50 protein-coding genes and 1 pseudogene (1 of these 51 cut by a window edge) are annotated in these 55,522 nt (G+C 66.6%); 16 read left to right on the top strand and 35 right to left on the bottom strand.

Going from position 1 to position 55,522, the window contains the following annotated elements:
* The 3 genes from eno to WAQ08_RS07685 form a co-directional block, all read right to left on the bottom strand.
* Positions 1-448, bottom strand: partial view of a phosphopyruvate hydratase gene (gene eno, locus WAQ08_RS07695; protein ID WP_422190605.1) — the beginning only. Its footprint begins 836 nt before the window's first position; only the first 448 of its 1,284 coding nucleotides appear in the window; it begins with the start codon at positions 446-448; its stop codon lies off the left edge, out of view.
* A gap of 71 nt (positions 449-519) precedes the next feature.
* Positions 520-1,377: a 3-deoxy-8-phosphooctulonate synthase gene (gene kdsA, locus WAQ08_RS07690; RefSeq protein ID WP_422190603.1), complete on the bottom strand. Its 858-nt coding sequence runs from the start codon at positions 1,375-1,377 to the stop codon at positions 520-522.
* Between the two features lie 41 nt (positions 1,378-1,418).
* The gene (locus WAQ08_RS07685) at positions 1,419-3,077 is read right to left on the bottom strand and encodes a CTP synthase (protein WP_422190601.1); all 1,659 of its coding nucleotides are present in this window, start codon (positions 3,075-3,077) and stop codon (positions 1,419-1,421) included.
* Between the two features lie 188 nt (positions 3,078-3,265).
* Between WAQ08_RS07685 and WAQ08_RS07680 the strand changes: the two genes are divergently transcribed.
* Entirely contained in the window at positions 3,266-3,904 is a 639-nt protein-coding gene (locus tag WAQ08_RS07680) for a hypothetical protein (protein WP_422190599.1), read from the top strand.
* A 5-nt stretch (positions 3,905-3,909) separates the two neighbouring features.
* Here the strand turns inward: WAQ08_RS07680 and arsC are convergent, their stop codons facing one another.
* The 4 genes from arsC to WAQ08_RS07660 form a co-directional block, all read right to left on the bottom strand.
* Positions 3,910-4,329, bottom strand: a complete 420-nt coding sequence (arsC, locus tag WAQ08_RS07675) for an arsenate reductase (glutaredoxin) (protein ID WP_422190597.1) — start codon at positions 4,327-4,329, stop codon at positions 3,910-3,912.
* A gap of 97 nt (positions 4,330-4,426) precedes the next feature.
* Positions 4,427-5,074, bottom strand: a complete 648-nt coding sequence (locus tag WAQ08_RS07670; protein WP_422190595.1) for a PEP-CTERM sorting domain-containing protein — start codon at positions 5,072-5,074, stop codon at positions 4,427-4,429.
* Positions 5,075-5,106: 32 nt separating this feature from the next.
* Positions 5,107-7,227, bottom strand: coding sequence for an alkaline phosphatase (locus WAQ08_RS07665; protein WP_422190593.1), 2,121 nt, complete (start codon positions 7,225-7,227; stop codon positions 5,107-5,109).
* An 84-nt stretch (positions 7,228-7,311) separates the two neighbouring features.
* The gene (locus WAQ08_RS07660) at positions 7,312-7,929 is read right to left on the bottom strand and encodes a hypothetical protein (RefSeq protein WP_422190591.1); all 618 of its coding nucleotides are present in this window, start codon (positions 7,927-7,929) and stop codon (positions 7,312-7,314) included.
* 295 nt (positions 7,930-8,224) lie between these two features.
* Here WAQ08_RS07660 and WAQ08_RS07655 point away from each other — a divergent pair, with 295 nt between their 5' ends.
* Positions 8,225-10,042, top strand: coding sequence for a GGDEF domain-containing protein (locus tag WAQ08_RS07655; protein ID WP_422190589.1), 1,818 nt, complete (start codon positions 8,225-8,227; stop codon positions 10,040-10,042).
* Positions 10,043-10,055: 13 nt separating this feature from the next.
* Here WAQ08_RS07655 and WAQ08_RS07650 read toward each other — a convergent pair whose 3' ends face one another.
* Positions 10,056-11,408 carry an alkaline phosphatase family protein gene (locus tag WAQ08_RS07650; RefSeq protein ID WP_422190587.1) on the bottom strand — a complete coding sequence of 451 codons (1,353 nt, stop codon included), beginning with the start codon at positions 11,406-11,408 and terminating at the stop codon, positions 10,056-10,058.
* A gap of 139 nt (positions 11,409-11,547) precedes the next feature.
* Here WAQ08_RS07650 and WAQ08_RS07645 point away from each other — a divergent pair, with 139 nt between their 5' ends.
* On the top strand, positions 11,548-12,177 hold the full coding sequence (locus tag WAQ08_RS07645) for a hypothetical protein (RefSeq protein WP_422190585.1): 630 nt from the start codon (positions 11,548-11,550) through the stop codon (positions 12,175-12,177).
* 33 nt (positions 12,178-12,210) lie between these two features.
* On the opposite strand, the gene WAQ08_RS07640 is transcribed toward WAQ08_RS07645, so the two are convergent.
* Positions 12,211-13,440, bottom strand: a complete 1,230-nt coding sequence (locus WAQ08_RS07640; protein WP_422190583.1) for an acetate/propionate family kinase — start codon at positions 13,438-13,440, stop codon at positions 12,211-12,213.
* Positions 13,437-14,411 carry a phosphate acetyltransferase gene (locus WAQ08_RS07635; RefSeq protein WP_422190581.1) on the bottom strand — a complete coding sequence of 325 codons (975 nt, stop codon included), beginning with the start codon at positions 14,409-14,411 and terminating at the stop codon, positions 13,437-13,439. Before WAQ08_RS07635 ends, WAQ08_RS07640 begins: the two co-directional genes overlap by 4 nt.
* A gap of 98 nt (positions 14,412-14,509) precedes the next feature.
* On the opposite strand from WAQ08_RS07635, the gene WAQ08_RS07630 reads away from it, so the two are divergent.
* Positions 14,510-15,754, top strand: coding sequence for a DUF3141 domain-containing protein (locus tag WAQ08_RS07630; RefSeq protein ID WP_422190579.1), 1,245 nt, complete (start codon positions 14,510-14,512; stop codon positions 15,752-15,754).
* A pseudogene (locus WAQ08_RS07625) lies at positions 15,675-15,866 on the top strand (IS630 family transposase); the annotation flags it as partial. The gene WAQ08_RS07630 and the pseudogene WAQ08_RS07625, both read left to right, overlap by 80 nt.
* On the opposite strand, the gene WAQ08_RS07620 reads toward WAQ08_RS07625, so the two are convergent.
* The 8 genes from WAQ08_RS07620 to WAQ08_RS07585 all read right to left on the bottom strand — a co-directional run bounded on the left by WAQ08_RS07620 (position 15,846) and on the right by WAQ08_RS07585 (position 25,581).
* Positions 15,846-16,097 carry a BLUF domain-containing protein gene (locus WAQ08_RS07620; protein WP_422190635.1) on the bottom strand — a complete coding sequence of 84 codons (252 nt, stop codon included), beginning with the start codon at positions 16,095-16,097 and terminating at the stop codon, positions 15,846-15,848. The pseudogene WAQ08_RS07625 and the gene WAQ08_RS07620 overlap by 21 nt on opposite strands.
* Before the next feature lie 18 nt (positions 16,098-16,115).
* On the bottom strand, positions 16,116-18,533 hold the full coding sequence (locus tag WAQ08_RS07615; RefSeq protein WP_422190577.1) for a putative bifunctional diguanylate cyclase/phosphodiesterase: 2,418 nt from the start codon (positions 18,531-18,533) through the stop codon (positions 16,116-16,118).
* Between the two features lie 35 nt (positions 18,534-18,568).
* On the bottom strand, positions 18,569-18,757 hold the full coding sequence (locus tag WAQ08_RS07610) for a hypothetical protein (protein WP_422190575.1): 189 nt from the start codon (positions 18,755-18,757) through the stop codon (positions 18,569-18,571).
* Positions 18,758-18,873: 116 nt separating this feature from the next.
* Entirely contained in the window at positions 18,874-20,262 is a 1,389-nt protein-coding gene (locus tag WAQ08_RS07605) for a hypothetical protein (protein ID WP_422190573.1), read from the bottom strand.
* Positions 20,263-20,318: 56 nt separating this feature from the next.
* On the bottom strand, positions 20,319-21,413 hold the full coding sequence (gene holA / locus WAQ08_RS07600) for a DNA polymerase III subunit delta (protein ID WP_422190571.1): 1,095 nt from the start codon (positions 21,411-21,413) through the stop codon (positions 20,319-20,321).
* A 66-nt stretch (positions 21,414-21,479) separates the two neighbouring features.
* A complete protein-coding gene (gene lptE, locus WAQ08_RS07595; RefSeq protein WP_422190569.1) occupies positions 21,480-22,085 on the bottom strand; it encodes an LPS assembly lipoprotein LptE in 606 nt (201 codons plus the stop codon).
* 10 nt (positions 22,086-22,095) lie between these two features.
* On the bottom strand, positions 22,096-24,846 hold the full coding sequence (leuS, locus tag WAQ08_RS07590; protein ID WP_422190567.1) for a leucine--tRNA ligase: 2,751 nt from the start codon (positions 24,844-24,846) through the stop codon (positions 22,096-22,098).
* Positions 24,847-24,987: 141 nt separating this feature from the next.
* Positions 24,988-25,581, bottom strand: coding sequence for a hypothetical protein (locus WAQ08_RS07585; RefSeq protein WP_422190565.1), 594 nt, complete (start codon positions 25,579-25,581; stop codon positions 24,988-24,990).
* Positions 25,582-25,650: 69 nt separating this feature from the next.
* Between WAQ08_RS07585 and WAQ08_RS07580 the strand changes: the two genes are divergently transcribed.
* Positions 25,651-26,313 (top strand): DUF502 domain-containing protein, encoded by a 663-nt coding sequence (locus tag WAQ08_RS07580; protein ID WP_422190563.1) that lies wholly within the window; start codon positions 25,651-25,653, stop codon positions 26,311-26,313.
* A gap of 18 nt (positions 26,314-26,331) precedes the next feature.
* Here WAQ08_RS07580 and WAQ08_RS07575 read toward each other — a convergent pair whose 3' ends face one another.
* The 6 genes from WAQ08_RS07575 to WAQ08_RS07550 all read right to left on the bottom strand — a co-directional run bounded on the left by WAQ08_RS07575 (position 26,332) and on the right by WAQ08_RS07550 (position 33,850).
* Positions 26,332-27,513, bottom strand: coding sequence for a GGDEF domain-containing protein (locus tag WAQ08_RS07575; RefSeq protein ID WP_422190561.1), 1,182 nt, complete (start codon positions 27,511-27,513; stop codon positions 26,332-26,334).
* Between the two features lie 94 nt (positions 27,514-27,607).
* Positions 27,608-29,821, bottom strand: a complete 2,214-nt coding sequence (locus WAQ08_RS07570; RefSeq protein WP_422190559.1) for a peptidase domain-containing ABC transporter — start codon at positions 29,819-29,821, stop codon at positions 27,608-27,610.
* Between the two features lie 2 nt (positions 29,822-29,823).
* Positions 29,824-31,098, bottom strand: coding sequence for an HlyD family secretion protein (locus tag WAQ08_RS07565; RefSeq protein WP_422190557.1), 1,275 nt, complete (start codon positions 31,096-31,098; stop codon positions 29,824-29,826).
* Positions 31,099-31,129: 31 nt separating this feature from the next.
* Positions 31,130-32,578 (bottom strand): TolC family protein, encoded by a 1,449-nt coding sequence (locus WAQ08_RS07560; RefSeq protein WP_422190555.1) that lies wholly within the window; start codon positions 32,576-32,578, stop codon positions 31,130-31,132.
* Positions 32,579-32,703: 125 nt separating this feature from the next.
* On the bottom strand, positions 32,704-32,898 hold the full coding sequence (locus tag WAQ08_RS07555) for a hypothetical protein (RefSeq protein WP_422190553.1): 195 nt from the start codon (positions 32,896-32,898) through the stop codon (positions 32,704-32,706).
* Between the two features lie 151 nt (positions 32,899-33,049).
* Positions 33,050-33,850: a DeoR/GlpR family DNA-binding transcription regulator gene (locus WAQ08_RS07550; protein WP_422190551.1), complete on the bottom strand. Its 801-nt coding sequence runs from the start codon at positions 33,848-33,850 to the stop codon at positions 33,050-33,052.
* Positions 33,851-33,956: 106 nt separating this feature from the next.
* Here WAQ08_RS07550 and glpD point away from each other — a divergent pair, with 106 nt between their 5' ends.
* Positions 33,957-35,570 (top strand): glycerol-3-phosphate dehydrogenase, encoded by a 1,614-nt coding sequence (glpD, locus tag WAQ08_RS07545; protein WP_422190549.1) that lies wholly within the window; start codon positions 33,957-33,959, stop codon positions 35,568-35,570.
* Between the two features lie 18 nt (positions 35,571-35,588).
* Here the strand turns inward: glpD and WAQ08_RS07540 are convergent, their stop codons facing one another.
* The 5 genes from WAQ08_RS07540 to WAQ08_RS07520 all read right to left on the bottom strand — a co-directional run bounded on the left by WAQ08_RS07540 (position 35,589) and on the right by WAQ08_RS07520 (position 39,584).
* On the bottom strand, positions 35,589-36,650 hold the full coding sequence (locus tag WAQ08_RS07540; RefSeq protein WP_422190547.1) for a PaaI family thioesterase: 1,062 nt from the start codon (positions 36,648-36,650) through the stop codon (positions 35,589-35,591).
* Between the two features lie 18 nt (positions 36,651-36,668).
* Complete coding sequence (locus WAQ08_RS07535) at positions 36,669-37,247, bottom strand: hypothetical protein (protein ID WP_422190545.1); 579 nt, start codon at positions 37,245-37,247, stop codon at positions 36,669-36,671.
* A gap of 61 nt (positions 37,248-37,308) precedes the next feature.
* Positions 37,309-37,815, bottom strand: coding sequence for a PIN domain-containing protein (locus tag WAQ08_RS07530; RefSeq protein WP_422190543.1), 507 nt, complete (start codon positions 37,813-37,815; stop codon positions 37,309-37,311).
* Entirely contained in the window at positions 37,812-38,951 is a 1,140-nt protein-coding gene (mnmA, locus tag WAQ08_RS07525; RefSeq protein WP_422190541.1) for a tRNA 2-thiouridine(34) synthase MnmA, read from the bottom strand. The genes WAQ08_RS07530 and mnmA overlap by 4 nt, the downstream gene beginning before the upstream one ends.
* Positions 38,952-38,999: 48 nt before the next feature.
* Complete coding sequence (locus tag WAQ08_RS07520; RefSeq protein ID WP_422190539.1) at positions 39,000-39,584, bottom strand: NUDIX hydrolase; 585 nt, start codon at positions 39,582-39,584, stop codon at positions 39,000-39,002.
* Between the two features lie 418 nt (positions 39,585-40,002).
* Between WAQ08_RS07520 and WAQ08_RS07515 the strand changes: the two genes are divergently transcribed.
* From WAQ08_RS07515 to WAQ08_RS07500, 4 genes are read left to right on the top strand one after another with little or no spacing between them, the layout of a single operon-like run.
* On the top strand, positions 40,003-41,118 hold the full coding sequence (locus WAQ08_RS07515; protein WP_422190537.1) for a Re/Si-specific NAD(P)(+) transhydrogenase subunit alpha: 1,116 nt from the start codon (positions 40,003-40,005) through the stop codon (positions 41,116-41,118).
* Positions 41,119-41,138: 20 nt separating this feature from the next.
* Positions 41,139-41,501 carry an aspartate 1-decarboxylase gene (panD, locus tag WAQ08_RS07510; protein ID WP_422190535.1) on the top strand — a complete coding sequence of 121 codons (363 nt, stop codon included), beginning with the start codon at positions 41,139-41,141 and terminating at the stop codon, positions 41,499-41,501.
* A 33-nt stretch (positions 41,502-41,534) separates the two neighbouring features.
* A complete protein-coding gene (locus tag WAQ08_RS07505; RefSeq protein ID WP_422190533.1) occupies positions 41,535-41,843 on the top strand; it encodes an NAD(P) transhydrogenase subunit alpha in 309 nt (102 codons plus the stop codon).
* Entirely contained in the window at positions 41,844-43,424 is a 1,581-nt protein-coding gene (locus WAQ08_RS07500; protein WP_422190531.1) for an NAD(P)(+) transhydrogenase (Re/Si-specific) subunit beta, read from the top strand.
* A gap of 123 nt (positions 43,425-43,547) precedes the next feature.
* Here the strand turns inward: WAQ08_RS07500 and WAQ08_RS07495 are convergent, their stop codons facing one another.
* Genes WAQ08_RS07495 through WAQ08_RS07485 form a run of 3 tightly spaced genes read right to left on the bottom strand, consistent with a single transcriptional unit; the run spans position 43,548 to position 46,094 of the window.
* Positions 43,548-44,768, bottom strand: a complete 1,221-nt coding sequence (locus tag WAQ08_RS07495; RefSeq protein ID WP_422190529.1) for a hypothetical protein — start codon at positions 44,766-44,768, stop codon at positions 43,548-43,550.
* A gap of 22 nt (positions 44,769-44,790) precedes the next feature.
* The gene (locus WAQ08_RS07490) at positions 44,791-45,567 is read right to left on the bottom strand and encodes a hypothetical protein (RefSeq protein WP_422190527.1); all 777 of its coding nucleotides are present in this window, start codon (positions 45,565-45,567) and stop codon (positions 44,791-44,793) included.
* Positions 45,546-46,094 carry a hypothetical protein gene (locus WAQ08_RS07485; protein WP_422190525.1) on the bottom strand — a complete coding sequence of 183 codons (549 nt, stop codon included), beginning with the start codon at positions 46,092-46,094 and terminating at the stop codon, positions 45,546-45,548. Before WAQ08_RS07485 ends, WAQ08_RS07490 begins: the two co-directional genes overlap by 22 nt.
* Before the next feature lie 188 nt (positions 46,095-46,282).
* On the opposite strand from WAQ08_RS07485, the gene WAQ08_RS07480 reads away from it, so the two are divergent.
* From WAQ08_RS07480 to WAQ08_RS07460, 5 genes are all read left to right on the top strand, one after another.
* Positions 46,283-46,876 carry a glutathione peroxidase gene (locus WAQ08_RS07480; RefSeq protein WP_422190523.1) on the top strand — a complete coding sequence of 198 codons (594 nt, stop codon included), beginning with the start codon at positions 46,283-46,285 and terminating at the stop codon, positions 46,874-46,876.
* A gap of 185 nt (positions 46,877-47,061) precedes the next feature.
* Positions 47,062-47,337 (top strand): DUF3567 domain-containing protein, encoded by a 276-nt coding sequence (locus WAQ08_RS07475; protein WP_422190521.1) that lies wholly within the window; start codon positions 47,062-47,064, stop codon positions 47,335-47,337.
* A gap of 397 nt (positions 47,338-47,734) precedes the next feature.
* Positions 47,735-49,807, top strand: coding sequence for a putative bifunctional diguanylate cyclase/phosphodiesterase (locus tag WAQ08_RS07470; protein WP_422190519.1), 2,073 nt, complete (start codon positions 47,735-47,737; stop codon positions 49,805-49,807).
* Between the two features lie 64 nt (positions 49,808-49,871).
* Entirely contained in the window at positions 49,872-50,981 is a 1,110-nt protein-coding gene (locus WAQ08_RS07465) for a homocysteine S-methyltransferase family protein (RefSeq protein ID WP_422190518.1), read from the top strand.
* 391 nt (positions 50,982-51,372) lie between these two features.
* Entirely contained in the window at positions 51,373-52,797 is a 1,425-nt protein-coding gene (locus tag WAQ08_RS07460) for an EAL domain-containing protein (protein ID WP_422190516.1), read from the top strand.
* Between the two features lie 543 nt (positions 52,798-53,340).
* Here WAQ08_RS07460 and WAQ08_RS07455 read toward each other — a convergent pair.
* The 3 genes from WAQ08_RS07455 to WAQ08_RS07445 all read right to left on the bottom strand — a co-directional run.
* Positions 53,341-54,177, bottom strand: a complete 837-nt coding sequence (locus WAQ08_RS07455) for a hypothetical protein (RefSeq protein ID WP_422190514.1) — start codon at positions 54,175-54,177, stop codon at positions 53,341-53,343.
* Between the two features lie 225 nt (positions 54,178-54,402).
* On the bottom strand, positions 54,403-54,846 hold the full coding sequence (gene ybeY / locus WAQ08_RS07450; RefSeq protein ID WP_422190512.1) for an rRNA maturation RNase YbeY: 444 nt from the start codon (positions 54,844-54,846) through the stop codon (positions 54,403-54,405).
* Between the two features lie 9 nt (positions 54,847-54,855).
* A partial coding sequence (locus tag WAQ08_RS07445; RefSeq protein WP_422190510.1) for a PhoH family protein occupies positions 54,856-55,522 on the bottom strand: 667 nt, incomplete at its 5' end.

Below are 55,522 nucleotides of genomic sequence, written 5' to 3'. Positions count from 1 at the left end.
TGACGTTCATCATCGGCACGGGCATCTGCACGGCACCCATGCCGCCGAAGTAGCGGTACAAGGGCAGGCCGGCTTCTTCGGAAGCGGCACGGGCCACGGCCATGGACACGGCCAGCATGGCGTTGGCGCCCAGGCGGCTCTTGTTCTCGGTGCCGTCCAGGTCGATCATCGTCTTGTCCAGGAAGGACTGCTCGGAAGCGTCCAGGCCCAGCACGGCTTCGGAGATCTCGGTGTTGATGTGCTCAACGGCCTTCAACACACCCTTGCCCAGGTAGCGGGACTTGTCGCCATCACGCAGTTCGATCGCTTCGCGCGAGCCAGTGGATGCACCCGACGGCACGGCTGCACGGCCCATGTGGCCGCTTTCCAGCAGCACGTCGCACTCGACGGTCGGGTTTCCGCGGCTGTCAATGACCTCGCGGCCGATGATGTCAACGATGGCGCTCATCTGTCTGAATCCTCAAGAGATGTTGAAAGTTTTGGAGATGTGTGGAACTGCTGGAATCGTCAGTCTAGGCATCAGGCAGAGAAGTTGGTCTCCAGAAAACCGTTCTTCTTGGTGATGCGGTCGAGTTCGACCAGGGTTTCGAGCAAGGCCTTCATGTGCTTGAGCGGCACGGCATTGGGGCCGTCGCTCATCGCGCAGGCGGGATCGGGGTGCGTTTCCATGAACAGGCCCGAGATGCCCACGGCCACGGCCGCGCGCGACAGCACGGGCACGAACTCGCGCTGGCCGCCCGAGCTGGTGCCCTGCCCGCCCGGCAGTTGCACCGAGTGGGTGGCGTCGAACACCACAGGGGCCCCCGTCTCGCGCATGATCGCCAGCGAGCGCATGTCCGAGACGAGGTTGTTGTAGCCGAAGCTGGCACCACGCTCACAGGCCATGAACACGTCGTCGGTCAGGCCCTTTTCGCGCGCGGCGGCACGGGCCTTGTCGATCACGTTCTTCATGTCGCCTGGAGCCAGGAACTGGCCCTTCTTGATGTTGGCCGGCTTGCCGCTCTGGGCCACGGCGCGGATGAAATCCGTCTGGCGGCACAGGAAGGCCGGCGTCTGCAGCACGTCGACCACCGAGGCCACTGTGGGGATCTCGGCTTCGGTGTGCACGTCCGTCAGGATGGGCACGTTCAGCTCGCGCTTGAGCTTGGCCAGGATCTCCAGACCCTTGTCCATGCCCGGGCCGCGGAACGAGGTGCCGCTGGAGCGGTTGGCCTTGTCGTAGCTCGACTTGAAGATGAAGGGGATACCCAGGGCGGAGGTAATCTCCTTGAGCGTGCCGGCCGTGTCCATCTGCAGCTGCTCGGACTCGACCACGCAGGGGCCGGCGATCAGGAAGAAGGGGCGGTCCAGGCCGATGTCGAATCCGCAGAGTTTCATGGTGTGCTCCGGTCGCGTCGTGTCCGTTGTTCTTGATGGGCTCAGGCCGCGGCCTTGCCCGCGTCCTGATGCTGGAGCGCGGCCTTGATGTAGCCGATGAACAGCGGGTGGCCGTCCCAGGGGGTGGACTTGAATTCGGGGTGGAACTGTACGCCGACGTACCACGGGTGCACCGTGCGTGGCAGCTCGACCATTTCGGTGAGCTTTTCGCGCTGGGTGATGGCCGAGATCACCAGGCCGGCCTGCTGCAGGCGGTCCAGGTAGTGCTCGTTGGCCTCGTAGCGGTGGCGGTGGCGCTCGGTCACGACCGGGCCGTAGATCTCGTGGGCCAGGGTGCCGGGCTTGACGTCGGAGCTCTGCGCGCCCAGGCGCATCGTGCCGCCCAGGTCGGAGCCGGCATCGCGCTTCTGCACGGTGCCGTCGGCGTCCAGCCACTCGTCGATCAGGGCGATTACGGGATGCGGCGTGGTGGCGTCGAACTCGGTGCTGTTGGCACCAGCCAGGCCAGCCTTATGGCGGGCGTATTCGATGGTGGCCACCTGCATGCCCAGGCAGATACCCAGGTAGGGGATGCCGTGCTCGCGGGCGTACTGCGCGGCCACGATCTTGCCTTCCACGCCGCGCTTGCCAAAGCCGCCGGGCACCAGGATGGCGTCGTACTGGCCGAGCTGGCTGGCGGTTTCGGGCGTGAGCGTCTCGGAATCGACGTACTCGATGTTGACGCGGGCATGGTTGTGGATGCCGGCGTGGCGCAGCGCCTCGTTGAGCGACTTGTACGAATCGGACAGGTCCGTGTACTTGCCGCACATGGCGATGGTGACGTCGCGCTTGGGGTTGGCCACTTCGTGGACCAACGTGTCCCAGCGGCTCAGGTCAGCCGGTTTGGTCTGCAGTTGCAGCTTGGTGCAGATCAGGTCATCCAGGTGCTGCTCGTGCAGCATGCGGGGCACCTTGTAGATGGTGTCTGCATCCCACACCGAGATCACACCGGATTCGGGAACGTTGGTGAACAGGGAGATCTTCTCGCGTTCATCCGCCGGGATGGCACGGTCGGCACGACACAGCAGCGCATCGGGCTGGATGCCGATTTCGCGCATCTTCTGCACGGTGTGCTGCGTGGGCTTGGTCTTGAGCTCGCCCGCGGCCGCGATGAAGGGCACGTAGGTCAGGTGCACGAAGGCGGTGCTGGCCGGGCCCGACTTCAGGCTCATCTGGCGAGCCGCTTCCATGAAGGGCAGCGATTCGATGTCGCCCACGGTGCCGCCGATCTCGACGATGGCCACGTCCACCGCATCGGCCGTGCCGACACCAGCGCCACGGCGCACGAAATCCTGGATCTCGTTGGTGATGTGCGGGATGACCTGGACGGTCTTGCCCAGATAATCGCCACGGCGCTCTTTCTCGAGCACGCTCTTGTAGATCTGGCCGGTGGTGAAGTTGTTGGCCTTCTTCATCCGCGTGGTGATGAAGCGCTCGTAGTGGCCCAGATCGAGGTCGGTTTCGGCGCCGTCATCAGTGACGAACACCTCACCGTGCTGGAACGGCGACATCGTGCCCGGATCCACGTTGATGTACGGATCGAGCTTGATGAGGGTGACTTTGAGGCCACGCGATTCGAGAATGGCGGCCAGTGACGCGGCGGCGATGCCCTTGCCAAGCGAGGACACCACACCGCCCGTGACGAAGACAAACTTGGTCATTGCGCAAAAGCGCCCGCCGGGGTTGCGGGCGCTGCGGTGGTAAAGCGGCATTATAGGCCTTCGGTGCCGTCCCATCCGCCCCCTTGCGGACACGAAACGCGCGGGAAAACACGCTCCGCGAAACTATGGATGGCAGACGATACGACCCTAATTAGACTTGTTTCATTGTCCCGCAGGCGGTGAAAATCATGAAAAAGTCGTGCTCATCGGGGGAAAGGCTGGGGTTGGCGCTCAAAGGCGTGACCCTGACGGCCAGTCTACTGGCCGCCCTGGGCAGCCATGCCACCGGCAACAAGTCTCAGGGCAGTACGCAGCACCTACCGGTGTCATTCAATGGCGAGCCCACCCACCCGGGAGATGCCACGTCAGCCGCGCCCCTCGCCCGCGCCGACCTGCAGCGCGTGTTCAAGGCCCGCTGCCCTGGGCGTGTGGAGCGCCTGCTGGGGGGGGCTTTGCCCACGGAGCGTCCGGATTTCAGGGTGATCGAGGACATCTGCGCCTGCGCTGCCACCTTGATCGACGGGCTGCCGCAGGACAAGCCCATCGATCAGTTCCAGTTGCAGGCCGCCCAGGCGGCACTGGCTTGCAGCAAAAACACCATCACGGTACACAACCGGGAGCGGGCCACGACGGCTCTGGGGCCGTATCTGTATGCCCAGGGCCTGAACGCCCAGCAGGTCAGCACCTTCGGTCAGTGCGTGGCGGACACGCACTGGAAGAACACCGTCAACGCCGCCGGCCATGCGTCTCAGGCTGACGGGAGCGACTGGTGGGCCACCTGCACGGAGCAGGTCGGGCGCAAGGGGCTGCCCCAGCCTCGGGACTGAAGCGTCTAGCGACTTTTCGGATCGACCACCACCTCGCCATCCTCCTTCGTGAAGGGGCCTTGCAAAGGGGCGGGCAGGATGTCCAGCACCAGCTCGGACGGCCGGCACAGGCGCGTGCCCAACGGGGTCACAACCAGTGGGCGGTTGATCAGGATGGGGTGGGCAGCCATGGCGTCGATCAGGGCCTCGTCACCCAAGGCTGGATCGTCCAGGCCCAATTCCGCGCACAGCGCTTCCTTGGCACGCAACAGCTCACGCGCTGGCAGGCCGGTTGCTGCCACCAACTGGCGCAGCGTATCCCGGCTGGGCGGCGTCTGCAGGTACTCGATGACTTCTGGCTCGATGCCGGCGTTGCGGATCATGGCCAGCGTGTTGCGCGAAGTGCCGCAGCGGGGATTGTGGAAGATGGTGACGGTGCAAGCCATGGAATCAGCAAAAAGGCGGTGAGCGCAAAGCCGCATTCTTGCAGCTTCACACCCACCGCCTGGCCGCAGGCCACACAAGGTGGCCCGCCCTGCCCGCTCAGCCGCGCTTGCGACGTGCCAGCACGATGCCCGCGCCCAGCAGGGCCAGCAGGCCGGCTGCCGGCTCCGGCACCGCCGGGGTTGCCACGATGCGCAGGTTGTCGTAGCTCACACCACCGGCCAGCAGAACGGCGCTGACCTTGCCCACGGCACCCGACTGGATGCTCAGGCCCGGCTGGCCGCCCTGGGTGTAGAACACGTTGGCGGCGCTGATCTCGTGCCCCGAGGCATTCAGGAAGGACAGGTAGGTGCCGCCATCCTGCAGGTTGCCGAAGCCGGACGTGTCCTGCTGGACCGAGAACGAGGTGATGTCGACCGGCGTGTTGAACACCAGCAGGATGGGCTGCCCACTGTTGCTCAGCACATTGCCGCCCGACACAGCGTAGGCCGAAGCGCCGACCAGCACCTCACCGTAGGTGGCGGTGGCGTCGATCCAGTGGAAGCCACCGGTGTAGCTGCCGAACTCGTCGACATCCCACTCGACATCCGGGTTGGCGAATTGCGCCAGCGAAGCCAGGCTGCCCAGCGCGCTGTTGGCCGAGCTGCCGGCGGCCACGTCGTCGAAGTTCAAGGTGGCATCGACGGTGGATGCCTGGGCGGCCACGCCGGCCAGCGCCAGGGCGCTCAAAGCGATGAGTTGTTTCATCTCGGATCTCCTAGGTTACTGCTGCGATGCGATCACTTGGCGCCGCCGATGGCGATCTGGCCGAGCTTGAAGAACACATCGGTGTTGTCGAACACGCCGGTGAACAGCGAAGCGCCGCGACCGAAGGCGGACAGGGGGATGTCCGTGGCGGTGTGCGTGGCCTGGTCGGCCGGCACCTGGCCGACGACCAGGTAGCCGACATAGGGGGATGCGCCCTCGGCGTTGGCGCCGCTGGGAACACCGTTATTGCTGTTGCGCACGCTGGGGTTGCCCGGGTAGGTGTTCTGAGGCGAGGTACCGTAGAAGGGCTGCTGGCTGTCCTGCGTGGGCTGAGCGTTCGACAGCCAGGTTTCATAGCGGTCGGCGTTGGCGCCATAACCGATCAGCACCTTGCCGTCGATGTCCGTGGTCAGCGGGAAGCCGTCAGCCTGAATGCTGTACTTGGGGAACTTGGCGCTGTCGTAGGTACCCACGACAGCATCACGGCGAGCGGCCGTGCTCTGGTCACCACCGGAGGCCAGGCTCTGCAGCGTGGCGGCCGTCACGGTGGAGGCCCCGATGATGGCGGCGCCCGAGCACTCGTGGTCGGCCGTGACGATCACGACGGTGTCAGGGTTGGCCGTGGCGAAGGCCTTGGCCTTCTGGACGGCGCGGTCAAACTCGATGGTTTCGAGGATCCAGCGATCCGAATCCATCAGGTGAGCCTGCTTGTCGATCGACGAGCCTTCCACCATCAGCACGAAGCCGTTGGTGTTGTTCTTGTTGAGCACGTTCAGAGCGGACACGGTCATTTCGTCCAGCATGGGCTGGTCGGGGAAGCCGTAGTCGTTGACGATGGTGCTGACACCACGGCGGCCGTTGATTTTGTCGAAGGACACGTTCATGTTCGACAGCGAGAACAGGCCCAGCAACTTGTCGGGCGTACCGGCCGATTGCAGCGCGGTGTTGTCCGAGGCATAGGCAAAACCGGCGGCCTTGAAGTCGGCGATCAGGTCGCGGTTGTTGTCGATGGCACCGGCCGCGGCGTTCCAGCCGGCGACGATGTCGGCAGGCAGCACGTAGTCGGACGCGGTAGCGCGGGCCGAGCCGTTGGCGCTGGAGCCCAGGCCGGCGGGCGTGGCGTTAAAGGTGTGCTGATTGCTGTCGGTGCCGGCGGTCTGCGCAGCGTTCTTGGGCAGGAACCACTTGCGGCCACCGCCCATCAGGACCTTCAGTCCGGTCAGGCTGCTGTCGTCCAGGAACTGATCGACGATGCCGGTGCCATTGCCGCGGGACGAGGTGTGCACGGCGTTGGCGGCGGGCGTGGCGTCGAACACGTCGGACGTGGTCACGATGCCCAGGCTGGTGCCCTTGAGGCGGTGGAGGTACTCGGACAGGTACTCGATGCGCGGGTTGTCGAAGGCGGCCGAGGTGTCGTCGGGGAACACACCTTCCTGGTTGTTCTGGCCCTTGTTGCCGTTGACGTAGTTGGCCATGCCGGGGGCAGAGTCGGTCACGATGGAGTTCAGCGAGGCCGTCATCACCATGCCGGTGTACGGGAAGGTGTCCATGGCCAGCAGGTTCTGGGCCTTGCCTTGCAGGTAGCCCTTGGCCACGATGCGGGCGGCCGTGCGGTGGGCCGAGCCCATGCCGTCGCCCAGCATGATGATGATGTTCTTGGCGGGACGGCCGTTGTTGGCGGTGATGGCCACGACCTCGAAGTTGCCCGTCTTGGTGGTGGTGCCGCCGGCGCTGTCGGTGGCGGTCACGGTCAGGGTGTGCACGCCGGGCGTGCTGTTGGCGTAGCCGCGCAGCGAGGCCACCACGGTGTTGGAAGCCAGGCCGCTGACCAGGCCGGTCTTGACCAGACTGGTCTTGCCGCTGAACTGGTCGGCGGCGGTGCCGTTGTTCGCGATGGTGGCCACGGTGCTGCCGTCCACGGCGAAGCTGATGGACGCGATGGTCGTGCCGGCCTCAGGCTGCACGGTGGTCTGCAGATCGAACTTCTGGCCGGGCAGGAAGCGAGCCAGGGTGGCAGCCGTGGCCAGCAGCGGGTTGCTCGGTGGCGTCAGGCGCGAGATGTTGGGCGCGGCCTGGGCCTGACCAGACAGGGACACCAGGGCGGACATGGCGGCCAGGCACAGGGCGTGGCGTGTGAAGCGGACGTGGGACATGGAACTCTCCGTACAAAGGGTCTTGGAATCGAGGGGCTTGAAGAAGGCAGCCGGGCAACTCTCCTGCCTCGGATGCCGGGAAATTCAGCGTGAGGACGCCACGGCGGCCGGCTCGCCAGTCAAGAGGCGTGAGGTCTGTTCATCGACACGCAGACGGATGGACGATACGCGGCCATCGGCTTCGTCGGTCGCGCCCACCTGCAAGGTGCCGGTGAGCTGGATCAGGCCACGCAGGCTGCGCACGCTGTGCTGCGCGGCCGGGCCGGACAGGTGCACAAACACGGCGCTGGGGGGCAGGTCATCAGCCAAACTTTCGTCCTCGTGGCCGTTGGACACGGGCAGCGGCGTCAGGATCAGGGTGCCGGGGCTGCGCGATTCAGCATCGACCATGTAACCGATCAAACGAACTCGCTGGCCGTTCAGCGACAGCAGGCGGGCGCTAGGCTCCAGCCCTTGCGGCCCGACGGGCATCTTGAACATCTCACTGAACTTTAGGTCGGCCACACCTTTGACGGGCGGCTCTGCAGGCAGACGAACAGCCACGCCAGGAGGCGGCAGCATGGGCACGTCACCAGCGTGGGCGTGGCCCGATTCACGGGGCAGCAGTTCCACAGCCTGCGCCGATACAACGGCCATCGCAGCAGACAGGGCCAGCGCGGGATTGACCAGCAGGCACATGTGGAAAGAACGGAACGACTTCATGGAGGCAGCCTTGGCGATCAGTGCGTGATCCCCTGCGGGCCGGGATGGCCAGCGTGATCACACCCCGTCACGATCATTCAAAGCTGTGAAACCACCATGACATGCGGCATAGGCCGGGCCATTTGTTCATGTTGTTCATGTTGACCCCGGCGCCCATCCATCATACCAAGATCGAATGACAAATTCATGTCAGACACATAACTTCCACGATATTTTTGCAAGTCACTGTTGCTGCCCTCAAGCCGTCATGCACCGTGTCGATGATGTTGGCGTCTCAGCACCCGCAGTACCGCTCATGACCTTGCAAGCGCGCCCCGTCCGCGATTCGCCTTCATCCGTCACGCCCCCATCCCATGGCAGCGTGGCCAGCATCCTGGCCGACCGGTCCCTCCACATGCACTTCCAGCCCATCGTCCGCCTGGGCGACGGCACCCTGTTCGGGCATGAGGCGCTGGTGCGCGGCCCTGAGAACACCGTCCTGCAATGGCCGGACACGCTGTTCGCCCAGGCTCAGGAGCAAGGCCTGTCGCTGGCATTGGAAGAAGCCTGCCTGCGCACCGCCGTGACCTCCTGGACCCCGCTGCGTGCGCCGGGCAAGCTCTTCATCAACCTCAGCGCCGAAGCCCTGATGCACATCCTGCGCTGTGAATCCCTGCAGCGCCGCATCACCGCCCTGCGCCGCTTCGGGCTGTCGCCCTCGGCCGTGGTGATCGAGCTGACGGAACACGAACGCGTGCGCGACCTGCCGGCGCTGATCGACGCGGTCAGGCCCTTGCGCGCCCACGGCGTGCAGCTCGCGCTGGACGACTTCGGTGACGGCCGCTCCAGCCTGCGCCTGTGGTCCGAGCTGCAGCCCGACTACGTCAAGATCGACAAGTACTTCGCCCGCGACGTGGCCCACCAGGCCGACAAGGTGCAGACCATGCGAGCACTGGTGCGTATCGCCGAGACCATGGGCACCACCATGGTGGCCGAAGGCATCGAGACCGCCGATGACCTCAAGGCCGTGCGTGACCTGGGCATCCAGCTCGGCCAGGGCTACTTCCTGGGCCGGCCGCAGCCCGAGCCCGCGCAGAAGATCCTGGCGCAGGCGGGCGACGTGTTCCGCCAGGGCGATGTGGCGGTGCTGCCCCACCCTTCCCGCTCCACGCGCAGCACCTTCACGGTTGAGCGCATCACCTTGCAGCAGCTCAGCCTGAGCATGCACACCACCCACGACGAGGCCGAGCGCTGCTTCCGCGCCGACGACTCCCTGCACAGCGTGGCGCTGCTGCAGGATGGGCACCCCATGGGCCTGCTCAACCGCGACAAGTTCATGGACCGCTACGCCAAGCCCTACTTCAAGGAGGTGTACGGCCGCCAGCCCTGCCTGCTGTTCGCCAACACCACGCCCCTGGTGCTGGACAAGCACACCGGCATCGACGAGCTCACCGGCGTGCTCACCTCCGAAGACCAGCGCTACCTGACCGACGGCTTCATCGTGACCGAAGGCGGCCTGTACCTGGGCATCGGCACGGGCGAAAGCCTGGTGCGTTCTGTGACCGAAGTGCGCATCGAAGCGGCCCGTCATGCCAACCCGCTGACCTTTCTGCCCGGCAACATCCCCATCAGCGAACACATCGGCCGCCTGCTGGCCAGCGGCCGCGATTTCGTGGCCTGCTATGGCGATCTGAACCACTTCAAGCCCTTCAACGACCACTACGGCTACTGGCGCGGCGACGAGGTCATCCGCCTGGCCGCCAGCACCTTCATCGCCTGCTGCGACGCACGGCGGGATTTCGTCGGCCATGTGGGCGGCGATGATTTCGTGGTGCTCTTTCAGAGCGAAGACTGGCACCAGCGCTGCGAGCGCATCGTCAAGGAGTTCAACGAACGGGTGAAGACCTTCTACGACCCGGTGGCCCTGGCCCGAGGCGGCATCGACAGCGAAGACCGCGAAGGCATGCCCCGCTTCTTTCCCTTAACCACGCTGTCGATCGGCGCACTGTGCGTGGTGCCCGGCCAGTTCAGCGAGCCCGACCGCGTGGCCTCCGCCGCCGCACAGGCCAAGCTGCGGGCCAAGCAGACGGGCTGGGATGTCTACGTGCAGGGCGCCGCGCTGGCACCCGCCTGAGAAGGCGGACTCGTCAGCGCACAGGCACCTGAAACGCCTCGGTGATCGGCACCAGGTTCAGCCAGGCCTGCTCGGCCTCCGAGCCGGAGCCCTCCACCACGCCATGAAAGCGCCGGAAATCATCCCTGAAGCGCGACAGGGCCCCGTTGAGCCACAGCACCGTGGCCAGCACATTGAGGTGATCCACGCGCCGAGCCACATCCCCCTGCTTCACGCCGGCGCCATAGAACAGAGTCGGGATGCGGTGAACCCCCTGGCGGTAGGGGTCGCCATGGCGGGCGTCGGTGCTGCCATCCTCATCGAAGGTGATGATGAGCAGGCTGTTGTTGGCCCGGGCCCAGGCTGCATAGGGCCCGATGTTCGCCCGCAGCCAGTCATCGGCCATCTGCGCCGTGTTGCTGTGCGCATCGTGCTGTTCATTGGGCACGGCGATGGACACATGGGGCAGTTGATCGAAAGCCAATGGGCGGCCCTTGGAATCCTTGGCAAAGCCACGGAAGGCACGCTTGAGCACCGGGTCCTGCGTGGGCTCGAAGCCCAGGTTCACAGCCACCGGCAGCACGTGCCGGGCCAGGTCACCCTGGCGCCCGCGATCGCTGGTGGGCGCGCGCTGGTCTGTCCAGTTCACGGCGGGGTTGTGCTTGCGGCGGTAGAAATCCGTGGCGGCATGCGCATCGCCACAGGCCGCCACCCGGTCGTCAGTGCCGCAGTTCCAACTGGGGTATGGCAGCGATTCGCTGAAGCTGGCAAAGCTGCGCCCGGACTGCAGCAGCGCGCTGCCGATGTTGGGCGATGTCAGCGGCAGCCAGTCGTCAGGCACATTGGCATTGGCCACGCCAACACGTGTCTGCCGTGGCGTGGCCAGACGTTGCCCTTCCCTGTCGAACAAGGCCACGCCGCTGAAGGGCGAACGTACATCTTCGAACCACGCCGGCAGCACACCCTGGTGGTGGCCCGAGAACAGCATCAGGTAGTTGGGCTGGCTGGGCCGCGTCGGCAGGTTCGAGCCGTAAGGCGTGCGCCCGAAATGCGCATCGGTGAAGCGTGCGCCGCCTTTCATCAGTTCACGCAGAAAGCGCCAATGGGCGATGTCGGAATACACCGGTGCATCACCGCGCTGGAGTTGCGCCTGTGTGGCCTCGAAGGCCGACAGGTTCTCCAGGATCACGATAACCGTGTGGTCCGGGCGCCAGATGGGCACCCCGGGCGTTGCCGCGGGTGCATGCCGTTTCAGACGCCCCGCCATCGACGACAAGGGGCCTGCGCCCAGCAGCAAGGCTATCCACCGGCGGAGCATGCTGCGACGAGAAGCCTTCTTCACAAGCGTGGCGTCATCAGGTGGGCTGGGGCGTCGAGGCGTGTTCATGGCGAGGCAGCGTAGCAGGCCCCTGCGACATTTCACACTGCAGTTTGGTTCAGCAACATTTACAAACCTTCCTTACCGAGAAAGAACGCAAGATGGGAGGATCGAGGCGGCCGTACCAGCGCCCGTGGGAGACGAACCAATGAGCATTCAACGCCAGCCGGCAACGCCCTCCAGGCCAGGCCCCATCACTTTCGCACCACATCCTGCGACGATGGCCTGCCTGGTGCTGGCCACCGGCTTGCTGACAGCCTGCGGCACACCAGCCGGCACGCGCGGTGCTCAAGCCGAGTCGTGCTACCGCCACGGCCCCATCCGCACCTGTACCAGTGCCCCCACGAGCACCCCAGCGCAAATCCAGGCCGTGTACCGCATGGCCCCACCGCCGGCGGGACGCGGCCGGGCGCTCATCGTGCGCAACCACTGGGCGGATGCCCATGGCCACGCCATGCTGCAACTCGATGGGCAGACGCTGGTCGACACCATTCCCTGCACGGTCGTGGCGGTTGATGTGCTGCCCGGCGTGCACCAGTTGCAGATCGAGCCCGCCGCCTCGGCGTCGGTGTCTGCACAACTGGGGTCTGGGCAGTTGCGGGCCTGGCGGGCGGTTCGCGGCAGTGGCCCCAAGCAGCGGGGCTTCACGCTGGAGCCCATCGATCTGGCCGATGCGCGTGCCCTGGTGCAGGAGTGCCGTGTGCTGGGCCTGATCGACCGGACATCATCCTCGCCGCCGAAAGCGCCGGCCCGCTTGAAGCTTGATGACGCTTCATGAGGCCCTGTGGGCCTTGCAGGGCCCCTGCGCGCGTCAGTTCGATGCGCCCCTGGCCGCCAGCACCTCCAGCACATGGCGCGCCAGCATGCCCTCCTCATCGGTGGGCACCACCCAGGCCGAAGGCACCAGGGCCGGATCGCCCTCGGTGATGCAGGGCCCGTTCTGAGCATTGCGCGCCGCATCGGGCTTGAAGCCCAGCCAGCGGCATCCTTCCAGCACCTCGGCGCGCGTGGCCGCGCCGTTCTCGCCGATGCCCGCCGTGAAGACAAGCGCATCCAGCCCGCCCAGGGCCGCGGCCATGGAGCCGATCTCGCGCACGATGCGGTGCACGTAGATATCCAGCGCCAGGCGCACCTGCGGCTCATCAGCCCGGGCGCGCAACGCCCGCATGTCATTGGACACCCCGGACATGCCCAGCAGGCCGCTGTCGTGATAGAGCATGTGCTCGGCCTGCTCAGGCGTGAGCTTCAACTCGCGCAACAGGTGGAAGACCACCCCGGCATCCAGCGTGCCGCAACGCGTGCCCATGGCCAGGCCATCCAGCGCGGAAAACCCCATCGTGGAGGCCACGCTGCGCCCGCCCTGCATGGCGCACAGGCTGGCCCCGTTGCCCAGGTGGGCCACCACCACGCGGCCCGTGGCAAGACGCGGGTGCAGCCTGGGCAACACCGAGGCGATGTACTCGTACGACAGGCCATGAAAGCCGTAGCGCCGCACACCCGCCTGCGTGACTGACTGAGGCAGCGCGAACTGCGCCACCACCTCGGCCTGGTCATGGTGGAAGGCCGTGTCGAAGCAGGCCACCTGCGGCAGATCCGGCAGGTGCTCGCGGATCGCCCGAATCGGCGACAGATTGTGCGGCTGATGCAGCGGCGCCAGCGGGCACAGGGCCTCCAGATCAGCCAGCACCTTGTCATCGATCAGCACCGGGGCCGCATAGTCACGGCCGCCATGCACGACACGGTGCCCGCAGGCCAGCAAGGGGCGCCCCTCCAGTCTGGGTGACAGCCATTCACTCAACTGGACCAATGCCTGCTGGTGATCCACCGAGTTTCCCTCGGCCCAGCGGTGCTCGCCCACCACGGCGCCATCAGCCGCCTTGGCGATGAAGTACGCCGCGCCGCCCAGGCCTTCGATCTTGCCGTGGAAGCATTCGGCAGGTGGCTTCCCGGCCTGCACGTTGAACACCGAGAACTTGATGCTCGACGAGCCCGCGTTCAACACCAGGAGCAGCCCCTTCTGCAAAGAAGCGGCGCTGCTCATCCGACCGCCTTGATCAGCTTGTCGCGGCCCGCCTGGGCCAGCATCGACGCCACCGCACACGAGGCCAGGCGCGCAGCCTTGGAATCGGCGCGGCTGGTCAGGATCACCGGCACCTTGGCACCCAGCACGATGCCCGCGGCATAGGCCCCGGCCAGAAAGCTCAGACTCTTGGCCAGCATGTTGCCCGCATCCAGATCAGGCACGATCAGCACATTGGCCTGCCCCGCCACGGGCGACACGATGCCCTTGATGCGCGCCGCCTCGGGGTCGATGGCGTTGTCCATGGCCAGCGGGCCGTCGAGCTGCCCGCCGGTGATCTGCCCGCGGTCCGCCATCTTGCACAGCGCGGCCGCATCCAGCGTGGAAGGCACTTTGGCATTGACCGTCTCCATCGACGACAGGATGGCCACGCGCACGGCCGGCAGATGCAGCGCATGCGCCAGGTCGATGGCGTTCTGCACGATGTCGACCTTCTCTTCCAGCGTGGGCGCGATGTTGATCGCCGCGTCCGAGATGACCAGCGGCTGCTCATGGCCCGGCACGTCCATCACGAAGCAATGGCTGATGCGGCGGGACGTGCGCAGACCGTTCTCACGGCGCACCACCGCGCCCATCAGCTCATCCGTGTGCAGGCTGCCCTTCATCAGGGCATCGACCTCGCCCTTGAGCACCATGCCCACGGCGGCATCGGCCGCGGCGTGGCTATGCGGCGCATCGATGATCAAGGTGCTCGACAGGCTCACACCCAGTTGCGCGGCAGCCGCTTCGATCTTGGCGCGCGGGCCGATCAGCACCGGCGTGATCAGCCCCAGCTCAGCGGACTCCAGCGCCGCGCCCAGCGACACATCATTGCAGGGATGCACCACGGCCACCCGCAAGGGTGGCAGGGTCTGTGCCTTCGCGATGAGGGCATCGTAGTGCGGGTGTTGGACTGAGGTCGCTGCAGGCTGCTGGGGCAATGTGTTCTCCATGGTTTTCGGACAATCCCCAAGTAAAGCCTAGGGATACAGCAAGTCGGTTCACTCAGATCATGCATGCTGCATAGCAGCAAATCAAGCATGGAGCCTTCATGCCACAGCAGATCGACGCCATCGCCGGCACCCGGGCCGCCAGCCATCTCGCCGAAGAGACGAGCGCCTACCTGATCGATGCCTACCAGCGCTGCATCCTGACGCTGGACGTGCTGCGCCAGCGCGGCAACATCTTCATGCAGCATCTGCTCGACGGCAAACCACCGCTGCTGCATTTCGAGCACGAGCTGTTGATCGATGGCAGCACCTTGCCATCGCCCTGCAACTACGCGCTGCTGCGCATCGTGCCGCCACCCGGTGTGCAGATCGATGACAGGAAGCGCCCCATCGTCATCGTCGATCCCCGAGCGGGACATGGCCCCGGCATCGGCGGCTTCAAGCCGGATTCGGAAGTGGGCGTCGCGCTGCGTGCGGGCCACCCCGTGTACTTCATCACCTTCGCACCAGAGCCCATCGATGGGCAGACGCTGATCAGCGTGGCCCAGGCCGAAGCCGCCTTCATCGAAGAGGTGCAGCGCCGCCACCCGCACTGCGGCTGCAAGCCCGCCGTGATCGGCAACTGCCAGGCCGGCTGGGCCGTGGCCGCACTGGCCTCGGTGCGCAGCGACATCATGAGCCCCATCGTGCTCAACGGTGCCCCGCTGTCGTACTGGGCCGGCAGCGCCAAGCAGAACCCCATGCGCTACAGCGGCGGCGTGCTGGGCGGTGCATGGATGGTGGCCTTCGCCTCCGACCTGGCCGGCGACCGCTTCGATGGCGCCTACCTAGTGCAGAACTTCGAGAACCTGAACCTGGGCAACACCTTCTGGGGCAAGTACTACAACCTCTACGCCAACGTCGATACCGAAAGCGATCGCTTCCTGGAGTTCGAGCGCTGGTGGGGCGGCTACTTCCGCATGACGGGCGAGGAGATCCAGTCCATCGTCGAGAACCTGTTCATCGGCAACAAGCTGGCCCGCGGTGAGGTGGTGGTGGAAGGTAAGGCCCTGAACCTGCGCGACATCACCTCGCCCATCGTGATCTTCGCGTCCTGGGGCGACAACATCACCCCGCCGCAGCAGGCGCTGGACTGGATCATCGACGTGTGGGGCAGCCAAGAGGCACTGGTGGCCGCCGGCCGCACCATCGTCTACATGCTGCACCACACCATCGGCCACCTGGGCATCTTTGTGGGCAGCGCCACCGCCCGCAAGGAGCATGACCAGATTTTTTGCCCTGATAACCGACAAGACCATCCGGCGCGGATCCTTCACCAGCGTCAAACAACTTGTGCAGCGCATTGATCACTTTGTCGCCGCATACAACACCGAGTGCCAACCGTTCAGGTGGACTGCTGCCGCTCACTCAATCTTGGCAAAGCTGCACCGACTTTGCTCACGTATCAGCGGGACAGGACGCCTGGTGATCGCCCAGCATGCATCGTTTTTGGTTCGCCCCTTGGGGGGCGTTCGCGGGGGGCTGTCCGGGCTGAAGGGCCTGCGTCATGCGATCAATCAGCCATTGCGCGCGTTCGGGATCGCTCCGGCCCTCGATGCACTGGATGAAGTAGCGGCCTGTGAAGCCCAGGGCGCCGGTGATGTCGAGCTGGCGGTTGCTGCGCTCGCTCAGGGCATGCAGCCGCTGCAGGTCGTGCGGCGTCGCGGATCAGATCATCGCCGCGAACTCGGTGCTCAGCCACTCGTGCGTGGTGTCGGGCGGCACCCAACTGCGCGCCCAGTGCGGGAATTGCGCCGCCGGCATCGGGCGGGCAATGAAGTAGCCCTGGGCTTCGTCGCAGGTCAGGCCCGCCAGCAGCTTCCAGGATTTGGCGTTTTCCACGCCTTCGGCTACCACGCTCAGGCCCAGGTTGTGGGCCAGGTCCACGGTGGAGCGCACGATCTTGGCGTCCTGCAGATCGCTCTCCATGTTCATCACGAAGGACTTGTCGATCTTGAGCTCGTCCACCGGCAGGCGCTTGAGGTACGCCAGCGACGAATAACCCGTGCCGAAGTCGTCGATGGAAAGCTTCAGGCCCATGGCGTGCAGGCGGCCCAGCGTCTGCAGGGCGCGCTGCGGGTCGTCCATGATGGCGCTTTCGGTGATCTCCAGGATCAGGTTGTTGGGGTTGACCGTGTACTGGCCCAGCAGGCGTTCGAGCTTGACGGGCAGGTCCTGGTCCATCAGGTCGCGCGTGGACAGGTTGACCGACAGCTTCATGGCCTGGCCTTCGGCCGACAGCTGGGCGCTCATGATGGCCGATTGCTCGATCATCCAGGTGGTCAGCACACGGATGAAGCCGGTCTGCTCGGCAAAGGGGATGAAGCGCATTGGCGGCACCAGGCCGCGTTCGGGATGCTCCCAGCGCACCAGGGCCTCGGCGCCGATGACGGTGCCGGTGCGCAGGTTGATCTTGGGCTGCAGGAAAAGGCGCAACTGGTCGTGGTCCACCGCGTAGCGCAGTTCGCTCATCAGGGTGAGCGATTCCTGGCTGCTGGAGTCCAGGCCGGGGTGGTAGGCCACGGTGCCGGCCTGGTGCTGCTTGGCGGCGTACATGGCCACTTCGGCGCGGCTGAGCAGCGGGTCGGCTTCTTCGCCGTGGTCCGGGCAACTGGCGATGCCGATGCCGGCGCCCAGGTCCACGGTGTGGTCGTCCAGGGTGATGGGGCGTTCGAAGGCCTGCTGCACGCGCTCGGCCACGGCCTTGGCGGATTGCGCATCGGTGCGGGGCAGCAGGATGGCGAATTCGTCGCCGCCCAGGCGCGCCAGCACGTCGTTCGGGCTCAGGGCCTCGCCGCGCAGGCGCTCGGCCACGGCGCGCAGCAGGCGGTCGCCGAAGCGGTGGCCCAGCACGTCGTTGACGTGCTTGAAGCGGTCCATGTCCAGCAGCATGATGGTGCAGGGGCTGCCGTCTTCCTTGGTGCGCAGGATGGCCTGGCGCAGGTCATGGCGGAACTGCTCGCGGTTGGGCAGGTCGGTCAGTGCGTCCTGGTAGGCCAGGCGGCGGATCTCGCTCTCGCGGGCCTGGATGGCCAGGCGCATGGTCTCGAAGGACTGGGCCAGGTCGCCGATCTCGTCTTGTGAGTGAACGCGCACTTCGGCGCCGTAGTCGCCACGCTCCAGGCGCCGGGCGGAGCCGGCCAGCACGCGCAGCGGCGTGGTGATGCGGCGGGCGGTGAAGTAGCCGCCCACGCCGAAGGCAGCGATGCCCAGGGCCGACAGCAGCAGCAGGGTCAGCTTGAGCTGCCCGTAGGGCGCCAAAGCCTGGTCGACCGAGCGCAGCAGCAAGGCCGTGACAGGGGGTTGGCCCGGGGTGCCGGGCAGCACGACCTGATGGCCGGCGTATTCGTCGCCCTGCACCAGCAGGGCCAGGTCGGTGCCGTCGCTGTTGGCGGAGATGGGGCTTTGCCAGGCGGCGGCCACGGGTTGCCACTGGGCCTTGGCCAGGGTGCCCTGGTTGACGTGCCAGTCACCCTGCGGGGTGCGCAGCATCAGCACCACGTCCAGGCCCGACAGGGCCTTCATGTCCTTGAGCAGGGCCTCGCCGATCGGGAAGCCCATGCCCACCCAGCCGATGATGGTGGGCGCACGCACCGGCACGGCCACGATTTGGTAGGGCTGGCCATCGACCACCTCGACCTGGTTGGGCTGGGCGCCGCCGGTCATGCTCTGGCGGGCGTAGCGCTGCACGGCGGCCACGAAGTGCCCGGCGGTGGGCACGGTGCTGGCCTTGAGTTGGAACTGCGCATCGGTGAACACGGCCACGCCGGCGTTGATGCGGTTGCCGTGGTTCTCAAGCGCCGACTGCAGGGTCTCGGCGTCGTCGCTGCCCACGGCTGACCGGAAACCGTAATCGGCCGAGAGCACGCGGGTGGCCTGCTCGAGGTTGTAGGTGTTTTGCTGCAGCAACCGCAGGAAGACGCGCTCGCCGGTGTCCAACTCGGTGCGGATGGAAGCGCGGGCGTTGCGGTCCACGCTGTCCTGGATGAACCAGTAGCTGGCCGCCTGGATGATCACCAGCAAGCCCAGGTAGACCGCGACGATGCGGGCCTGCAGCTTTTTGGGGTTCATCACGGTCGGCAGCATGACAGGTCAGCGGTGGACAGTGGGCAGGGGCCAGTTCAGCGAGGGGTGTCGGAGTGCTCGGTCGGGCGCGCCCACAGCCGCCAAGCATCCTGCAGCCAGCCGGTCGTGGAGTGTTGGGTATCAGTGTGCATCAGGATGCCCTTCTTTGGCGAGGAAACCGTAATTTCCTGGCCAGTGTCGGCGTCTGCATGCAGGGAGCTGGGGGACTCCAGCGAGGGGGTCATGGACGAAGTCTCCGTGGAAAACAAGGATCCTTCGTCTTATCGGCAAGAGTGCCGCAGGGCTCAAGGGTGCGATGACCCGAACAGCATGGCGCTAGTCGGGCATTTCGTGACACTGGTCACGCGGGTTGCGGGCTGGGCTGCACTGCAGGCTGGGGCAGCAGCCAGCGGTTGAGCACCGACTGGGCGCGTTCGATCAAGGCTTGCATGTCGCGGTCTTCGACCTCGTCGCGCTGGTGGCTGCACACCATCACCTGTCGACCGTTCACGCTGACGAACACCATCAGGGGGGCGACACCGGACACCGTGGGGTAAATTTCGGACAGGCGCACCCGCGCGCCCGGCGGATTGAAGGCATCGGCCGAGCCGATGTTGGTGGTGTGGCAACTCAGATGGGGCAGGCTGTCCAGGCGCTTGGCGCGCATGATCAGGCGGCTGTAGTCGTGCGTGCGGATGCCGCCCAGCCATTCGTAGGGCAACAGCGGCAGGATCATGGTGCGCTGGGTGAAGCGCTCCATGCCGGTGCGCATGCGGGCATCGATCCAGCGCACGCGTTCGGCATCGGGCACCTCCTGCGGCAGGAGGATGTCCAGCGTGGCCACGTAGTTGCCCATGGTGGGCGCCGTGCCTTCGGGGAAGTAGCGGCGCAGGTCGACCGACACGCGAATGAGCGCGGCGGTACCCGGGCGGTTGCCGGCCAGTTCCAGCATGGCCGTGCCCATGGTGGCCATCAGCATGGAGTTGCCCGAGCCGCCGCGGGCCTTGGCGGCCGCGGACAAATTTTTGGAGAGGCAGCCGAACTCATGGTGCTGCACGCCGGTGCTCAGGTAGCGGGCCGAGCGCTTGATGGGCAGTCGCACGATCTCGTAGCGGGCGCGTTCGCGCTGCTCCGCTTTCTGGGCGCGGTGGGCGGCCAGCAGCCGGCCGGGGATCTGCCACCAGCGGGCGGGCAGCACGGCGGGCAGCATGCTGGGGCTGTCCAGCGGCAGGGCATCGACGGGCAGGCCGTTGAGCAGCTTGACCAGGGCCTCCAGGCATATCACGATGGATCGGCCATCGATCAGCAGGTGGTGGGCGCTCCAGATCATGGCCGGGCGCGTGGGGTGCGCCACGAACTGCATGCGCACGCCCAGGCCGCGCTGCAGCGCGACGGGATCGTTCAGGGCGCGCTCGTGCCAGCGGCGCTGCGCGGCGGGGTCGTCCAGCTCGATGTGCTCGGTGCGGAAGGCCAGGTCGAACAGGGTCTCGAACTGATCGTCCTCGTCGAGGATGCGCAGCTGGAAGCGCCGCGGGGTGGGTTCGAGCACGCCACGCAGCCGTGGGAACAGCGACATCATGCGGCGGCAGGCTGCGCGCACTTCGCCCTCCGTGACCGGGTCGTCGAAGCGCAGGATGTAGGGCTGGTTGAGCTGCCCCATCGGGCCCTCGCAGGCCGCGTACAGCCACTCGGAGCGGTTGAGCGTGACAACCGGGGCGCTGGACGGGGGCAGGGGGCGGCGAGACGGCATGGGCTGCGAAGGGTGAATGCAGCCTGACTATAGGGGGCCGTCTGGCGGCGCCGGGCTCAGGTTTCCCCGCGCCTCCCCTCGCGTGCGGGGGCGGGCGTGGCCGCACGGCACAGCATCAGGGCCAGGCGGCTGAGGGCCTGCCACGGGTCATCGGGCCATTGCGGGTGGCGCAGGCCCTTGACGATGCCATCGACGATGCTGGCGGCGTGCACCAGGCGCGTCGTGGTGGCGCCTCTCAGTTGCGGCAGCACACGCTCGAACAGACGCTCGCGCGGGCCCCACACGCGCTGCTCGCGCAGCACCATGGGCAGGGGCTTGCCGGCGTCCAGGCCCTGGCGGGCGCGGTGCAGGCCCAGGATGTCGTCACTGAGCGACCAGTGCACCAGCACGGCGGCTTCGCCTTCGGCCTGCAGGCCTTCGATCATGCGCAGCGCACGGGCGGTGTGCCCACCCAGCACGGCCTCGCTGAGCTTGAAGACGTTGAAGCGCGCGACATCGACCACAGCCGCATCGATCTGGTCGAAGGTGAGCGTGCCGGGCGGGTAGAGCAGGCCGAGCTTGAGCACCTCCTGGTGCGCGGCCAGCAGGTTGCCTTCGACACGGTCGGCGAAGAAGGCCAGGGTGCGCTGGCCGGCCTCGCCGGGCTCGACCTGCTGGCCCTGGGCGGACAGGCGTTGCGCGATCCACAGCGGCAGGGCTTGGCGCTCGACCGGGTCGCAGCGCACGTTGACTCCGGCGCCGTCGAGCGCGGTGAACCAGGCGCTGCTCTGCTGGGTCTTGTCCAGGCGGGGCAGGGTGACGATGGTGAGCAGGCCGTCGTTGCCGGCGGCCTGTTCGCAGTAGCTCTGCAGGATCTGCGAGCCGTCCTTGCCGGGTTTGCCCGAGGGGATGCGGATCTCGATCAGTTGGCGGTCACCGAACAGCGACATGGCGCTGCCCGCCGCGAGCAGGCCACCCCAGTCGTAGTGGGCGCCGGCCACGGTGAAGACCTGGCGTTCGGTGAAGCCGGCCTGGCGGGCGGCGGCACGGATGGTGTCGGCTGCTTCCTGGGCCAGCAGGGCCTCGTCGCCATGCAGGGTGTAGACCGGCTTGAGGCCGGCGCTGCCTGCCTTGCGCAAGTGCTCGGCCAGTTGGTCGTGGCGCAGTTGCATGGCGGTGCGGTTCCGTGCGGCGTGCGAAGGGCGGTGTGCTGTGCTGAGGGGCGCGCTGGCCGTGCCTCAGGGCCGCGCGCTCACTGGGGCGGACACAGGTGCGGCCACAGGAGCGGACAACTGCCCAGCCCGGATCGTGGACAGGCGGCGCAGGATCTGCGCGACGATGTCGGTCTGCATGGCGCGGTGCAGGCTGGCGGCTTCCTGCTGCTTGGCCAGCGCGTCCTTCTCGTTGTAGGCGATGTCGCGCGCCAGGTTCAACTCGGTGGGCGGGATCAGCACGCTGCCATCGCCGCGCAGAACCTGGAACTTGAAGAAGGTGCGGATGCTGAGGTCACGCACCTGGCTGTAGGCGGTGGTGGACACGGCGACTTCGGTGCTCTTGTCGTTGAGCGCCTGCAGCGTGATGTGCGAGCCGAGCCAGCCCTGGGCGGCGCCAGAGGCGGCCGAGGCCGCGGCGGCAGCGGGCAGGGCCGCGTCGATGACGGAGACGCCGCTGTCTTCCAGGGCGCGCGCCAACTCGGTGGCCATGGGCGAGTTGCCCGCAAAGCCCGACAGCGAGACGGTTTTGAAGGCCATCTTGGGCGGCTGGCGCAACTGGAAGCCGCAGGCCGCCAAGGCGGCGGATGCGACCAGCACGGCGCTGGAAGAAAGCAGGGCGCGGCGGTTCATGCCTGGCACCTTACACCACCACGTTGACCAGGCGGCCCGGCACGACCACGATCTTCTTGGGCGCCTTGCCTTCGCTGAAGCGGATGAACTCTTCGTGCGCCAGGGCCGCGGCCTCGATGGTGGCCTTGTCAGCCGTGGGGCTGACCTTGACCGAGCCGCGCAGCTTGCCGTTGACCTGCAGCATCAGTTCGATCTCGTCCTGCACCAGGGCCGAGGCATCGACCTGCGGCCATTGGGCATCAAGCAGATCGCCCAGTGTGCCGGCGTAGCCCAGATCGCGCCACAGCGTGTGCGTGAGGTGGGGCGTGGCGGGGTAGAGTGCACGCAGCAGGATGCTGAAGCCTTCCATCAGCGCGATCTGGCCGTCGGCCGTGTCGGTGGCCTTGAAGCCTTCGAGCGCGTTGAGCATCTTCATCGCGCCGGAGACCACGGTGTTGTACTGCATGCGCTGGTAGTCGTAGTCCACCTGCTTGAGCACGGTGTGGACCTCCAGGCGCAGGGCCTTGGCGTCCTTGCCAAAGGCCACATCGGCCAGGGAACTGGCGCCCTGTGTGGCGGCCACGGTGCCCGCATCGGCCAGGCCCTGCAGCTTGATGCCGAAGTTCCACACGCGGCGCAGGAAGCGGAAGCTGCCTTCCACGGCGGCGTCGTTCCACTCCAGCGTGAGCTCGGGCGGGGCCGTGAACATGGTGTACAGGCGCGCGGTGTCGGCGCCGTACTTCTCGATCAGTTGCTGCGGGTCGATGCCGTTGTTCTTGGACTTGGACATGGTGCCCACGCCCTCGTAGTCGATGGCGGTGCCCACGCTGAGCTTGCCGTCGGCGCTGTCGACCTCGTTGATCAGACGCGCGCCGGTGACCTTGCCGGCCTCGTCCTGCACGTGCTGGACATCGTGCGGCCAGAAGTATTCCTTGCCACCCTTGGCGGTGCGGCGGCTGTAGATGTGGTTGAGCACCATGCCCTGGGTGAGCAGCTTCTTGAAGGGCTCATCGACCTTGGTCAGGCCCAGGTCGCGCATCACCTTGGTCCAGAAGCGTGCATACAGCAGGTGCAGGATGGCGTGCTCGATGCCGCCGATGTACTGGTCCATGCCGCGGTCGCCGGGGGCGTTGGCGCCGCCCATCCAGTAGTCGGTGCGCTCATCCACCATGGCCTGCGCGCTGTCGGCGCAGGTGTAGCGCAGGAAGTACCAGCTCGAATCCACGAAGGTGTCCATCGTGTCGGTTTCGCGCTGGGCGGGTTTGCCGCACTGGGGGCAGCCCACGTTCAGGAAGTCCAGGCGCGTCTTGAGCGGGTTGCCGCTGCCATCGGGCACGACATCCTCGGGCAGCACGACGGGCAGGTCCTTCTCAGGGACCGGCACAGGGCCGCAATCACCGCAGTGGATGATGGGGATGGGCGTGCCCCAGTAGCGCTGGCGGCTGATGCCCCAGTCGCGCAGGCGCCAGGTGGTTTTCTTCTCGCCGATGCCCTTGGCGGCGAGCAGCTCGGCCACCTTGTTCACGGCGTCTTTATGCCCCAGGCCATCGAGCACGCCGCTGTTGATGCACACGCCCTTTTGCTTGTCGCCGTAGCCTTCCTTCCAGGCGGCGGTGTCGAAGGCTTCGCCTTCTACGGCCACCACCTGCTTGATGGCGATGCCGTACTTCTTGGCGAAGCCGAAATCACGCTCATCATGGGCAGGCACGCCCATCACGGCGCCGTCGCCGTAGGACATCAGCACATAGTTGCCGATCCACACCTCGACCTGCGTGCCCGTCAGCGGGTGCGTGACGAACAGGCCCGTGGGCACGCCCTTCTTCTCTTGCGTGGCCAGTTCGGCCTCGGTGGTGCCGCCCTGCTTGCATTCGTCGATGAAGGTTTGCAGCTCGGGCTTGATGGCTGCGGCGTGCGTGGCCAGCGGGTGCTCAGGGGCCACGGCGCAGAAGGTCACGCCCATGATGGTGTCGGCGCGTGTGGTGAACACCCACAGTTGGCCGTTGTTGATGGCCGCGCCAGACGCATCCTTGATGTCGTGCGGGAAGGCGAAGCGCACGCCCTGCGACTTGCCGATCCAGTTCTCCTGCATCAGGCGCACGCGCTCGGGCCAGCCGCTGAGGTAGTTCTTGTCGTCGGGGTTGGCCACCGCGCTCAGCAGCTCGTCGGCGTACTTGACGATGTTCAGGTAGTAGCCGGGGATCTCACGCTTTTCAACCAGCGCGCCCGAGCGCCAGCCGCGCCCGTCGATCACCTGCTCGTTGGCCAGCACGGTCTGGTCGACCGGGTCCCAGTTCACGGTCTGGGTGCGGCGCTCGGCGATGCCGGCTTCCAGCATCTTCAAAAACAGCCACTGGTTCCACTTGTAGTAGCTGGGCTGGCAGGTGGCGACCTCGCGCGACCAGTCGATCGCCAGCCCCATCGCCTGCATCTGCTTCTTCATGTAGGCGATGTTGTCGTAGGTCCAGGCGGCGGGCGGCACCTTGTTCTTGAGCGCGGCGTTTTCGGCGGGCAGGCCGAAGGCGTCCCAGCCCATGGGCATCAGCACGTTGTGACCGTTCATGCGCAGGTGGCGCGTGAGCATGTCGTTGATCGTGTAGTTGCGCACGTGGCCCATGTGCAGCTTGCCGCTGGGGTAGGGCAGCATGGAGCAGGCGTAGAAGGGCTTCTTGCTCTTGTCTTCGGTGACGCGGTAGGCGTCATGGGCCTGCCAGTGCGCCTGGGCGCGGCTTTCGACGGCGCGCGGGTCGTAGGTCTGGGAGGTGTTTTCGGTCGCGGAGCTCATGGGGGTCACCACAAAGACAAGATCAGGCGCGGCTGCCATGTGGCAGGGCGCGCCTGTGGGACATTTCGGGGAGTCGGGGGAGATTTCCGAGGAAAGACGCCGATTATAGAAAGCCCGGCCCCATCGCCCGCATACCGCTGCTCAGGGGGCGGGCTTGCGTTCCAGGTAGTCGTCGGGGGACAGGGCGCTGGGATAGGTGTTTGGATCGCTGTCCAGTGCGCTGGTGTACAGGCGGTCGCCATCCAGGTAGCGCAGTTCCTTGCTGGGCAACTGCTCGACGGCTTTGTCCACCGGCAGGCCCTTGGCGCCACCGTTGTGGTGCAGCATGAACTGGGTGGGCGTTTCACTCAGCCAGCCGGGGCGGGCGCTGCTGGCCGTGAGCTGACCGTTGCCAGTGGGCTGGGTCTGGATGCGGTCGACCGTGCGGCCCTGGTACTGGGTGGTGCCATCGAAGGTCCATTGCACCGTGGGCAGGTGAAAGACCACGACCAGGCTGGCGGGCCCGCAGCCGTCGGCATCGTGGATGGCCTTGGCGTAGCGGGCATTGACCTTGCCGCCCCCGGCAGGGATCAGGTCGGCCACATCACGCGTGTAGAAGGCTTCACCCAGTTGCTGGCACCCCGACTCGAAATGGCCGGTGTAGGCGGCAGCCCGGTCGGGCGTGGCCGAGGGCGTTTGTGCGCAGGCAGCCAATGCAATGGCCAGGACGGAGGTGAGGTGTGCAAGGTGACGCATGGAGGCAGTGTAGGCAAGGGTTCCCACCTGCCACATGGGTTCTATCCCCATACCCCGGATAATGGGTCCATGATCCTGAACCGTCCCCTGCGGCAGTTGGCCCGCACCTTCCTGACCGGCCTGCTGGCCGCCCTGCCCCTGCTGGCCACGGTGGGGGTGTTCGTGTGGCTGGTGCGGCTGCTGTACTCCTGGCTGGGGCCGTACAGCTTCGTGGGCCAGCTCTTTGTCGGGCTAGGGCTGGGCCTGGGCGGCTCGGAGATGCTGGGCTACCTGCTGGGCATCCTGCTGTTCATGGCGGCGGTGTTCGCCCTGGGCGTGCTGGTGCAGACCGAACTGCAGCGGGGGCTGGCGGCCGCCGTCAACGCCTTGGTCAGCCGGATCCCGCTGGTGCGCAATGTGTACGACGTGGTCCGCAAGTTCGTGGACCTGCTCAGCCAGCGCGAGGACGACGGCCTCAAGTCCATGAGCGCGGTCTGGTGCACGTTCGGTGGCGGCCATGGCGTGAAGGTGCTGGGCCTGCTGTCCACGCCCGAACCCATCGACATGGGCGGGCAGCTCTATTTCGGTGTGCTGGTGCCCACGGCTCCGGTGCCAGTGGGTGGGGGGCTGCTCTACGTGCCCAAGGAGTGGGTGACGCCGGCGGACATCGGCATGGACGCGGTCACCAGCATCTACGTGTCGATGGGCGTGACCTCGGCGCAGCACCTGCGTCGTCCGCCCCCGATGCTCTGAGTTTCTGAACCGGCAGGCTCAGGCGTAGACGCGGGTGCAGTCGCGCCCGTCGCTCTTGGCCTGGTAGAGCGCGCGGTCGGCGTGCTCAATGGCGGTGCGCATCTCGTCGCCGGGGTTGAACTCCATCAGCCCTGCCGAGAAGGTCACGTGCAGCTCGGCCAGTTCGGGCACCAGCGGGGCGTGCATCAGCGATTTGCGGATGCGCTCGATGCTCAGCGAGCCGGCGTCGGCCGGGGTGTCGGGCAGCATCAGCAGGAACTCCTCGCCGCCCCAGCGGGCCAGCACGTCGGTGTCGCGCAGGGTGTAGAGCGCGATCTCGGCGAAGTGGCGCAGCACCTCGTCGCCGGCGCCATGGCCGTAGGTGTCGTTGATGCGCTTGAAGTGGTCCAGGTCGATCAGGCACAGGGTGAAGGGCTTGCCGGTGCGCTCCTGGCGCCGGGTTTGCTGCTCCAGCACTTCCATCATGTGGCGGCGGTTGAACAGGCCCGTGAGCTCGTCGCGGATGGCCATGGCCTGGATGCGCTGCAGTGCCACTTCCAGCGCGTCCTTCTTGGATTTGAGGTGTGCCCGCGTGGTGGCCAGTTGCGCACCCAGCACCGTGACCACGGGCAGGATGGTGGCCATCAGCACGAAGTGCACCATCTCCAGCGGGGCGCTGCCCGGGTGCCACACCACCGTGAGCAACATGGCGCCGCCCATCAGCACCAGGGTGTAGAGGTTGCTCAGCCGCCGCTCGCGCCCGCTGAGGTTGAAGATGCCGAACACCAGCACCAGGGCCAGCAGCATCATCAGGGCGCCCCGGAACGGATGGCAGATCAGGTAGGCGGCGGCCACCCAGGTCTGCGCGCCCAGGATCTGGGGCAGGCTCATGGCCGGGTCGTCGAACTGGCGGTTCCAGCCGGAGCGCAACACAGCGTAGACAAGGCCGATCCACACCAGCAGCGTGGTCTGCAGCCAGCGCGCAGGGCCGGTTTCGATCAGATCGCGTGACTGGGCGTATTCGGTGGCGCCGATGCACACGGCGAAGACCAGCATCGAGGTCAGCGAGCGGCTGATGCGCAGCCGCTGCATGGGATCGGTGCTCAGGACCACATCCCCAAAGGCCTGCCATGGCGTGCGCGACCGTGCGGGCGCATCGGGCGCCGGGTCGGGCTGGGCCACAAGGGCGGGGGAGTTGATCGGGGGCCGGGACGGATCCATGGTGGGGATGCTCTACAACTTGCGCGACGGCAGGTTACCGGGGTTTCCCGGTTTCAGGTGCGTGAAATCTGCAGGGATCAGTCAAAAGTCTCGTTCAGGCGGGTGGCGCTTGCAAGGCCTGAGGTGAGGGAGGGTCTTCTCCCTTCAACGCACCTGGGGCCGTGGCGGTGGACGCCGCCAGTTGCTGCTCGAATTCCGTCGGCTTCATCAGCTTGCCGCCCCACAGCATGTAGACCTCGTCGCCCGGGCTCAGGCTGTGCTGGCGGTGGGTGATGATGAAGCGGCCGCAGCCCAGCGCGTTGATCGATTGCTGCACATGGTGTTCAGTGTCGAAATCCAGGTGGCTGGTGTATTCATCGAGCAGCAAAAAGCGCGGCTTCTTGTACAACGCACGGGCCAGCAGCACGCGCTGCTTTTGCCCGCCTGACAAGGTGGCGCCCATGCTGCCCACCAGCGTCTGGTAGGCCATGGGCATGCGGGCGATGTCGTCGTGAACGCAGGCCAGGCGCGCGGCCTCCATCACCTTCTCAGGGGTGGCCTCCGTGTCGTTCATCGCGATGTTGTCGTAAATGGAGCACGAAAACAGCTGATCATCCTGGAAGACGGTGCCCAGCACCGAGCGGAAGGCCTCGGCGCCCAGGCGGGCCATGGGCACGCCATTGAGCAGCACCTCGCCCGATTCAGGCTGCACCTGGCCGGACAGCACCTTCAGCAAGGTGGATTTGCCGCAGCCCGAGGGGCCCACCACGGCCACGGCCTGGCCGGTGCGCAGGGTCAGGCTCACATCGTCGAGCACGGGCTCTTCGCCCCGGGCATAACGGAAGGTGATGTTGCGCAGCTCCAGCGTCATGGGGCCATTGCCCTTGAGGCCTGCGGCGGCCTGGGCCGATGAGCTGGCCTCCGTCTCGCTGAGCACGATGTCGGCCAGCCGCTCGCCCTGCAGCTTGAGCAGGCGCAGGCTGATCACACGCTCAAGCAGCTCGCCGGTGCGCTGCAGGAACTGGCCCTTGTAGGCGATGAAGGCCACCATCATGCCGATGGAGAACTGCCCTTCCAGGATCATGCTGGCGGCTAGGAACAGCACCAGGGCCTGCTCCACCGCGCCCACCAGGCCGTTGACACCCTGGTAGAACATGCTCACGCGCTGCTGCTTGACGGTGGCGTTGACCAGGGCCACCTGCTGGTTCATCCAGCCGCCCACGCGCCAGTTGGGCCGCGCGAAGAATTTGATGGCGGCCACGCCGCGCAGGGTTTCGAGCAGGAAGGTCTGCGCCGTGGCTTCGCGCACGATGGTTTCTTCCGCCGCCTGGCGGTAAGGCTTGAACACGGCGAAGCGCACCACGGCCTGGATCACGGCCACGGCCAGCACCACCCAGGCCAGCATGGGGCTGTACATGAACATCAGGCCCAGCGTGACCAGGCTGACCACGCCGTCGAGGATGGCCTCAATCAGGTGGTTGGTGATGGTGTCCTGGATCTCGTGCACCGAGCCGAAGCGCGAGAGCACATCGCCCGTGTGGCGCTTGTCGAAGTAGGATAGCGGCAGCTTGAGCATGTAGCGGAACACGTTGGCGCTCGATGACACCCGCCACGACAGGCTGGCGCCCAGCACCACCCACGTGCGCAGCAGCTTGGTGCCCAGCGACATGGCGGCCAGCAAAAACGTGGCCAGGGCCAGCACGGCCAGCAGCGGCGCGTCGCGCGTCACGACCACGTCGTCGATGATCCACTGGCTGAGCATCGGCATCAGGATCGCGAAGATCTCCAGCACGATGGACAGCAGCGCCATCTGCCCGAAGGCGCGCCACAGGCCGCGCTGGCCGGTGAAGAGCACGCGCAGGTCGAACGGGGTCTTGTCTTCCTTCTTCTGGAAGGCGGCGCTGGGGCTCAGCTCCAGCGCCACACCGGTGAAGTGGGGGCTGACTTCCTTCATCGTCAGCGTGCGCTCGCCCAGGGCCGGATCGTGGATGGTGATGCGCTGGGCATTGGCCTTCACAAGCACGACGAAGTGGTTCAGATCCCAGTGCAGGATGCAGGGCAGTTGCAGCTGCGGAAGTTCTTCAAGCTCCAGCCGCACGGCGCGGTTGGCGAAGCCCAGCTGCTCGGCGATCTCCATCAGGCGCGCCAGCGTGGCGCCGCGCGATGACAGTTCGAAGCGGCGGCGCAAGGTCAGCAGATCCGTCTCGTGCCCATGGGCGCTGGCGATCATGGCCAGGCAGGCCAGGCCGCATTCGGCCGCTTCGGACTGCAGGATCAGCGGGGCGCGCTTGCGGGGCCACAGGGACAGCAGGTTGGGTGTCACGGCCATGCTCAGAGCTTTCCAGAGAAGGCGAAGAGGGGATCGAGCATCCAGCGGATCAGGCGCCGGCGGTCGATCTCGATGTCGGCCGTGAGCGTGTGGCCGGGGCGCAGCGCGATGTCGGTGTCGTAGGCGCGCACGCTGGGCTGATCCAGGGCCACGCGCACCATGAACACGGCGCGGCGGTCCTGCCCGCCTTGCTGCGTGCTGGCGCTGTTGCCCTGCACGGCGCTGGTCACGTCGGTCTGCGAGATGGCGCGCACGGTGCCGCGGTACTGGCCGAAGCGCTGGTACGGAAAGGCGTCATAGCTGATGCGCACGCCCTGGCCGGTCTTGATGAAACCCATGGCGGTGCTGGGCACGTAGAGCACGGCTTCCAGCTTGGCGCTGGCCGGCACCACCGAGGCCAGCATGCTGCCGGCGGTCACGCTCTGGCCGGGGGTGGCCATCAGGCCCGAGACGATGCCGTCCACCGGGGCCTTGAGCAGGGTGATGCGGGCGCCGCGGCGCTGCACGGCCTCCTGCTGCAGGTTGAGCAGGTCACGGTCCAGCGTGGCGCGGTCCAGGCGGTGCTGGGCGCCGATGCGCTTGCGCTCATCCTGTGCCTGGGCCAGTTCGGCCTCGGTGGCGCTGCGCTGGCGCTTGAGCGTCTGCAGGCGGCCGGTCTGGTCCAGCAGGGTCTGGCGCTGCTGCTCGTACTGCAGCTCGGAGATGATGCGGTCGGCCAGCAGGGGTTTGAGCTGTTCCAGCAGCTTGGTGGAGGAGGCGATCTGCTGCTCCTGCAGGCGGATCTCTTCGCTGCCGGTGATCAGGTCGCGGCGGGCCTGGGCGATGCGCTGGTCCAGCGAGGCGAGGGACGCAGTGTGTGCCTGGGCCTGGGCCTCGGTCTGCGCGGTGACCTGCTCGCGCTGGCTCTGCAGGTTCTGCTCAAGCAGGGCCTGGGTGCTGCCAGCATCGGTGTAGCGCTCGCTGCCGATCTCGGCGATCACGTCGCCCGCCTTGACGGAGTCGCCCTCGGCGACCAGCACGCGCTTGATGGTGCCGGCCTCGGGCGGCACGACCATGGCTACGCCTTCGCGCGCCTGCACCACGCCCTGCACGCGCTCCTTCTTGGTGTACGAGCCGAACAGCAGCACGCCCAGCACCAGCACGGCCAGCAGCACGGAGAAGGCCGTCAGGCGGCCGGCGCCCACGGGGCGGATGTCGACCGAGGCGCCCGAGGCCGTGTCCGAGCGTGCGGCCAGCACCTCCTGGCGGAACAGCGATTGAGGATCGTCAGTGCTCATGGGGTGAAGGTGTTCAAAGGGCGCCCGGCGCTCAAGGTGTGTCGTCCATCAGCGGGACGAAGGGGGCCACGTGGGCCGCGTCCAGCTGATCGAGCAGCGCCAGGATGTTGACCTGGGCGGCCAGGCCGTTGATGCGCGCGGTGACCAGGCTCTGGCGCGCGGTGTAGATCTGCTGCTGGGCGTTGAGCAGGTCGAGGTTGGTGCGCATGCCCGCCACGAAAGCCTTGCGCACGGCCTCGAAGGTGGCGCTGGCGCTGCGTTCGACCTCCTGCTGCACGGCGATCACCGCATGGGCCTGGGCCAGGGTCTGGTAGGCGTCGCGCAGGCTGGCGTCCACCTGGGCCTGGGCCTCATCCTGGCGGGCCTGGGCCTGCGTGAGCAGGGCGGCGGCTTCGCGCACACGCCCGCCCTGCTGGCCGCCGGTGAACAGCGGCCAGTTCAGCTGCAGGCCCACGGTGCGCGAGGACACGTTCTGCTCGTCGCTCAGGCCGTTGAACTGCTGCACCTGCCGGTTGTGCTGCAAGGTGGCCACGGCGTCCAGCGTGGGTTGCCAGCGCTCGGCCTGGCGGGCCTGGGCGATGTCGGCGGCGGCGCGGGCCTGGGCGTCGCTTTCCTGGCGCTGGGGGTTGCGGCTGGCGGCCTGGTTCAGGGCGTCGGCCAGGGGCGGCACCACCTCGGGCAGCGCGGTGCCCAGCGGGCGCAGGCCGGTGGGCGGCAGGGCGGGCTGGCCCGTCAGCCGCTCGATCACCAGGCGCTGGGAGGCCAGCCGGGTGCTCAAGTCTTGCACCTGCGCACGGCTCTGGTCGACGCGGGTGCGCGTTTCCAGCACGTCCAGGATGGTGCCGGCGCCGGCGTTCAGGCGCCGCTCGTTGATGCCGAGCTGTTCTTCCAGCAGGCTTTGCTGTGCCTGGGTGAGGCGGCGCTGCTCGGCAGCCTCGACCGCGTTGAGGTAGGCCAGGCTCAGGTCCTGGGCCACCGTGGTCTGGCTCAGGCGGGCCTGCCACTGGGCCTGTTCGGCCTGCTGGGCCTGGGCGCGGGCGCTGGCGCGGTCGGCGGCGCGCCACAGGGGCAGGGTGGCCGTGAGCGTGGCCGTGCGGGTGGGGGTGCTCACGTTCACGTCGTTGACGCTCTGGTGGGTGCGCAGCGTGGAGGCGGTGGCATCCACACGGGGCATCCAGGCGGTGGCGCGGGCCTGGTCGCTCAGGGCCTGGGCGGCCTGGGCACCGGCCTGGGCAGCGCGGTTGCCGGCGGCCTGCTGGGCCAGGGTGAGCAGATCAGGCCAGGCGCTGGGCGGGTTGGCACGCAAGGCGGGCGTGGCGGGTGTAGCGGACAAGGTGGTGGCCCAGCGCCAGGGGCCGGTGGTCTGCGCGATGCCTTCTGCTTTCTCAGCACTGGCTGCGCTGGCCTGCACCGCCACGGCCAGCATCACGCCCCCGACGCACAGGGCGAGGGAGGGGCGTCCCGCGCGCGGGGCGGGCAAGGGCTGTAAGAGGGCGGGGCGCCGGAACCAGGTCACAGGTGTCGGAAAGCGCAAAACAAAGGCCGCTTGCGCGGCCCTTGAGGGAGCGGCGGTGGGCACCGCCGCATGGGGAGTGATCCGCCGGATCAGTTCGGGCCGGTGTTGGGGCCGCTGCCGCCGCCGCAGGTCGTGCAGACGCTGGTGGACTTCTTGCCTGTCAAGACCAGCTTGAACAGGCCGCCGAAGAAGCCCAGCACGAGAGGGATGGGGGCGCAGGGATTGGTCAGGTTGAAGGTACCGCCGCTGACCGCGGAAATTTCAGAAGATGACAGTTGGCGCATGGGGTGGCTCTCCGGATTGGGTTGCCGTCACAAAATCACGGAATCGGCAACATTGTTTAACAGGATTGGGCATTTTTGCACCATTTCGAGTCAATGCCGTATCCGATGGACGAGGGGCTTGCCTTGTCCGCGCAACCGTCTCAGGCCAGGTTCAGGAAGCGATCGTCAGGCTCACCGACAGCTTGTGCATCAGCGCCGGCATGGGCGAAGGAGGCAGCGCCTCGGTGAACACGCGCTTCATCTGGCGCAGGTGGCCCCACTGCAGGGGGTGGGGCTGGCCGAACTTGCTGGCATCGACCACCAGCCAGGGCTCGGTGACCTGTTCCAGGATGGCGTTGACCACGTCCAGCTCGCGCCCGTCGCGGTCCAGCAAATGGCCCTCGGCGTCGATGCCCAGCGACGAGATGATGGCGATGTCCGCCTTCTTGCCCTTGAGGCAGGCCACGGTGTCGGTGCCCTCCAGCGCGCTGTCGCGGGAGCGCATGCGGCCCGTGGGCACCTCGACCGTGCAATCGGGGTGGTTGGCCAGGGCCTGGGCCACGTGCAGGCTGTGGGTGATCACGTGCAGGCCCTTCTTGGTGCTCAGGGCCTGGGCCACGGCCTCGACCGTGGTGCCGATGCCCAGCATCAAACGGGCACCATCCGGCACGGCGGCGGCCACCGAGCGGGCGATGCGGGCCTTGGCGTCGGCCTTGAGCGCCTGGCGTTCGCGCCAGGCCACGGCGGGCGTGGCGCCAGGTTTGGCCGGCGGCGGCAGGCTCACACCGCCGTTGAAACGGTCGAGCAGGCCGGCTTCGGTCAGGCGCTGGATGTCGCGGCGCACCGTCTGCATGGTCACGTCCAGCCGCTGGGCCAGCCGTTCGACGGACACGGCGCCACGGGCGCGTACTTCATCGAGCAGGTTCTGCTGGCGCGGGTTGGGGGCCCAGGCCTCGCTGCGGGGCGACGGCATCGGTGGTCTCCTAGCGATGTTGTTGTGGTGGCATGGCATCCCGGCCAAGCCTTTTCCTCAAGCCTAAAGCAAAACGGGCGTGCCTGTCAGCCGATACCATGTTCACATGAGTTCATCCGACCAAGCCGCCACGCCCGTTGAACCGGGGCCGCAGGACACCTCCGCCGACGTGTCCTGCGACGTGCTGGTCGTAGGCGGGGGCATCAACGGGGCCGGCATCGCGCGGGACCTGGCCGGGCGCGGCTGGTCGGTGGTGCTGTGCGAGCAGCATGACCTGGCCCAGCACACCTCGTCGGCTTCGACCAAGCTGATCCATGGCGGCCTGCGCTACCTGGAGCACGGCCAGCTGGGCCTGGTGCGCAAGGCCTTGCAGGAGCGCGAGGGCCTGCTGCGTGGCGCGCCCCACATCATGGCGCCGCTGCGCTTCGTGCTGCCGCATGACGCCGACATGCGCCCGGCCTGGATGATCCGCGCCGGCCTGTGGCTGTACGACCACCTGGCGCGGCGCGATTTCCTGCCCGGCAGCGGCCAGATCGCGCTGGAGGGGCACGCGCTGGGGCGCCCCCTGCAGGCTGCCTGGCGCCACGCCTTCGTCTATTCGGATGGCTGGGTGGACGATGCCCGCCTGGTGGTGCTGTGCGCGCAGGATGCCCGCGACCGCGGCGCCACCATCCTCACCCACACCCGCTGCCACCAGCTGCGCCCGCTGGCCCAGGGCTGGGTAGCCCTGCTGGCGCACCATGATCCGCACAGCGGCCGGCTCACGCACCATGTGGCGGTGCGTGCCCGCTTAGTGGTCAATGCGGCCGGCCCCTGGGCCGACCAGGTGCAGGCCATGGTGGCCGGGGAGGCCCCTGGTGCACGGCCGCCGGCCCAGCACCTGCGCCTGGTCAAGGGCAGCCACATCGTGGTGCCGCGCCTGTTCGAGCACGACCACGCCTATATCTTCCAGGGGCGCGACCGGCGCATCGTGTTCGCGATCCCTTATGAGCAGCGCTTCACCCTGATCGGCACCACAGATGTGGACCACCTGGGCGAGCCGGGCCATGCCGCCATCGACGGGGCCGAGGTGGCCTACCTGTGCGATGCGGTGAGCCGCTACTTCCGACAGCCCGTCAGGCCGCTGGACGTGGTCTGGTCCTACGCCGGGGTGCGCCCGCTGATGGATGGCGAACGCTCGGGCAAGGCCTCGGCCGTGACGCGCGATTACCGCCTGCAGCGCCACGCCGGCGCGGCGCCGTGGCTCACTGTATGGGGCGGCAAGCTCACCACCTTCCGCAAGCTGGCCGAGCAGGCAGGCGACATGATCGGCGAGCTGCTGCGCGACCGCCGCGCCGCCTGGACGCGCGAGGCCGTGCTGCCCGGCGGGCGCCTGCTGGATTTGATCGAGGCCGAGGTGGACCCGGTGACCGACATGGCCGAGTTCCAGCGCCGCCTGCGCCAGCGCCACCCCTGGATGGACCTGGGCCTGGTGCGCCGCTGGAGCCGCCAGTACGGGGCGCAGGTGCTGCACCTGCTGGAGGGCGTGCAGCAGCGTGCCGACCTGGGCGCGGAGATCGCGCCCGATGTGCACGAGGCCGAGCTGTTCTACCTGCGGCGCCAGGAGTGGGCCTTCACCGGCGACGACGTGCTGTGGCGCCGTACCAAGCTGGGCCTGCATCTGAGCGCTGATCAGCGCGAGGCCGTGTCGCGCTGGATGGCCGCGCAGGGCGGCCGCTGAGGCTTGTGCGCGTGGGGCTCAGCCCTCGCGCGCCGGCAGCAGGCAGTGGCTGCGCGCGGTGACGATGGGGCGGCTGGGATCTTCCTGCCAGACCTGCACGTGCACCAGCGCCACGCGTGCGCCCTGGCGCACGGTGGTGCAGCGCGCCCAGGTGTCCACCGGACGGGCAGGGCGCAGGTAATCCAGCGAGAAATCGACGCCGCGCGGGGCTTCTTCCGGGGCCAGGTCGCTGGTGTAGATCACGTGCAGCAGTGCGGCCGTCTCGGCGAAGCCGGCCACCACGCCGCCATGCAGCGCGGGCAGCACGGGGTTGCCGATCAGCTCGGGCTTGAAGGGCATGCGGAACACGGCGGCGGCCGGGTCTTCCGGCGGTGCGCAGCGCTCCAGCGTCAGGAAATCGGCATAGGGCGAGCGGCCCGCTGGGGATGCGGGCGTGCGCACCAGGCCGGGGGCGGCGCAGGCATCGGAGATGGCGGCGGCTGTGGTGGCTGCGGCCAGGGCGTTGGCCGAGGGCTGGCTGGATGCCGCTGCCGACGGGGTGGCCGAACTGGCCTTGCTGCTGGCGCTGGATGCTGCGGTGGCTGAGCCAGCCGATGTTGCCGCCGTATCGCCCGCAGCCTTCGGTGCCGAGCGCCGCTGATTGGCCGTGCCCAGCATGAAGGTGGCGCTCACCATGGCCACGGGCTCATCCGTGCCAGGCTGGTAGATCTCGCCGCGCACGAAGGCCACGTTGCGCGACACGCGGTGGCAGTGCGCCTGGCAGCTCAGGCCGATGCCGGCGCGCGCGGGGCGCAGGTAGTCCATGCGCAGATCGAGCGTGGCAAAGGGCACCAGCGTGTCCAGCGCGGCGCCCACGGCCAGGCCGCAGGCGGTGTCGGCCAGCACGGTGGCGCAGCCGGGGTGCAGTTGCTGCGCGATCGAGTCGCCCGTCCAGGCGTCGCGCGCGGGCATGTCTACGGTGGCGTGGCCCTTTTGCACGCCCACGTCGCGGGCCGTCATGCCGGATTCGCGCGCATAGGGGATGCCCTGCAGGAAGGCGTTAGCCCAGGCGGGCACGTTGTCGGCGTTGAACAGGCTCATGGCAGGCTCGGGGCGGTGTCAGGACTTGGGCGCCAGCTTGATGGCCAGGCCGCGTTGGGTGATCTTGATGTCGGCGACCGTCAGGCCTTGCTCGTCGGCACGCTTGAGCTCTTCCGGCGTGAAGCGGTGCACCACGTAGTCCTGCAGGCGCTCCTCGGTCAGCCACGAGCCGAGCTTGGTCATCTGGCGCTGGTAGCTGTCGGGCAGGCCCTGAATGCTGACCTTGTCGATGGTGACATTGGCCAGGCGGATGGTCTGGTCGCGCGGCTCGTAGCGCAGGCCGAAGCTCAGCCACAGCGAGCCCTGGTACTGGCGCTTGAACCAGCGGTCGGTCGCGCTCAGGTCGATGTCGGCCAGCACGCGGTTGGCGTCGGGCTGCATGTTCAGGCGCGGCGCGTTGGCCGTCACGTCGAACACGTCCAGGATCTGGTTGCGTATCGGGAACTGCTGGCCGAGCTTCTTGAGCAGCTCGTCGCGCGAGATCTCGACAGTGCTGGGCGCCAGGGCCGTGCGCATGCTGGCGCAGGCGGCCAGCGTGGCGATCACGCCGGTGAGCAGGAGGCGGCCGGCCATGCGGCGGGACAACGTTGTCGACATGGTGTGTGCTTTGTCTGAACCCGGGCCGATGGGGCGGGCCCGTGATGCGTGATCGGTGATGTCAGGCCAATGGTAGCGAGGGCGCCTGTGCTGCTGATGCTACCCACTGCTGCAGGCTCAGCACCTGCGTGCCGCGCAGCCGGGCGCGCTTGGCCAGCTTGAGCAGCGCGGCGTCCTTCGTGAACAGCCATTGTGCGTTCAGGTGCAGCGCCAGGTCGATGAAGACCTGGTCGTCCGGATCCTTGCACTTGAGCGGGCCGCGCGGGGGCTCGTCCACCATGTGCGCGTGCTCGAACACAGTGGTGGTGAGCGATGGATCCGGCTGCCAGCGTTCGAACACCGAGCGCGGCCACACGTGGCGCCATTCGGTCTGCATGGAGGGGCAGGCGATCCAGCGCATCGTGCCGGCGGCCAGGGCGGCGGCCAAAGGGTGCGCGGCTGGGTCCTTGAACACACGCCAGTCCAGCAGGGCGTTGGTGTCCAGGATGACAATGGCGGGTTCGGCCGTGACGGTGGCATCAGGCGCCACGTTGGCAGGCACCGTCGCGTTCGATACGATCAGGCTCATGCCGGTTGGCCCGAACCGGTGATCACGCCGCCGCCCAGGCACACCTCGCCGTCGTACATCACCACGGACTGGCCGGGCGTGACGGCCCATTGCGCCTCGGGGAAGCGCAGCTCGATGTGGCCAGGCGTGGTGCCCGTCACTTCGCAGGCAGCGTCTTCCTGGCGGTAGCGCGTCTTGGCGGCCAGCGCGGGCGGGTGATCCGTGGGCGGCTTGCCGGCCACCCAGCTCAGCTCATCGGCGCCCAGCGTGTGCGATTGCAGCCAGGGGTGGTCATGGCCCTGCACAATGTACAGCGTGTTCTTGGCCATGTCCTTGCGGGCCACGAACCAGGGCTCGTGCTCGCCGCCGCCGCGCGCGGCCTTTTTGTCCTTCACGCCGCCGATGCCGATGCCCTTGCGCTGGCCCAGGGTGTAGAAGCTCAGGCCCACGTGCTCGCCCAGCTTGCGGCCCTTGTCATCCAGGATGGGGCCGGGCTGGTTGGACAGGTAGCGGTTCAGGAACTCGCGGAAGGGCCGCTCGCCGATGAAGCAGATCCCGGTGGAATCCTTCTTCTTGGCGTTGGGCAGGCCGATCTCGGCCGCGATGCGGCGCACTTCCGTCTTGGGCAGCTCACCGACCGGGAACAGCGTCTTGGCCAGTTGCGCCTGGTTCAGGCGGTGCAAAAAGTAGCTTTGGTCCTTCAGCGGATCCAGGCCCTTGATCAACTCGAAGCGCGAGCCGCCAGCGAAGGTGGCATCGTCCACCTCGCGCACCCGGGCGTAGTGGCCGGTGGCGATCTTCTCGGCGCCCAGGCGCATCGCGTGGTCCAAAAACGCCTTGAACTTGATCTCGGCGTTGCACAGCACATCAGGGTTGGGCGTGCGCCCGGCCTGGTACTCGCGCAGAAACTCGGCGAAGACGCGATCTTTATAGTCGGCCGCGAAGTTCACGTGCTCGATTTCGATGCCCAGCACGTCGGCCACGCTGGCCGCATCCAGAAAGTCCTGACGCGACGAGCAGTACTCGCTGTCGTCGTCATCTTCCCAATTCTTCATGAAGATGCCGACCACCTCGTGGCCTTGTTGCTTGAGCAGGTGGGCGCTGACGGCGGAATCAACGCCGCCACTGAGGCCCACCACCACGCGGTACCGCTTCATGATGCAAGGAAAGAGAGAAAAGAGTGTGCCGGAAACTGCGCCGGACGATCAGGCCACGCGGGCTGGCGGCGTGGAGGAGGGGGGCACCGCAGTGGCTGTTGCCGCGGCCACCGGCGACACCGGCGGCGAGAACAGGCTGTCGTGCGCGCTGACGATGCCCAGCGGGTAACGGTGCCCTGCCAGGTAGGCCTCGATGCATTCGAGCACCAGCGGGCTGCGCAGGCGCTCGGGCTGGCCGCGGATCTCGGCGGCTGTGAGCCACACGGTGCGGATGATGCCCTCATCGAGTGTGAGGGTGGGATCGGGCTCCGAGACGCTGCCGACGTAGGTCAGGCGCAGGTAGGTGGTGTCTTCACCCGTGCGCGTGCGCCGAAAGCGTGACATGAACATGCCCAGAAAGCTCTCGGGCGTGAAGCGGCAGGCGGTTTCTTCCAGCGTTTCGCGCACCACGGCCTGCTCGGGCGTCTCGCCCGGATCCAGGTGGCCGGCCGGGTTGTTCAGCAGCAGGCCGTCGGACGTGTCTTCCTCGACCAGCAGGAAACGGCCATTGCGTTCGATCACGGCAGCCACCGTCACGTTGGGTTTCCAACGTGCTTTGGGGGCTTGCAACGGGGTGGCAGACACCGGTGACATCAGTGCGTTTCCCTTCGGATCAGCGGATGGGGCAGCTTCCAGGCCAGCGTCGGCTGGTTTCATGAACCCGGCATTATCCGCGATTGTCGGGAAACGTGCATGACAGTTTGATGGCTGACGGGCTGCGTTCAGGTGCTGATCTGGCAGGGATCTCACGGCGATCCGACCGGATCTGTCGCGAAGACGGTCGCAAAGGGGCCCGCAGCTGCTGCCATGCAGCACTCAGGTATGATTGCAAACTGACAACATTGATTGTCATGTTTTTGTCTGCCACGACGATGGACAGACCGCATTCGCATGCGCAAGCTACGGAACACGGCGCAAACCTGTGTATGCTGCCGTGTTCCACTTTGACACACACAGACTCTCGCCCCCAGCCCCGCGCCGGGGCGGGCATCCACCCCTAGGAGACCCACGTATGCTCATCGGCATACCCCTGGAAACTGTCGCGGGCGAGACCCGTGTGGCGTTCACGCCCGAGACGGTCAAGAAGCTCAAGGCCCAGGGCCACACCATCCGTGTTCAATCCGGTGCCGGCATCGCCGCCAGCGCCACCGATGAGGCCTACGTGGCCGCGGGTGCCGAGATCACCGACGCCGCCGGCGCCCTGGGTGCCGACCTGGTGCTCAAGGTGCGTTCGCCGCAAGCGGCCGAACTCGCCCAGATGAAGCCGGGCACCGCGCTGGTCGGCATCCTCAACCCCTTCGACAAGGAAGGGCTGCAGGCCCTGACCGACGCCAAGCTCACCGCCTTCGCTTTGGAGGCCGCGCCGCGCACCACCCGTGCGCAGAGCATGGACGTGCTGTCCTCGCAAGCCAACATCGCCGGCTACAAGGCCGTGATGATCGCCGCCGACAAGTACCAGCGCCTGTTCCCCATGCTGATGACGGCTGCCGGCACCATCAAGGCCGCCCGTGTCGTGATCCTGGGGGTGGGCGTGGCCGGTCTGCAGGCCATCGCCACGGCCAAGCGCCTGGGCGCCGTGATCGAAGCGTCAGATGTGCGCCCCTCCGTGAAGGAGCAGGTCGAATCGCTGGGTGCCAAGTTCATCGAGGTGCCCTACGAAACGGTCGAAGAGAAGGAAGCCGCCGAAGGCGTGGGCGGTTACGCCCGCCCGATGCCGCAAAGCTGGCTCGACCGGCAGAAGGTCGAGGTCGCCAAGCGCGTGGCCCAGGCCGACATCGTCATCACCACGGCCCTGATCCCCGGCCGCGCCGCGCCCGTGCTCGTCACGGAAGACATGGTCAAGGCCATGAAGCCCGGTTCGGTCGTCGTTGACCTGGCGGCCCCGGCCGGCGGCAACTGCCCGCTGACCGAGCCCGGCAAGATCGTCGTCAAGCACGGCGTGACCCTGGTCGGTGAAACCAACCTGCCCGCCCTGGTGGCGGCGGACTCGTCCTCGCTGTACGCGCGCAACGTGCTGGACTTCCTCAAGCTGGTCCTCAATAAAGAAGGCCAGTTCCACGTGGACCTGGAGGACGACATCGTCAAGGCTTGCCTGATGTGTCGCGACGGTCAGCTGCTGCGCGCCTGATCCTGGATTGAGAGACTGATATGCAACGCATGATGTTGCGGGCCAAGCTGCACCGCGCCACCGTGACCGAGGCCGACCTTCACTACGAAGGCTCCTGCGGCATCGACGAAGACCTGCTCGAAGCGGCCGACATGAAGGAGTTCGAGCAGATCGAGCTCTACAACATCAACAACGGCGAGCGCTTCTCGACCTACATCATCAAGGCGCCGCGCGGCTCGGGCGTGATCTCGCTCAACGGCGCGGCGGCCCGCAAGGCCCACGTGGGTGATCTGATGATCATCTGCACCTACGGCCCCATGGGTGAGGCCGACGCTGCCGGCTACAAGCCCAAGGTGGTGCTGCTGGACGCCGAGAACCGTATCAAAGAGATTCGCAAGTTCTGATTTAGTTCCCCAAAACATCTGGAGAAGACAACGATGGAAGCCATCTCCCACGTCGTCACCAACCTCACCATCTTCGTGCTGGCCATCTATGTGGGCTATCACGTGGTCTGGACGGTGACCCCCGCCCTGCATACCCCGCTGATGGCCGTGACCAACGCGGTCTCGGCCATCGTCATCGTGGGCGCCATGCTGGCCGCCGCGCTCACCGTCACGCCCCTGGGCAAGACCATGGGCGTGCTGGCCGTGGCGCTGGCGGCGGTGAACGTGTTCGGTGGCTTCCTGGTCACCCGCCGCATGCTGGAAATGTTCAAGAAGAAAGACAAGAAGGCGGGGGCCAAGTAAATGAGCATGAACCTCATCACCCTGCTGTACCTGGTCGCCTCGGTGTTCTTCATCCAGGCCTTGAAGGGCCTGAGCCACCCGACCACGTCCATCCGCGGCAACGTCTTCGGCATGACCGGCATGGCGATCGCCGTGCTGACCACCATCGGCCTGATCCACGGACAGGCAGAGCATCTGCGTGCCGCCTTCAACCTGCCTGTCAACTTCAATGAAGGCATGGCCTATGTGCTGGCGGCCGTCGTGGTCGGTGGCGGCGCGGGCTCGATCATGGCCAAGCGCGTCGAGATGACCAAGATGCCTGAGCTGGTGGCCTTCATGCACAGCATGATCGGCCTGGCCGCGGTGTTCATCGCCGTGGCCGTGGTGGCCGAGCCGGCCGCTTTCGGCCTGATCCCGGCCGTCGTCAAGGAAGTGGTCGCCGTGGGTGACCCGGTGGCCGTGTCGGCCCAGATCGGCACGCTGCAGCTCGATGCCATCGTGCCGTCGCCGGTGGTGGTCGAAGCCGCCGCCGTGTCCACGGGCGTGGGCCAGATCCCCGCGGGCAACCGTCTGGAGCTGTTCCTGGGGGCGGCCATCGGCGCGATCACCTTCAGCGGCTCGGTCATCGCCTTCGGCAAGCTCAGCGGCAAGTACAAGTTCCGCCTGTTCCAGGGCGCGCCCGTGCAGTTCAAGGGCCAGCACATGCTGAACCTGGTGCTGGCGCTGGCCACCATCGGCCTGGGCCTGGTCTTCATGGCCACCGAGCGTTGGGATGCCTTCTTCGCCATGCTGGCGCTGAGCTTCATCCTGGGCGTGCTGATCATCATCCCCATCGGCGGCGCCGACATGCCGGTGGTGGTGTCCATGCTCAACAGCTACTCGGGCTGGGCGGCGGCGGGCATCGGCTTCTCGCTGAACAACTCCATGCTGATCATTGCCGGCTCACTGGTGGGCAGCTCGGGCGCGATCCTGAGCTACATCATGTGCAAGGCCATGAACCGCTCGTTCTTCAACGTGATCCTGGGCGGCTTCGGTGGTGAGGCGGGTGCCGCCGCCGCCGGTGGCGCGCAGCAGCAGCGCCCCGTCAAGAGCGGCAGCGCTGATGACGCCGCCTTTGTGCTGGGCAATGCCGAAACCGTGATCATCGTGCCCGGCTACGGCCTGGCCGTGGCCCGCGCGCAGCACGCCGTGAAGGAGCTGGCCCACAAGCTTACCGAGAAGGGCGTGACCGTCAAGTACGCGATCCACCCGGTGGCGGGCCGCATGCCCGGCCACATGAACGTGCTGCTGGCCGAGGCCGAGGTGCCGTATGACCAGGTCTTCGAGATGGAAGACATCAACGGCGAGTTCGGCCAGGCCGACGTGGCCATCATCCTGGGCGCCAACGACGTGGTGAACCCGGCGGCGCACGTCAAGGGCAGCCCGATCTACGGCATGCCCATCCTGGAGGCCTACAAGGCCAAGACGGTGATCGTGAACAAGCGCTCCATGGCCTCCGGCTACGCGGGCCTGGACAACGAGCTGTTCTACATGGACAAGACCATGATGGTCTTCGGCGACGCCAAGAAGGTGGTCGAAGAGATGGTCAAGGCGGTGGAGTGATGTGGATGGTGCGGCGGCGGCAGTCGCTGCGCTGAATCACCCGCAGCTTCCATGCAAAAGGGGCCCGAAAGGGCCCCTTCATGTTTTGTCCCCGCGTTGTTGGCGACGCGGTGGATCGCTGTTTCAGTCGCCGTTGTTGCGCGTGGCGATGAACGGAGCCACGTAGCGCCCGGTGTAGCCCTGGCCGGGGTTAACCTGCACGGCAGTGGGTTGCTGCTGCGGCGAAGGCTGCATGGTCTTGGTGATGTCGACCACGCCACCGGCGGCGGCGGCATTGGGGCCGAAGAAGGCACCTTGTACGAAGCCTGTCACGCTGCCGCGGGCATCGTTGGTGCCGACGGATGTAGACGTGAAGGTGGAGCCCTGGATCGTCCCTGCAGCGGTGAAACCCACCTGGCCGGTCAGGATGGTGCCGCTGGTTGAGGCTTGCGTGGACACGGTGCCGTCAGAACCGCCGTTCCAGGTAGCGGACCAGGAGCCTTGACCGTTGGCGCCGCCATTGAAGTTGACCAGCATGGCGACCGCATTGCCGTAGTGGTCGCTGCCGTTGTAGTTTGCCTGTGCGGTGCCGCGCAGGGCTTCCATATCCGCTGCGGGGGTGGTGTAGCCGATCACGCCCCAGCTGCCTTGAACAGAGCCTTGCGGGCCCTTCACATACGTCACCAGCTTGAAGTGGGTGGCGGTAATCTGCTCAGGCGAATAGCCAGTGCCGACCTTCTGCGGATCCTGGCCGATCGCATAGACACCGTTGTTGCCATAGTAGAAGTTGCCGGGTGTTTCGCCAAGGTAGGGGCTGGTGCCGGAGGTAAATGTGAGATCGCCGGATGTCGAAAGCTGGAAGGGCACGTTCGTGTTTGACAGCACGGTGGCGTTCAACCCGATGACTTGGGGCAACAGCGCCGAGCCCCCTTCACCTTCAGATTGCGCCGCCTGGACAATGTTGCCATTCAGACGGAAAGCCTGGACATCTGTCCGCTCGGGGCGGTCTTCGAAGTCATTGGGATCGCCGACGACGAACATGCCGAAGCCGCAGAGGCCGCCCGAAGCGCATGGGGGCGGCACAGGTTGCGTCACCGGCGGCGTGGTGTTGGTGGTTGTTTGCGCCAGCGGGCGGTATGGATCGGTGGCCGCACGCGGTGCGGCTACCGGCTGTGTGTCACCTGCGGCGGTGGGATCGAACTCAGCCCAGGGGCCCCAACTGTTGGTGGAGTCTTCCTGGATGCTGACATTGCCGTACAGCGTGATGCTGCGCATCTGGGCTTCCGTGGCGGTGGCGTGTGCCGAGGCCTGCCAGCACAGGGCGGCGGCCAGGGCCACGGTGGAAAGGCGGAAAGTGGTGTTCATGGGACTGCTCCTGTGTGAGTGCTCAGAACCCGCGGCCCAGCGTGATTTGCACGGTGTCGCGGTCATAGCCGTAGAGGCTCAGGTTGGCCTTGTTGTGGACATTGGTGACGGTGCCCGAGAACTGCCATTTTTCCAGCCAGCCGGTCTGGAAGGTGTGGCTGGCACCGAGTTCGACGCGGCGCTCGGTTTCGCGGCGGGCTGCGTTGAAGAGGGGCTCAACGCCGTCGAAGCGGGCACGGCGCCAAGCGGCGCGGGCGAACAGGTCGCCGCCGTTCCAGGCGCGCAGGCGCGCCCCGACGAAGTATTCGTAGCCGTCGTTGCTGAAACGCGCGGTGTCGGCCGATTCATCGAACCAGCGGCCGCCAGCCTGCACGGCCAGTTGGCCGCGGTTGAACAGGTGGCCATAGGCCAAGCCGAACGAGCGGTAGTTGCTGTCACGGCCTACATCGATGCTGCGCTTGAAGTCGCGGCGCACCCACTGCAGATCACCCGTGATCTCGCCGTTGATGCCCATGCGCGCCGAGACGGAGGGGCTGAGCGAGGTGTACACGCCCAGGGTGTCGCCGCCGAAGGTGAGGTGATCGACCTGCAGGTTGATGTTGCCGCGCCAGGCGCTGCCCACGATCAGGGTGGGACCGGTGGCCAGGGTCACGACGCCCAGGTCGTAGTCATGCTCTTGGTTGTAGCCCTTGTAGTACAGACCTGCCTGACTGACCCAACCGAAGCGCGCGGTCGATTGCCCGACCCGCACGGGCGAGGGGCTGAGCCAGGTGTGCGTCAGGCCGGCCTGTCCCACCATGCCCCAGTCGCGGAGGTCTTGAGGCTGCGGGGCGTGAGCAGGAGCCCGGGGCCGATCAGGGCGTTGTCCGGCCCGGCGTTCACGTTGCTGTCGTATAGCAGGCCCAATGCCACGTTGGGCTCGAACTTGTGCGGCTTTTCGAACGCGGCCTTTTCTTCGAGCTCTAGCTGCTTGAGGAAGGACAGCACCGACAGCTTGACGTTCTCGGGCGTTTGCGGGTCATCGAGCACGCGCTGCGACTCGGCCTTGGCGCGTGCGAAGTTCAGCGTGCGGTAGTAGGCCACGGCCAGTTCCATCCGCGCGCGGTTGAGCGTGGGGTTGGCCGACAGCAGGCTTTCCAGCGTTTCGATGGCGGTGTAGGGCTCGCCGGTTTCGCGCTGGTACAGAGCCTGGCGGTACTGCTCGTCTGCGGGGGATGTGCTCTGGGCCAGGGCGGGAACTGCGCCGGCGAACAGGGCGGTCAGGCCGGCCGCGATGACAAGCGGGCGGGCACGGAAGGCGGCAGATGCGGAAGAACGGAGGGTCATCTATGGTCCTGGGGAATCATGTTCTGTAAACATTGTGAAATATCACCACCTTGGCTGTCGAGGCAAGGGCGGCGCCGATTCGGGGGGCTGGTCCCCTAGAAATAGGGGGCCGTTGGGGCAGGTCTACAAACAATTTCGGACAAAGAAAATCGGACGTCTGCGCGGCTGGTCGTGCCATCATCCGAAGCATGCATACACGTGTCGTTCTGCCTGTTTTGACCGCGGCCCTGGCCCTTGGCCTGGGGGGCGCGAATGCCCAGGCGCCCGCAGCCGCCCCGGCCAAGGCGGCTGCGGCCTGCCCCGCGCTGCTGGACAAGACCTTCCCCCGCCTGCAGGACGAAAAACCACAGTCCCTCTGCCAGTACGCCGGCAAGGTGCTGCTGGTGGTTAACACCGCCAGCTACTGCGGCTTCACCTCGCAGTACAAGGGTCTGGAGGCGCTGTACGCCAAGTACAAGGACCGCGGCCTGGTGGTGCTGGGCTTCCCGTCCAATGACTTCGGCAGCCAGGAGCCGGGCTCGGCCAAGCAGATCGCCGAGTTCTGCGAGAACACTTTCGGGGTGAAATTCCCGATGTTCGCCAAGAGCACCGTCAAGGTCGATGGCGCCAATCCGCTGTATGCCGAGTTGATCCGCCAGAGCGGCACCACGCCGAAGTGGAACTTCTACAAGTACGTGGTGTCGCGTGATGGCCGCAGCGTCACGGCCTACAGCAGCATGACCGCGCCAGACGATGCCGATCTGGTCCGCGAGATCGAACAACGCCTGGCCGCGCCGCGTTGAACGGCTGGAAGTCACGCCAACAGCCACTGTGGTTGTGCAATACACCACACCCCCCCCGACCACGCACTGATCGGCCCTCAAGTCGGGGAGTGACGGGGCCGAATCTGGAGTCAATGATGGGCTTGAGAACGGGCGATGGGGCCCCACCTCCCTGTCAGACCAAGACAGGATCTGGAGTACCGTCCATGCACATGCTCTACAACTCTGACAACTACGCCGTCGTGCAGATCGACATGGCCGCCGAACAGGCTGGCCTGCACCTGGCCCAGGCGCTCACGCGCGGTGGTTACGAGATCGTCGACAAGTTCGCCCGCAAGGAGATCTTCATCGAAGGTGCCCTGGCCGAATCCTTCAAGGAAGGCGTGGAAGCACTGATCGAATCCTCGCCCAGCATCGAAGAGTTCGATGCCTACCTCGAGCGCTACGCCGGCATGGCGCAGCAGCCCGTGGTGATGCACTGATTTGACGGGCCGGGCTGCCGTTGTCCACCACGGGGCGGCTGCAGGCCTGAGTTTCCTGACTCATGGGCGCTCGGCGCCATGCCCTGGCAGTTACCAGGTGCCAGCCATACAGGCAGACGCGGGAGCGTTCGTCGCCTGCCCTCCTTCCGATCCTCTGATCCCTGCTTGGCGTAAGCCCGCCCTTTGGTGGCCGGTCTTCCCAATTTCGCCGCATTTTTGGGCAAACAGGGCGCTTTTACGGCCTGTTTCCTGCTCAAGATGACTTGTAAAAAGCCGAAACTGCCAGGGTGATGGCGCAGCGGCGCGCCATTCTGGGAATGGGTACATGGTCGGTGAAGTCAATTTCATGCCGTCCAGCTACGAAATGGGGACCGTTGCGGCATCGGTCCTGATGGCGATGTTTGCCTCCTTCGTGGCCTTGGATCTGGCCAAACGTGTGCGCACGGCGGATGTCGCCATCGCGCGGGCCTGGCTGATCGGTGGTTCGGTCACCATGGGCCTGGGCATCTGGGCCATGCACTTCGTGGGCATGATGGCCTTCCGATTGCCGGTGGCCATCGGTTATGACGTGCTGTTCACGCTGGTGTCGGCCCTGGCGGCCGTGGGCGTGTCCTACATGGCACTGTGGGTGGCCAGCCGGCACAAGCTCACCTGCCTGCGGCTGACGGGCGGGGCCATGGCCATGGGGGCGGGCATCTGCGTGATGCACTACCTGGGCATGCACGCGATGGAGATGAACCCCGGCATCGTCTGGGACTGGCGCCTGGTGGGCGCGTCCGCCGGCATCGCCGTGGGCGCTTCGGCCGTGGCCTTGCTGATCTTCTTCTGGCTGCGCAAGCTGCAGGGCCTGCCGGCCCTGATCTGGCAGATCGTGGCTGCCGTGGTCATGGGCGTGGCGATCTCTGGGATGCACTACACCGGGATGGCCGCCGCCTCGTTCCCGCTGGGCTCGGTCTGCATGTCGTCGAGCGCGCTGGGGGGCGATACCCTGGGCGTGATGGTGGGCGCTGCCGCGATGCTGCTGCTGTCGATGACCCTGCTGACCTCGATCATGGATGCGCGCACGCAATCGCGCACCAACAAGCTGGCCGCCTCGCTGCAGGTGGCCAACCAGCAGCTCAAGCACATCGCCTTCCGTGATCCGCTGACGGGCCTGGCCAACCGCCTGGTCTTCGAAGACCAACTCGACAGCGCCGTGCTGCGCGCGCAAGAGAACAACCGCCGCCTGGCCATCCTCTTCATCGACCTGGACGGTTTCAAGCCCATCAACGACAGCTTCGGGCACGCCGTGGGCGACGAGGTACTCAAGCAGGTGGGCCAGCGCCTGTCGCAGGTGGCCCGCCAGGGGGATGTCGTGGCCCGTGTGGGCGGCGATGAGTTCCTGATGCTGCTGGAGAACCACCCCGACCGTGCCACGGCCGCGGCGGTGGCCATGCGCGTGCGTGATGCCTTGTCGCAGGTGTTCGAGGTCGATGGGCGAGGCATGCACCTGTCGTGCTCCATCGGCATCGTGATGCACCCCGACCACGGGCCGCGCGGCCGACTGATCGGCAATGCCGACGCGGCCATGTATGCGGCCAAGCGGGCCGGCGGCAGCGTGCACTGCTTCTACGAAGCCGAGATGGCCACCGACGCCGAAATGCAGATCGCCCTGCAGCGGGATCTGCGCCAGTCGCTGGACCAGGGCGGCAAGGGCCTGGAGCTTTACTACCAGCCCAAGATCCACGCCCAGAGCCGCCAGACCGCCGCGGTGGAGGCGCTGATCCGCTGGCACCACCCCACGCGCGGCACCGTGAGTCCAGCCCAGTTCATCCCCGTGGCCGAGCGCTTCGGCCTGATCGGCGCCCTGGGTGAATGGGTGATCAACGATGCCTTCCGTCAGATGCGGCAGTGGCAGAAGGAAGGCCTGCGCATGCGCGTGGCCGTGAACCTGTCCATGCACCAGCTGCGCCAGAACGACCTGGTCGAGCGCATCGCCAAGGCCTTGCGCGAGCACAAGATCGAGCCTGATCTGGTGACCTTCGAGGTGACCGAATCCGCCGCGATGGAGGACACGCAGACCTCGCTGCGCATGTTCGACCAGTTGGCTGCGCTGGGCGTGCGCCTGTCCATCGACGACTTCGGCACAGGCTATTCCAGCCTGAGCTACCTGCGCAAGCTGCCCGCGCGCCAGCTCAAGATCGACCGCAGCTTCATCAACGACCTCAAGCCCGAAGGCGATGCCTATGCCATCGTGCTGGCCGTGGTGCAGCTGGCCCATGCGCTGGGCCTGCACGTGGTGGCCGAGGGCGTGGAAACCGCCGAGCAGGAGCGCATCCTGATGGAGATCGGCTGCGACGCGCTGCAGGGCTTCCGCTACGCCAAGCCGATGCCGGCCAAGCGCCTGGCCATCTGGGCGGCCAGCGAGGAAGGACCCGATCATGGTGCGCCGATGGGCTTCCGCGATTCGCTGATCGAGCCCGAGGTCTGAGCCCGCGATGCCCTTGTCCGTGTCGCGCCCGGCACGGACTTGACGGCCTTTTTACAATAGCGGCATGAGTTCCCCCGTTTCGCCCGATTCGTCCGCCCCCGCCGCGCTGCCGCCGGTGGCCCGCCGCCCCTACACCCGTGCCGCCGATCTGCCCGAGATCATGCGCCAGCGCATCGTGGTGCTCGACGGCGCCATGGGCACGATGATCCAGCAGTACAAGCTGGGCGAGGCCGATTACCGTGGCAGCCGCTTCACCGAGCACCACAAGGATCTCAAGGGCAACAACGAGCTGCTGCAGCTCACCCGCCCGGACGTGATCCGCGAGATCCACGAGGGCTACCTCAAGGCCGGCGCCGACCTGATCGAGACCAACACCTTCGGGGCTACCACCGTGGCCCAGGAAGACTACGACCTGCCCGAGTTGGCCTACGAGATGAACGTTGAAGGCGCCCGCCTGGCCAAGGAGGTGGCGCTGAAGTACAGCACGCCCGACAAGCCCCGCTACGTGGCCGGCGCCATCGGCCCCACGCCCAAGACCGCCAGCATCAGCCCCGACGTGAACGACCCGGGCGCCCGCAACGTCGATTTCGACGCGCTGCAGCAGGCCTACTACGAGCAGGCCAAGGCCCTGCTGGATGGTGGCAGCGACGTTTTCTTGATCGAGACCATCTTCGACACGCTCAACGCCAAGGCTGCCATCTTCGCGGTCGACCAGCTGTTCGAGGACACGGGCGAGCGTCTGCCCATCATCATCTCCGGCACGGTGACGGACGCCTCCGGCCGCATCCTGTCGGGCCAGACGGTGAGCGCCTTTTGGCATTCGGTGCGGCATGCCCACCCGATCGCCATCGGCCTGAACTGCGCCCTGGGCGCCGCGCTGATGCGGCCCTACATCGAAGAGCTGGCCAAGGTGGCCGGCGACACCTACATCAGCTGCTACCCCAACGCCGGCCTGCCCAACCCCATGAGCGACACCGGCTTCGATGAAACCCCGCCCGTGACGGGCGCGCTGGTGGAGGACTTCGCCAAGGCGGGCTTCCTCAACATCGCGGGGGGCTGCTGCGGCACCACGCCGGCGCACATCGCCGAGATTGCCAAGCGCGTGAGCGCCTACAAGCCCCGTTGCCTGCATGACGAGGGTGTGCGCGGTTTCCTGAGCGGCCTGGCCGCCTGAGACTCGCCGGCACTCCGGACCAACGCCAATGCGATTGTCGCTTAACACTCATTCGTGGGGTTTCGCAGGTCAGCGGCGGCGAGAGCCTGATCGACGCTATCCACCGCTACGAGTGGAACAGCTACGGCGTGCCCCTGGCCAACGCCGCCATCTTCGCGTGGAACCTGTTCGCCACCACCAAGGGGCCCTACCTGCAGCCGCTGCCCAAGCCTTGAGCCTTGTGACAGTTGCACGCTCTGGCCCGCTGTCGTGGCGTCGGGCTGGAGCGACATCTCAAGCCGACCCTGGGTGAGCCGATAGATCCGGCGAAACCCTCGGTCGTGCCAGCAAGGGGCTGGTGTGCCGTTCCCAAGGAACCCAAGGAAGTACCGTGCCCCCTGGCCTACGCCGCTTGACCACCACCCTGTGGCAAGCCGGCCCCAGCTTGGCTTCGCCCGCCGCTCAGCGGCCGGGGCAGGTGTGGCCGGACAACGCCGGGGCGTCCGCATTCCTCAATGTCCACGGGGCATCGGCCAAGCACTGGCGCCGCATGCGCTTGATGCTCACCCTGGGCAGCCTGCTGCTGATGCTGATCGCAGGGGGCTGGGCCGTGTTCTTCATGCTCAAGGGGCAGTGGCTCATCGTGGCGCTGGACGTGGCCATGGCGGCCACCGGTGCGGCCGCGCTGGTGCTCAGCCGCCGCGAGAGCCTGCGCCATGCGTGCTTGTTGCTGCTGGGCGGCCTGTTCGTGGCGATCGGCGCCATCTGCGTCTTCCTGGATGTGCCCAGCGGCCAGGTGCCGCGTGCCACGCACCATTTCTACCTGTCATTGGGCGCCTGTGCCTACCTGCTGTTCCGTGGTGAGCGGCCGCTGCTGCGTCATGGGGTGGCGCTGCTGTTCCTGGCGGCCTTCGTGGTGTTCGCCAGCTGTGACGCGGCCATCATCACGCCCTATGCCCTGCCTGATGACGTGCGCGCGTCGGGCACCTGGGTGAACAACATCTTCTCGGTGCTCACGCTCTACCTGGTGCTGCACGTGATGCAGTCCGACGTGACAGCGCGCAACGAGATGGAGGATGAACTGCGCACCGCGCTGGACGAGCAGCAACTGGTGCTGCACTACCAGCCGCAGATCGGGGCCGATGGCCAGGTGACGGGTGCCGAGGCGCTGGTGCGCTGGGAGCATCCGCAGCGCGGCATGGTGTCGCCCGGCGAGTTCATCCCGCTGGCGGAGCAGACCGGCCTGATCGTGCCGCTGGGCGCCTGGGTGATGCGCGAGGCCTGTGCGCAGCTGGTGCGCTGGTCGAAGGACCCGCACACTGCCTCGCTGACGCTGGCCGTGAACGTGAGCGCGCAGCAGTTCCGCCTGCCGGACATGGTGGCGCGCACGCGCGCGGTGCTTGATCGCCATGGCATCGACCCGACACGGCTGAAGATCGAGCTGACGGAGAGCATGCTGGTCAGCGATGTGGAGGACACCATCGAGAAGATGACGGCGCTGAAGGCGATGGGCGTGGGGTTCTCGCTGGACGACTTCGGCACGGGGTATTCGTCGCTGTCGTACCTGAAGCGGCTGCCGCTGGACCAGCTCAAGATCGATCAGACCTTTGTGCGGGATGTGCTGACGGATCCGAACGATGCGGCGATTGCGCAGACGGTGGTGAGTCTGGGGCAGACGTTGGGGTTGTCTGTGATCGCCGAGGGGGTGGAGACGGAGGGGCAGCGGGCGTTCCTGGCGGGGATCGGGTGTCAGGCTTACCAGGGGTATTTGTTCAGTCGGCCTTTGCCCATCGACAAGTTCGAGGTGTTTGTGCGGGGGCGTGTGGCGGGCGTTTGAGGCCTCTGCTCCTTTGCCTGCGGTTGTTTGATCGTTTTTTCGAGGCAGCGCGGGGCGGGGTCTGAGGGGGCCTCTGGCCGGGCTTCGATGTTGGCGGTCCTGCCTCTGGCAGGACTGCTCTCCGGTGCTCGTACGGGACAGGTGGCTGCGCAACTCGGCCCTGCGGGCCTCAAACATGCTCGCCATCCCCTGGCCACAGGCCAGGGGCAGACCTGTCCCTCCTTGCGCGCTTCGTTCATCTGACTGGCCGCATCTGTTTGAGCGCAGCGGCCGGGGGCCGCGTAGCGAGTTATGCGGCCCCACCTCGCCGTGAGCAGCGCAGGGCAGTCACGACGAAGGCGTGACCGACAACAAAGAAGCCTGGCCGGCTGCCCCCACATCCCGCACCCTGCGTTGCTTCGACAAAGCGCCAGCCCACCGCAAGCCAAGAACAACAAACAAGGCCAAGAACAAAAAAACCAAAGCCAAACGCCGAAGCCGCCAAAAAAAAGGGGGCCCGAAGGCCCCCAAACTCTTCACCCCTAGAGAAAACGCTTCAAAAGCTCACCCCATCGTCGCCCGATGCCGAGCCACCGCCTTGCCAAAGCTCGAATCGGCCCACTGGTTGGCCAGACGACGGCGCCAGCCAGCCCCCGAGCGCGAAGGCTTGAACAGCAGCTTGAACACCTGCGGCGCGATCACCTGGAAGAAGGTCACCAGATCCGCCCGCCCCACACAGGGCAGTTCGGTGCCGCGCGCCCACTGCGGGTTGCGCTGCTCGAAGAAGGCGATGTCGGTTTCCTGGCGCTGCTCCGCCGTGATCGGCGTGACATCGCTCTTGAGGCAGTTGGAGCCTTCGCCAAAATCCAGCACCATCGCGTCGCGGTCCAGCTTGCCCGGGAAGAGCTTGTCGCAGTAGGCCTCCACGATGTGCTTCATGTGCGCGTTTTCGTGCTCCGGGTGCGGGTAGTAATCCGGGAAATTGCGCGACATCAGCAAAAATGTCTTGTATCCCTTGGAAATCAGGAACCAGTACTGCGGTGTGAAAGGATCCTTCAGCGCTTCCCACACCAGCCTTTTCACGAAGGCGGCATTCATGGCGCGGTTGCCCCAATATTCCTTTTCCAGGATGGTGTCACCACTGAAAATCCCGCGGATTTTCTTGCCGTCCACCTCCATGTGATAAATACCCATGGTGGAAAACCCGACGATGGCGTCGTCGATCTTGCGGCGGATGATGAAGGCGCCCGATTTGCGGCCCAGATCCGAGATGAACTGCTCCAGCGAGGTGTTCTCGTAGTAGCGGCAGAACACCTTGAACATTTCGCGCACCTCCTGCACGGAAATATGGTCCAGGCGGTGGTAGCGGGTATAGATTTTTGATTTGTGGAGGGCAGACATCGAAACCTCTCGGGCTTGGCATCGAAATGCGTTGTCGATGGCTTCGATTGTTCTCATCCCCCGTTAAGCTGGTAACAGGGTGCTCCCTGAGGGCCCTCAAATAAGGGGGTAAAACCGCGTGATCAATTCACGGTTTGATGCGCGCCGTTATTTTTCGAAAATCGCGCGGTATTTTAAAACGCCTGTTCGTGTGTTATTTCCGCCCGGGATCTCCGGACGGCGAATTCACGGGGCGTAGGGGTCGTCGAAACCCAGCGCGGCCAGGATCTCGCGCTCCCGCGCTTCCATGGCCTCGGCCTCTTCGGGGTCCTCATGGTCCCAGCCTTGGGAGTGCAGGGCGCCATGCACCAGCATGTGGGCGTAGTGCGCCTCCAGCGTCTTGTGCTGCTCCTGGGCCTCGCGCTCGATCACGGGGGCGCAGATGATCAGGTCGGCCATCACCACCGGCTCGGTGGCGTAGTCGAAGGTCAGCACATTGGTGGCGTAGTCCTTGTGGCGGTAGTCGCGGTTCAGGGCCTGGCCTTCGTCAGCATCCACCAGGCGCACGGCGATCTCGGCGTCCGATTCGAGCGCGGCGCGGATCCAGCGGGCCACCTTGTGGCGGGGCAGGTGCTCGCGGTGGCGCTTGTCGGCGAACTGCAGGCTGAGCGAGAGGGACGGCTTCGTCATGCGGGGGGCTTATGCGTGAGGCTTGGTGTGGCCGGCGGCATCAGGCGCGGCCGGCTCGGGGGTGTTCTGGAAACGGTCGTAGGCTTCGACGATGCGGGCCACCAGCGGGTGGCGCACCACGTCCGACGCGCCGAACTGCGTGAAGGCCACGCCCTTGACGCGCTTGAGCACCTGGCGCGCCTCGATCAGGCCGCTCTTGGTGCCCTTGGGCAGGTCGATCTGGCTGACATCGCCCGTGACCACGGCCTTGGTGCCGAAGCCGATGCGCGTCAGGAACATCTTCATCTGCTCGGGCGTGGTGTTCTGCGCCTCGTCGAGGATGACGAAGGAGTGGTTCAGCGTGCGGCCGCGCATGAAGGCCAGCGGGGCCACCTCGATCAGGCCCTTCTCGAAGGCCTTGGTGACGCGGTCGAAGCCCATCAGGTCGTACAGCGCGTCGTACAGCGGGCGCAGGTAGGGATCGACCTTCTGCGACAGATCTCCCGGCAGGAAGCCCAGGCGCTCGCCCGCCTCCACGGCCGGGCGCGTGAGCACGATGCGCTGCACGGCGCTGCGCTCCAGCGCATCGACCGCGCAGGCCACGGCCAGGAAGGTCTTGCCCGTGCCGGCCGGGCCGATGCCGAAGCTCATGTCGTGGCCCATGATGTTCTTGAGGTACTGCACCTGGTTGGGCGTG

It is taken from the genome of Aquabacterium sp. (assembly GCF_049274795.1).
Taxonomy (GTDB): Bacteria; Pseudomonadota; Gammaproteobacteria; order Burkholderiales; family Burkholderiaceae_C; genus Aquabacterium.
Note: the sequence above shows the minus strand (reverse complement) of the source record. Positions and strands in the feature narration are given on the sequence as shown.

What these genes read in the sequence shown, in the direction of transcription:
- WAQ08_RS07505 (WP_422190533.1), top strand. Translation starts at nt 41,535, where the DNA reads ATGGAAGCCATCTCCCACGTCGTCACCAACCTCACCATCTTCGTGCTG.
- WAQ08_RS07465 (WP_422190518.1), top strand. Translation starts at nt 49,872, where the DNA reads ATGAGTTCCCCCGTTTCGCCCGATTCGTCCGCCCCCGCCGCGCTGCCG.
- WAQ08_RS07535 (WP_422190545.1), bottom strand. Translation starts at nt 37,247, where the DNA reads ATGTCGACAACGTTGTCCCGCCGCATGGCCGGCCGCCTCCTGCTCACC.
- WAQ08_RS07615 (WP_422190577.1), bottom strand. Translation starts at nt 18,533, where the DNA reads ATGCTGCCGACCGTGATGAACCCCAAAAAGCTGCAGGCCCGCATCGTC.
- WAQ08_RS07665 (WP_422190593.1), bottom strand. Translation starts at nt 7,227, where the DNA reads ATGTCCCACGTCCGCTTCACACGCCACGCCCTGTGCCTGGCCGCCATG.
- WAQ08_RS07640 (WP_422190583.1), bottom strand. Translation starts at nt 13,440, where the DNA reads ATGAGCAGCGCCGCTTCTTTGCAGAAGGGGCTGCTCCTGGTGTTGAAC.
- WAQ08_RS07490 (WP_422190527.1), bottom strand. Translation starts at nt 45,567, where the DNA reads ATGGTGGGACAGGCCGGCCTGACGCACACCTGGCTCAGCCCCTCGCCC.
- lptE (WP_422190569.1), bottom strand. Translation starts at nt 22,085, where the DNA reads ATGAACCGCCGCGCCCTGCTTTCTTCCAGCGCCGTGCTGGTCGCATCC.
- ybeY (WP_422190512.1), bottom strand. Translation starts at nt 54,846, where the DNA reads ATGACGAAGCCGTCCCTCTCGCTCAGCCTGCAGTTCGCCGACAAGCGC.
- WAQ08_RS07660 (WP_422190591.1), bottom strand. Translation starts at nt 7,929, where the DNA reads ATGAAGTCGTTCCGTTCTTTCCACATGTGCCTGCTGGTCAATCCCGCG.
- WAQ08_RS07485 (WP_422190525.1), bottom strand. Translation starts at nt 46,094, where the DNA reads ATGACCCTCCGTTCTTCCGCATCTGCCGCCTTCCGTGCCCGCCCGCTT.
- kdsA (WP_422190603.1), bottom strand. Translation starts at nt 1,377, where the DNA reads ATGAAACTCTGCGGATTCGACATCGGCCTGGACCGCCCCTTCTTCCTG.
- WAQ08_RS07455 (WP_422190514.1), bottom strand. Translation starts at nt 54,177, where the DNA reads ATGTCTGCCCTCCACAAATCAAAAATCTATACCCGCTACCACCGCCTG.
- WAQ08_RS07635 (WP_422190581.1), bottom strand. Translation starts at nt 14,411, where the DNA reads ATGGAGAACACATTGCCCCAGCAGCCTGCAGCGACCTCAGTCCAACAC.
- WAQ08_RS07520 (WP_422190539.1), bottom strand. Translation starts at nt 39,584, where the DNA reads ATGTCACCGGTGTCTGCCACCCCGTTGCAAGCCCCCAAAGCACGTTGG.
- WAQ08_RS07495 (WP_422190529.1), bottom strand. Translation starts at nt 44,768, where the DNA reads ATGAACACCACTTTCCGCCTTTCCACCGTGGCCCTGGCCGCCGCCCTG.
- WAQ08_RS07480 (WP_422190523.1), top strand. Translation starts at nt 46,283, where the DNA reads ATGCATACACGTGTCGTTCTGCCTGTTTTGACCGCGGCCCTGGCCCTT.
- leuS (WP_422190567.1), bottom strand. Translation starts at nt 24,846, where the DNA reads ATGAGCTCCGCGACCGAAAACACCTCCCAGACCTACGACCCGCGCGCC.
- WAQ08_RS07530 (WP_422190543.1), bottom strand. Translation starts at nt 37,815, where the DNA reads ATGAGCCTGATCGTATCGAACGCGACGGTGCCTGCCAACGTGGCGCCT.
- WAQ08_RS07630 (WP_422190579.1), top strand. Translation starts at nt 14,510, where the DNA reads ATGCCACAGCAGATCGACGCCATCGCCGGCACCCGGGCCGCCAGCCAT.
- WAQ08_RS07605 (WP_422190573.1), bottom strand. Translation starts at nt 20,262, where the DNA reads ATGCCGTCTCGCCGCCCCCTGCCCCCGTCCAGCGCCCCGGTTGTCACG.
- WAQ08_RS07565 (WP_422190557.1), bottom strand. Translation starts at nt 31,098, where the DNA reads ATGAGCACTGACGATCCTCAATCGCTGTTCCGCCAGGAGGTGCTGGCC.
- WAQ08_RS07515 (WP_422190537.1), top strand. Translation starts at nt 40,003, where the DNA reads ATGCTCATCGGCATACCCCTGGAAACTGTCGCGGGCGAGACCCGTGTG.
- holA (WP_422190571.1), bottom strand. Translation starts at nt 21,413, where the DNA reads ATGCAACTGCGCCACGACCAACTGGCCGAGCACTTGCGCAAGGCAGGC.
- WAQ08_RS07585 (WP_422190565.1), bottom strand. Translation starts at nt 25,581, where the DNA reads ATGCGTCACCTTGCACACCTCACCTCCGTCCTGGCCATTGCATTGGCT.
- WAQ08_RS07670 (WP_422190595.1), bottom strand. Translation starts at nt 5,074, where the DNA reads ATGAAACAACTCATCGCTTTGAGCGCCCTGGCGCTGGCCGGCGTGGCC.
- WAQ08_RS07475 (WP_422190521.1), top strand. Translation starts at nt 47,062, where the DNA reads ATGCACATGCTCTACAACTCTGACAACTACGCCGTCGTGCAGATCGAC.
- WAQ08_RS07550 (WP_422190551.1), bottom strand. Translation starts at nt 33,850, where the DNA reads ATGCCGTCGCCCCGCAGCGAGGCCTGGGCCCCCAACCCGCGCCAGCAG.
- WAQ08_RS07685 (WP_422190601.1), bottom strand. Translation starts at nt 3,077, where the DNA reads ATGACCAAGTTTGTCTTCGTCACGGGCGGTGTGGTGTCCTCGCTTGGC.
- glpD (WP_422190549.1), top strand. Translation starts at nt 33,957, where the DNA reads ATGAGTTCATCCGACCAAGCCGCCACGCCCGTTGAACCGGGGCCGCAG.
- WAQ08_RS07470 (WP_422190519.1), top strand. Translation starts at nt 47,735, where the DNA reads ATGTTTGCCTCCTTCGTGGCCTTGGATCTGGCCAAACGTGTGCGCACG.
- WAQ08_RS07580 (WP_422190563.1), top strand. Translation starts at nt 25,651, where the DNA reads ATGATCCTGAACCGTCCCCTGCGGCAGTTGGCCCGCACCTTCCTGACC.
- WAQ08_RS07500 (WP_422190531.1), top strand. Translation starts at nt 41,844, where the DNA reads ATGAGCATGAACCTCATCACCCTGCTGTACCTGGTCGCCTCGGTGTTC.
- WAQ08_RS07655 (WP_422190589.1), top strand. Translation starts at nt 8,225, where the DNA reads ATGACCTTGCAAGCGCGCCCCGTCCGCGATTCGCCTTCATCCGTCACG.
- WAQ08_RS07680 (WP_422190599.1), top strand. Translation starts at nt 3,266, where the DNA reads ATGAAAAAGTCGTGCTCATCGGGGGAAAGGCTGGGGTTGGCGCTCAAA.
- WAQ08_RS07540 (WP_422190547.1), bottom strand. Translation starts at nt 36,650, where the DNA reads ATGAGCCTGTTCAACGCCGACAACGTGCCCGCCTGGGCTAACGCCTTC.
- WAQ08_RS07610 (WP_422190575.1), bottom strand. Translation starts at nt 18,757, where the DNA reads ATGACCCCCTCGCTGGAGTCCCCCAGCTCCCTGCATGCAGACGCCGAC.
- WAQ08_RS07575 (WP_422190561.1), bottom strand. Translation starts at nt 27,513, where the DNA reads ATGGATCCGTCCCGGCCCCCGATCAACTCCCCCGCCCTTGTGGCCCAG.
- WAQ08_RS07570 (WP_422190559.1), bottom strand. Translation starts at nt 29,821, where the DNA reads ATGGCCGTGACACCCAACCTGCTGTCCCTGTGGCCCCGCAAGCGCGCC.
- WAQ08_RS07650 (WP_422190587.1), bottom strand. Translation starts at nt 11,408, where the DNA reads ATGAACACGCCTCGACGCCCCAGCCCACCTGATGACGCCACGCTTGTG.
- WAQ08_RS07645 (WP_422190585.1), top strand. Translation starts at nt 11,548, where the DNA reads ATGAGCATTCAACGCCAGCCGGCAACGCCCTCCAGGCCAGGCCCCATC.
- panD (WP_422190535.1), top strand. Translation starts at nt 41,139, where the DNA reads ATGCAACGCATGATGTTGCGGGCCAAGCTGCACCGCGCCACCGTGACC.
- WAQ08_RS07555 (WP_422190553.1), bottom strand. Translation starts at nt 32,898, where the DNA reads ATGCGCCAACTGTCATCTTCTGAAATTTCCGCGGTCAGCGGCGGTACC.
- mnmA (WP_422190541.1), bottom strand. Translation starts at nt 38,951, where the DNA reads ATGAAGCGGTACCGCGTGGTGGTGGGCCTCAGTGGCGGCGTTGATTCC.
- arsC (WP_422190597.1), bottom strand. Translation starts at nt 4,329, where the DNA reads ATGGCTTGCACCGTCACCATCTTCCACAATCCCCGCTGCGGCACTTCG.